This is a genomic window from Nitrosopumilus adriaticus (assembly GCF_000956175.1).
Classification (GTDB): domain Archaea; phylum Thermoproteota; class Nitrososphaeria; order Nitrososphaerales; family Nitrosopumilaceae; genus Nitrosopumilus; species Nitrosopumilus adriaticus.
In genome coordinates, this window is the sequence record NZ_CP011070.1 from 169,201 (window position 1) to 226,871 (window position 57,671).

The following is a 57,671-nucleotide window of genomic DNA, read 5'->3' on the forward strand; positions in this document are numbered from 1 at the left end:
GACATGATGAATCATCCACAGATGATGTATGACATGATGAACAATAATCAAATGATGAACATGATGAATATGGGAACTATGATGAACAGTAATTGGACTATGAACAATCCACAAATGATGAATAACATGATGGGTCAAATGATGAATGATCCTCAAGTAATGCAGAACATGCATGATATGATGTTAAACAATCCTTGGCATATGCAAGGAATGATGGGAAACATGATGAGTCCAATGATGAATGCCATGATGGATGATCCTGAATTACGTCAACAAATGATGGATAACATGATGATGCATCCACAAATGATGCAGAACATGATGAATAATCAACAGTTTATGCAACAGTTGATTCCGTAATCTTGGAATCTAAGAAAAAAATATTTGTGGCCAGTGCAATTATAGTAGTAATAGTAGTTGTAGCAATATCTCTAGTTGACTCATCTCTTATTTCAGAATCTACTGAAAATACTGATTATTCTAAAACAAATGACTCACGAATAATTGATTGGCGTCATGTTCACGGTGTTGGTCTAGATCCTGAAGATAGTTCTATTTTGTACATTGCAACTCATGGTGATTTCTATCAAAGTATCAGTGGCTCTCCCCCTGTCAAAGTAGACAAGGTAAGAGCTGATTATATGGCATTTAATGCACCTCCAATTCCAGGCATTCCACTTTATGCAAGTGGTCATCCATCTACTGGGGGAAATACTGGATTGATCAAAAGTAATGATGGCGGAATTACTTGGGAGCATGTTTCAAATGTAATAGAACCTCCTGTTGATTTTCATGCAATGGCAATAAGCAAACAAAACCCAGAAATGATAATTGGGTTTGATAGTGGTGCAAGAGGCTTGTTCAAAACTACAGATGCTGGAAAAACTTGGGACACTCTAGAGTATCCAGAATACATTTCTGCACTAGCAATATCACCTAATAATTCTGAACTAATCTTTGCAGGAACTGGCAAAGGAATCTTCAAATCAGAAAATGGGGGAAATACTTGGATTCATCTTGATGCATATAGGGATTTGGCTGTATTTGCATTGGCATTTGATGATGATGGGAAACTGTTTGCGTCAGTCAAAACATTCGGTCTTGTACAATCAGATGACCTTGGTGATTCGTGGGAAAGCTTCCAGCATGTTGATCTTACAGTTACAAGCATAGCTGCAGATTCACAACACAAAGAAATCTACGTTGGAGGTTATTCATCTGGGGGATTTCAAGAAGTCTATAAAATAAAATATGATTCAAGCACTTATGATAAGATTGGAACCAATAAAGGGTTGAGATGATTGGAATCTAAAAAACAATTTTGTAATTACTGTTCTGAAGACACATGTTTGCTAGATTGTGAAATATGTGATCCAAAGTTTGACAAGGACTGTAATTGTTACTGCTAAATTATAGTTAGGACTAACATGTTAAATTCTCTTCATCATTTAACATATTCCAAAAGTCAAATGCAGTGTATTGTTCTGATACTACATATGGAATCCCAATAACTGTGGTTTGAAATTGTGTTACTACATCCATCTTTCTAGGATCGATTCTAACGGTATTGTCACTACCACTAAACAAATGATCAAAGTGCATGAAAAGGGTTTGCGAATACTCTATTGAATCCGAAACATATTCTCCATTTGCTTTAACTATTGAATTTGGATCGATAATTGTAGAATCAATTACATAGGTTCCTAAAAGTTCTTTTTCAAAATAGATCAGTATGCCCAACTCATTAAAACTTGCAGGAATCCATGAATTGTTACAAATATTGATTTTAGTATCTACAGTATACAATGAAAAAAATCTAAAAAGATTATCGATTCCACCAAATTCAAGTTGTTCCAAAGCATAGACATTCAATAATGAATATCCTACTGTGCCAAGTATGACTATAATTGCAATACAACTAATTATTTTTTGTTTTTCCATATCTATCCAGTAGGATTCATCAGTATTGCCCGTTCATTAATTTTAGAGTCATAAGTTCCAACTACAATATCCCCTGCTTTTGCATCACATGGACCAATGTTTACAGAGAATCCATCATAGGATTCGGCAATACATCCGTCTGCAGTGTTTGCAATCACTTTGACTTTTTCAGTTACTTCATCAGGTGCGACATACCAATTTAGATATCCAAATAATGAACCTGCTACTCCTACTATTGCAATTACAAGAAAAATTGTAAACTTTGAGTTTTCAAACAATACTTCAAATAAAAAAAACCAGTATAATAATTACAGATATGTTTTATGGTTGTACTAATTTAATATTCTAAAAAATCTAATATTCTAACAGTTGTTGATGAAAAACATTACATTAATCATCAAGATCCATTAATCCGTGCTCACTTTCTATTTGAACTGTACAATGGGTTATACCAAATTTTTCATTCATTCGATGATTGATTTTTTTTAAGATTTTATCTGGTTGCTGTAATGCCTCTTGTTTTATTTTTATGTGAACTGTCATTGAAAAAAGATTTGAAGTTAATGTCCATACGTGAAGATCATGAACTTCAATAATTTCTTCTATATTCAAAAGATCTTTTGTTACATCTGATACTTTGATCTCTTCTGGCGTACCTTCCATGAAAATATGAATACATTTCTTACACAATATTATTCCAGAACGTAAAATAACTAATGCAATTCCAATACTTACAACTACGTCAACTATAAAGTTATTAGATAACATCATTATTACTGCACCAACTATAACTCCGATAGAAGAAAGAAGATCACCTAATACATGAAGATAAGACCCATGTACATTTAGATTTGAATGACTATGTTTTTCAAGTCTTTTAGCCATTATGATGTTAGTAACAAGACCTACACTAGCAAAAATTATTAGTATTATTGTATCAATTTCTGGTGGTTCAAAAAATCTTTTGTTGGCTTCAATTATAATAAATACTGATGTTGCAACAAGTGAAATTCCATTTACAAACGCTGCAATAATTTCGACTCTGTGAAATCCAAATGTAAGTGCTGAAGTGTGTTTCTTTTTTGCTATTCTAAAAGCAACTAATGAAATTCCTATCGCCACAAAATCTAGCATTACATGAAATGAATCAGCAATAAGGGCTAAGCTATTTGATAGTATGCCTCCCACAAATTCAAATACAAATAATGATACTGCTATGACAAAAACAATACTGAGATGTTTTTCTACATCTGAATGTATTTTGATCAATTAGTACCTGAATGTATTTTCATATTAAAATCAGATGATCCTTACTGAAACATATGATGATACTACCACGTCTTGTAGTTGTATACTTAACAGAATTTTATAATCTCCCTGATGTGCTTTTTCATCAACGATTATCAAAATTGGGATCTTCACCATCCTGTCTGAAATTTGTGTTGGTTCTGGGTTTGTTTTGATTTTGATTAATTCAGAATTTGAATTTCCAGATAAAACTAAATCAATATTCTGATTTGTTTGAGGTATAGCGGTAACAAAGATTTCTTTTTGTCCTCCTTGTTTAATCGCAATGATCTCCTTTTCTATCTCAAGTGAAATCGGAATTGTAATCGAAGTGTCTAAGACCCCAATGTTATTTTCTACCCATTCTGTAAACCAAACTTGTTTATCTTTGAAGGCAAACCCAAAACTTTGAGACAAACCGCAGTCAGTTAAATCCCCGCAATCTGACCAGCTAGGATTTTTTGATGGAATATCGTATTCTATTAGTGATTCAGACTCTGGATCAAACACTGCCAATCTGTTCCCTGTTTGTTGATTAAACCACATTTTTCCGTCTGAATCAAATGCATTCCAATATGGACGAGTAATCGGCGTTTTGATTAGTCCTGAGGCATTTCCATAAGTCAAAACTGATGGCTTTGATGTGACAAATTCTATCACTTTTTTATCCTCTGGATTGAACTTGTAAAATGAATTTCCTGCAGTATCTGCAATCCAAATTCCTCCTAATGGTCCAATCGCAACACCATTTGGAGCTTGAATTGACTCTGGTAGTGTATATTGCTCTACTTTTTGTGTAATGGAATTTGTTTTAACAAGAATTATTTCTTTTTGATATTTCCACATAACAAACCACATATTCCCTTCGTTGTCAACAACTGCCTGGCTTGTGAAGAAGCCCTCTGGAATTGAAAGAGTGGAATTTGTATATTGTCCCTCATCTAATTTTTCATGATTTAAAACAACTATTTGATTTCCTGTGAAATCATTAATTACAAAATTGTCATTGTAAAGAGCAATTTTTTGGGGAAATGCTTTTTTTATCTTACCTTTAATTTCAAACTTTGAGTATGTTTCATCTGGAATAGAAAATCTCCATATTGCTCCATACTTGTCATCTGTAAACCAAATTTCATCATCATCCGTATATGCAATTCCCCACATCATTGATGCACCATTCAACGACCACATTTCATTTTGGTATTCTGTAAATTCTTCAGATTCTGGATCAAACATTGCAATTTTTCCTGTATTAGTTTGTGTAAACCATATGTTGCCTTTAGGATCAGCAATTATGGAAAGGGGCTGGGTGCAAGGAGTTGGGATTTCAAATTCTTTGATATATTGATTTGTTTTGGCATTTGAGCTTCCACAATGTTGCTCTCTTTCATCTAAGGAATATTTGTCAGCAGGAGTCCCTGTGATTTCTATTACATGTTCATCATTCTCTTTTAGTGTTTTAGTTGATTCATCAAATACACTGATTGCTAGTACTACGATTATTAAAAATACAAATCCAGTGACAAAATAAATTGGTTTTTTCACATATCAAACAAACTTCAATCAGTTATAATTGATCAGTATGTTCTATCATTGTACTAATGGATATATCTGGTATAACTATAGAATTTTTGGGAATATTTTTTATGAACTTGTTAAATCAGGATTGTGGTATTGATGGAACCTGATGATTTTCTTAGAGATGAATATGCTAGATTAATTCTCAAATCAACAACTACCTACAAACCTGCCTCTGAGATACACAAAGAAACTGGAATCCCTCTTGGTACAATTTATCGTAGACTAGAGCTTCTCAAAAATGCTGGATTATTACAGGTTGCAGGATATATTGAAAATGGCGTTAAAGTGAAAACTTATCACAACAAGCCTAGAAGATACCATGTTTCAAATCCTAGAATTTCACGAATTTTGGAAATTATTCAAAAAAACCCTGCTATTTCATATCGAGACATACAAAAAATATCTGGATATCCTTTTGGTACTTTATCTAATTCCTTATCTAATCTAGAAAAAGACTCTAAAATTACTGTCAAACGTTTTACCAGAAGAACACATCATTTTCCCTCACACATCCCATCTGTTGAATATCCTGTGTTAATTAATCTAAGAAAAGAAACAGCAAAAAAATTATAATTTTTCTTGCAGAAAATAAAAAAGGCACGTATGCAGACTTTAGAAAATGCACAAACAGAGCTCCTTCTACGATTTCTATCACTCTAACTAATTTAATTGAAGAAAAAATAATTAAAAGAATTTCTGATTTCACACCTTATTTTATTTTAGAAGATCCACAATTTGTACAAAATATCTTGGCCAAAATTTCTCCAAGTAATACTGATAAAATGAAAGATAGGTTTGCAGATACCTTTTCTTATTTCTAGTCTGATCTAAAAACACCTATTATGAAAAAAGACAGCATTACAAGAATTAAACTATGGGTGACATAACCGTGTATGCCATACGTATTTTCAAAAAATGGGTAAAACAAATTAACCCATGATGTACTTTCAGCTATTGTAATTGCAACAAACGCACAAAATACCATTAACAATCTTGTACTTTTAAATTCTCTATATGTAAGAAATCCCAATACTGATAAGAATGAACCAAAAATCAAACTGACAACGTGAATTGCATAGTATCCTCTCTCCGAAGAATCTATTTTCTCAAATCCTATTGGAACTGAAATCAAAAGAATTGCTGCTGCCAATATCAAAAGAACATTTGTTTTATCTTTGGTTGAAAGTGTTGGTTTCTGCAATATCTTCCTCTAAAATTATTTAATTTTAAATTCTTTGGAACAATGGTAAAACAATCTCATCATTAATTAGAGTTGAAGTAAATTAATTATTTATGAGTGTGCTTGAAAAAAACTATAGAGCATATGCCATGCATACTCTTTTTTTTACATCTGTAGTCTTTTTGTTAGTAATTGGTAATGGTAAATACTCTCATGCTGAAGACTATACAATTAGTATTCCGTTTGGAGCTTTCAATCCTGAACTAAACACGCCTGCAGAAGTCTGGTATGATCCTCCTGTACTCTCTATTCATGTAGGTGACTCTGTTACCTGGGTAAATGATGATCGTGAAGGACACACAGTAACAAGTGGTGATGGTGCTGGTAGATTTGAGTGGATGGATACAAAGGAATTGGGAGAGCCAGATGGGATATTTGACAGTCAGCGATTCATGCCAAATGAATCATGGACATATACATTTGATAAGGCAGGAACTTTCAATTATTTTTGTATAATTCATCCTTGGATGAGTGGAGTGATAGCTGTACAGCAAGCTATTCCTGATTACCCTCATGACGCACAAGGCAATAAAATTGAAACTTTTCCATTAATTCAGTTCACTCCAGATAAGTTAATAGAATTTGATCTGACTTGGGAGCCAAACATTATCAAGACTTTTGAAAAAACAACATTTGTTTTTCAAACTTATGATGGGCTAACAAATTCTAATCTAGACAAGATGAGATATGATATGATAATTACCCAAAACGGCAAAGAGGTATTTCAAGATTCAGGTATTACCCAAGTTGGTGGCGATTACAGAAATGTAATTTTTGAAACCTCTGGTCCTATAGAAATTAGATTTCAAAATATCATAAGTAGTGGAACTTCAGGTATTGATAGTGTTGCAAGAGAATCTGTAACCCAACCTCTCTTTCGTACTGTTGTATTCTCTACAATAGTATATGACAATCCTGAAAAGTTTAGTGCAACTGAAACTATGGTACAACCTGCACAAAGATTAGATATCTATTATGAATTGTTAGTTGCAATAATAACAGTTCCTGCATTAATGCTATTGGGAATTGTCATTTACATGAAATTCAAAAAACCTGATATACGTTCACAGGAGATGTCCACTCCCATCTAACATCATGGAACTAAACACTGAACGTCGACTTGTCAGATGTGCATTGATTGTTTCTATAATATGTGGGGTATCATGGATGGCTATGTGGGATCTTTCAAACCTTGCGGATTCTCAAAATAATGTAATTTTAGGCACACAAATAGCAGTTTCTGGATTTGGTGAGATAACTTTGTTTGATCCACAAAAAGTGGACTTGTTTTCTGTAAACGTCTATCAGGATTCACAACTAGGATTTCAAATATCAAAACCAAATGATATCTGGGAAATTCACTCCGTACTAGATGATCTAAATTCAGATGAGTTGGTCTCATTGAAGACTAAGGGGTTTCTTGATGGAGTATATGTAGAACAAAATCATGACAGACGATTCATGGTGACAGTTTTTGATATACGACAAGAAAATTTCTCACTTCATGCTTATATTGATAATCAAATTGCTCTAATGGAATCCAAAAATGCGATAATTCCTTTTGAACAAGTTTCTCCCCAAAATGATTGGGCACTTTTTGCAGTAGAGGTATCTGATCGCACTAATCAATATGGAGAACAGATGTTATTTCTAAAAGACAATAGATTGTATATGCTACAATATTCTGGGACATCTCCTCAATCGCTTGACTCTGATCAAAAAGATGACTTTAAACAAATAATGGATTCATTTGAGGTAATCTAGATGAGATATTCCATTCCACTTACAGCAATCTTTCTAATTATTTGTTTAGGATTTTCTGCAAATTTAGCATTTGGACATGGGTTAGGAGGCGAGATGCATCCTCCAACTACTATTGGAGATAGAGATGCAACGCTTTCAATAGACATTTCTCCTTCTACATTTGATCCAAAAGTTTCTGAGAATTTTATTACATTGAAGTTATTTGATTCAAAAACTGAAGCAATAATAGAACACGTCACATTCGTTTTGGAATTAAAAAAAGACGGAGAGAGAATTTTCAGATATATGTTTCATGATGAATTTGGAAATCTCAACTTTCGTGTTATTTCCAATGATTCAGAAAATATCGATGTAAAAGGAGTCCAAGAACCACTGTTAGGAGGTTGGATGAAAGGAAATGATCAACCTCTTACTCTTACTGGACCTATTTTTACTTCGGGTGGCCTTTATGAGTATAAAGTTGAGGTACTAACTGTTGATTCTGATACGAATATCTTAGATGTAAGAGTGGAATTGGAAGGCGCAATCAGTCTTGCAGATGTGAAATCCTTTGAAGCGACTGACTCTAAAAATCAGTCTCATGATGTGCAAATTATCTCATATTTTGATACAATAAAGAATTTTGATTTTAATTCAAACCAAATGAGCTTCTCAATGCCCTTTGATTGGAATCAAGACTTGGAACAACTAAGTGTGGTTCACGAAGAAATCAGAGTTCCAAACACCTTTGGGGAATTTCTATCTACAAAATACAATTCTTATGCTAATGGAATTTTACTGCCTGAAGATGTTGTAACTATTGATGACTATTCATTTGATGATAGAACTGTTCACATGGTGATTAATCGTGAACTAATCAAACAGATTAAGGATGAGGCAACTAAAAAATCTGATTCTCAAATAGATTTTAGACTGGAGACAAGTGACAAAGTCCAGTTTCCATTAGAGTTTACAACTCCTGATATTAGATTCAAAGTATTCTTGTCTTGGGAACCTGAAATTATTAGAGCAGGCGAAGAAGTAACATTTTTTGTTGATTTTCAAGAATTATTCAGTGATAAAACTAAAAAACTTGCAGAATATGATCTTACAGTAATTCAAAACGACTCGGAAATTTATAAAAAGCGTCTTACTGGAAATGTAAATTCTGATACTCCTAATTCACATACTATAACATTTGATCCAGAACACTCTGGAACTGCAAATCTGTTTTTTTCAAACATTGATGGTAACTCTCTCTCAAAGGGAAATTTTATCATAGTGATTGAACCTTCATCGAACTTACAAGAATCTAAAATCTTTGATTCTGACATTCCAACTTGGATTAAGAACAATGCCAGTTGGTGGGCTGAAGATTCCATTGATGATGAGACATTTGTTCAAGGAATACAATTTCTAATTAAACAAAACATCTTACAAGTTCCAGATACTATTCCCCAAGAATCAAACTCTAGTGATATTCCTTCTTGGATTAAGAACAATGCTGGATGGTGGGCAGATGGACAAATAGATGATGAAGCATTTGTTCAAGGTATTCAATATTTGATCAAAAATGGCATTATTGTCATAAGTTGATTTGTACGAAAATATGGCGTAATTGATATGAATTTTTGTAAAGGTGTTCTAGAACGGTTTTAAGTAAAGAATTTCAATGACAAAAAAACAAGATATGATGATAATCCAAAACAATGTCTTGTATGTGGAGTTTACATGAAATGCCCTGAATGTTATGTATTGGGAAAATAAAGTAAGACAAATTATGTTGTGATGTTGTAGTAAATAAAAGACTATGAAATTCAGATCTTTCAAACATGCACGGGACTATGTACAAAGTTTACAATTAAAAAATGAACGAGAATGGATTTTATTTTGCAAATCAAACAAAAAACCTAGCGACATCCCTTCTGTGCCAAGACAATATTATACAAATGAATGGAAAGGGTTGGGGGATTGGTTAGGTACATACACTATAGCACCACAAAATAAAAAATTCCGAACTTTTAAAAAAGCAAGAAAATTTGTTCATTCACTTAATTTAAGAACTTATTATGACTGGTTAGATTTTTGCAAATCAAACAAAAAACCTAGCGATATCCCTTCTGTGCCAAGACAATATTATACAAATGAATGGAAAGGATTTGGAGATTGGTTAGGTACATACACTATAGCACCACAAAACAAAAAATTCCGATCTTTTAAACAGGCTAGAATTTTTGCAAGGAATTTAAAATTGAAAAATCATCTTCAATGGGTTCAATATTCTAAAACCTCTAATTTTCCTGTAGACATTCCAAGTACTCCAAATAGAACCTATCAAAACAAAGGATGGATTGGATGGTCTGACTGGCTTGGAACTAAAAAGAAATCCCTACAAAAAAATTCTTAAAATAAAAAAAGTCCGGGTTTGTGTAGAAAATATCTAGAAATCTCAATTGATTCAATATTTCTGTGATGTACTAGATCTAATTTTCTTGTCAATTGACAAGTCAAATTGGTACTTTAAGCAGATCCACCAAAATATTGATGAAAAAACAATGTATTATTTTGAAAAATTTGATGAAACCATTGCCTAAAGAGGAATTATTATATAGGAATCGTAGTCACCGGTGCATAATGAATAGAAGAATAAGCACACTCTTTACAATTGCAGCAGTAGCTGTAATGGGTGCAACTCTATTCGGAAGCACATACACACAAACCCAGATTGCTGGTCAATCTCTTGACGCATCTAAAATGGATGTTGATGTCATGGACCAAATTATGCAAATGGGCGGTTTACAGCTTGTAATGCCTCAAGCATTCGCAGAAACTGATTGTGGTGTTCTAGAAAGTTCTGGTAGAACAGTAGTCGAGTTTGACTTGACTGGTGAAAGTGTTGAACTTCCAGTTATGGGAGGAAAAACTTTCAACGCCATGACCTTTAGTGGACAAGTCCCAGGACCAACACTAAGAGTTACACAAGGTGATGTTGTAAAAATGACACTTACAATTCCAGACGATGAAGTTACTGGACACGGTAACGACATGCACGCATCACAAATTTCTGCAAGCGCTTTTGAGTCTGTCAATCCTGGCGAAACAGCACAGTATTGTTACATCGCAGAAGCAGCTGGTGTCTTCAAATACCATTGTTCTGGTGTCAAATTAATTGGCATGGACCAACACGTACTTTCCGGCATGTACGGAATTGCAATCGTTGATCCTGTTGATGGATACAAGAAATTAATGGTTGAGAAAACCAAAGTTGATGGTAGCGGTGAAGTATCGCTAGACAGAAAGTTCTATAGTGCAGATGCATTAGAGTTCCAACTCCAATACAACCAATTGTATCTAACACCTGAAGGCAACTATGATGCCGGAGCAATGTTCAAGCATCATAACACTGCAACAGTTGTTAACGGAATGCAATTCGGTTATGTACCAAACATGGCTCATAACTTACTCGTCAATGGCGATGTAAACAAGAACATCTTTGTTGCACAACCATGGAATGGAATTGAACACAAGCAATACCAATCACAACTCTTGTTTGTTGAAAATGATCAACACGTGAGACTCTTTATCGAAAACTCCGGTAATGAACCAGTATTTTTCCACATTGTTGGAGAAATCTTGGACAGAGTAGTTCAAGGTAACAGAGTACAATCCGCAGCAACTGAAACATGGTTGATTGGCGGTTCACAGAATGCAATTGTTGATTTGGTCTTTGATGAACCAGGTGCATATGCAGCAGTAAACCATGATTATGCAGCAATTTACACTGGCGCAGCTACAGTCTTTGTAGCAGGTGACCCATTCGGCTTGAACCCAGTTCTAGTTGAGAAAGGAGTTATCCCAGCACCAGTAGCATCTTATGCATATGCTTTAGGCAATCCAAGTGATGCTGTCCCACCAATGGGAAAGAACAGTATTGCTCATCCTGCACTAAACATTCACGGTTTATACACTGATGAAGTAGCTTCTGAAATGCAAGCAAGTGGCGATTATGTCGCATTATGGGAAGTAATTCCTGTAGTAGCAGAAATCCTTACTTCTTGATCTTTTAACATCTTTTTTTCTTTTTATTTTACTGTTAGTAGATACTATGTTTAGTATTGTTTCAAGTATTTTCTAATTGGTGTGTTTTATAGTTATAATCTTCATCCTATCCTATTTCATTTCATTAAAGAATTTCTTTTGATTAATTATGTTAGAAATATTGTGGATATTACATTGATACTATGCCTAAAACACCAATTACAAAAATCTTCTCCTTTTTTCCATACATATCAATCATTAATTGTAAATTAAGGTCTATTAACTAATAAAAAATATGAAACTATTGCAGATATAATCACTATTATTGAAATTTTTGTGTTGGATTGAAGTTTCAACTTTAATTATATTAATGATTAATATTTGTAAAGATTTCTAATACTGATCTTCATTTTATCATTGTAGCATTCGTGTTTAGTATTTGACAAAAGAATTAGAGATTTGGTAAATTTAACAAGTAACACTACCAAAATTCATCAGAAATAAAATCTCGTTAACTAATTCTTGTTTTTCAATCTTAAATTCATACTCTAAAAAATTAAAAACCTGACATCTCAAGACTTTGTTCTTGAGCAAATTCTAACATGTAAAATTCAATATATCCTCCTGCCAAAAGAAGTGCTAGCATAATTCCAATTTCTATTGCCGTTGGTTTGATAAGTGGAATGAGATTAATTTTTTTAAAAATTACTCTAATCAGAATAAAGCTTCTAGAGATTCCCATTGAATATGCAACAAGTTCCATTAATCCAAAGGGGGATAAGAAAAGAATTGAAAGCGGTGGAATGCTTTCTAATTCAGGTGTAGTGGCAGATATTGCAGCAAAGGCAAATCCCGTTGACCATGAAGAGAAGAGCCCCCATGCAACTCCAAATCCTGGAATAAACATTGGTAGAGCAATTGTCGTATTATGTACAAAAATTCCAAATGCATCAATATTTGAAACAAGTTCTTCGAATTCATCCATGAAGATATTTGCTTCATCTTCACTTACATCTGACATTGAGCCAATTTGATATGTGACGGAAAAAATCCCTAGAAAAATAAAAAATAAAATTATTCTTATTTTATTCATATTGTAGTTCTCAGTTGATTGTATTAGATGTTTATGTTGATGAGATGTTTGAATAAAATCTATTTTTTTGAAATCATTTCCGTATAAAATTAGTACAACAATAAAATGATGAGATGAATACTGTTGGAACATTATTCTTAATCAAAAAAACTTTACAATTGTAAAGTACTGTAATTATATTTCTTGAGAAATTGCCTATTGTGTGAAAGATTTTGAATTTATTGAAGATAAAAAATCAGATAACCAAATTATTGTAAACAAGTCAACGTTTAATCGACTAATTATGGCAATTGTAGCAGCAGCTGTTGTTTCTGCATTTTTAGGTGGCTATGTAGTTGGGGGAGAAACAGCAGAACCAAAAGAAGTCATTGTTAGAGAAGCCGTTCCAACATCTCAAGCAAAACCAACTTCACAAGAACAGCTTGGACCTCAAATTATTAGAAATATCTCAATTGATGATGATCCTATGAAAGGAAACCCTGACGCATCAATTAGTATTATTGAATTTTCTGACTTTCAATGCCCATTCTGTGCAAAGTTTCATGAAACAACCCTTCCGCAACTAGAACAAAACTATATTTCCACAGGAAAGGTAAATTTTGTGTACCGAGACTTTCCAATCCAGAGTATTCATCCAAATGCGATTCCTGCTGCACTTGCATCAGAATGTGCTGATGATCAAGGAAAATTCTGGGAGATGCATGATGAGATCTTCAAAAATCAGAGAATATGGCAAGATCTAGAAATTCTGCAATCTGTAGCCCTCTTCAAACAATATGCATCTAATTTGGGACTTGATGAAAATGCTTTTGACTCATGCCTAGATTCTGGAAAATATCTTAATGAGATTACAAATGATCTTAATGATGGTCGTGCATATGGTGTTACTGGAACTCCTGCATTCTTTGTTGGAAATGAAAAAATTGGATTTACACATATTTCAGGCGCACAACCATATTCTACATTTCAAAGAGTCATAGATGGACAGCTTGATCAATAATCATGGAATCACACCTATTTGACTTTACAAATGTAAAGTCAAGTTCATAAATATCTAGAGATGGTAAAGATTCTCATGCCACATGAATTAGATGACGTAGATATTGGCATTGTGACATCTCTACAACAAGATGGGAGGAAATCATTTAGACAGATTGCAAGAGAACTTAACATAAGCACTCCTACAGTACAAGCTAGATATCAAAGATTACTCAATATAGGATTAATAAAATCAGTTTCTCCTGTAATTGATTCTTCTAATGTTATAGATGGACAAAAGAAACAACTCCAAACATGTGATTGTCATGAGTCTCATGATGTAGATTTAAAATCAGGAATGTCTGTAACTATGAAATGCGATTTATGTGATGGTCCTATAGGGGACAAACCTCATGTTTACAAATTTGCAAATTTTGAGAGATTTTTCTGTTGTAATACCTGTAAAACTCAGTACAAGGAAAAAAACAAAGGACGAATTCAATCAATTATAGAAAAAGATAAAGAAAAAAACTGATTTTACAAATGTAAAATACCATTGTTATCTATCTCATAATTTACAATCTATGTGTATTAGATTGTCTTATTCGATTAATAACAGTTCAAAGATTTTGCTTGGAGGAGTAGTGTTTAGTATTGTTTTGCTGTCTGGAATATCCGTCGTGTTTCTGTCGCCAGTTTTGGCACAAGACAATTCCTACTCCTCTGAGAATCTACAAACTACAATTGATTCCTCAAAAAATCTTTCCCTTATTGAAATCTTTGAAAGTTCAGAATTTGGTGTAGTGAGTATTACTGTAACAAAAACATCTACTTCTGGTGGTAATACAAACAGTGTTGGTTCTGGATTTATCTTTGATAAAGAAGGTCATATCATTACAAACAATCATGTGGTAAAAGATACTAAAAAAATTGATGTGACTTTTATTGATGGAACTTCATATCGTGCAGAAATTATAGGTACAGATCCTTATGCTGATATTGCAGTAATCAAAATAGATGTGAATTCTAAAAAACTCTATCCAATTCCAATAGGAGATTCATCAAAACTCAAGGTAGGGGAGCAGATAGCAGCAATTGGTAATCCATTTGGGTTATCCGGTTCAATGACTTCAGGAATTGTGAGTCAATTAGGAAGGTTACTTCCATCAGGCGCTGGGTTTTCAATTCCTGATGTAATCCAAACAGATACTGCGATTAACCCTGGAAATTCTGGAGGGCCATTACTTAACATGAAAGGAGAAATAGTCGGGGTTAATACTGCAATCTATTCCAATGATGGTAGTTTTTCAGGTGTAGGTTTCTCTATTCCATCAAATGTTATTTTAAAAATAGTACCTGTATTGATTAAAGAAGGAGAGTTTCAACATCCCTGGGTTGGAATATCTAGTGCAAACATTACTCCTGATCTTGCAGAACTATTGAATCTACAAGATGCAAAAGGAGTTTTAATTATGACTGTAGTAAAAGATAGCCCTGCAGATAAAGCAAATCTTAGAGGTTCATCACAAACTGCTACTGCAGATGGAATGGAGTATATCATAGGTGGAGACATTGTATTGTCAATTGATGGAAAAGAAGTACGAAAGATTGATGATATTTTGACTCATTTACAACGTGAGAAAAATGTTGGTGATGCATTAAACCTTGGAATACTGCGAGACGGAAAATCAATTAATATAACTTTGACACTTGAAGAAAGACCTGAATCATAATATTTTGGCATTCAAGTATTTTGTAATATTTTTTTTCATGGCTTTAATTGTAAACTTTAGCATTGCAAATGCTGAAACTGTAAGTATTCCTGAATGGGTTTATACAGTACATGATTTTTGGATTGAAGAAAAAATTTCTGATGATGAATTTACTACCGTGCTAAACTATCTAGAAAAACAAAATATAGTTGATCTCATTTTGCATAAATCCTATGATGTTAAAACCAACTTTTTACTTAGTATGATGCAAAACCAAGATGCCCAACGATTTGTATCTTGTACTGATGGCTGGTATGTAACGGGGTATTTTGTACCCGTAGAGAAAGATTATTCTGATGAATTTATCATAATCAACATTGGTGAAACACAACGAGAATTTCGACAAGATTTTGTTGATGCAATACAGATAGAAGGTTGGGGGAAAACATTATCTGGAGATTATTTAGGTTGGTATGATAATTCCTTTCACATAAATGAAACTGCATTAGATCAAAATGGACAACCACTTGTTGCAGGTATGATAGCTGTTGATAATACCATAATAGATAGGGAAACTGAATTAATAATCTCTACACTCCCAGAACCGTGGAACGAAATCATTCTTATTTCTGCAGATGAAGGACCTGCAATCAAAGGAAAACATATTGATTTGTTTACAGGAGAAGGAAAACTAGCCGAAAATGAAACTTTTCGTGTTACTGGTTATGATAACAAAGTATGCAAATAGTTTATGATAGTCTTTCGAACAATTCTTGTTTTTTTGGAATCCCTATGAATTCCAGTTTATCATCAATTACAATTCCAGGTGCAGTAAATATTGGATATTTTTCCAAATATTCGGGTTTTTCTGTAATGTCAATTACATCATAAGATACTTTCATTTCATCTAACATTGTTTCAACAACTTTACAATTACCACAAGAAGGTGTTGTTAGAATTTCGATTTTATGACTCATTTTCAAAATGCTCTGGGTTGTTTTCAAATGCCCATCTGCAACTAGCACAACAGAATCGATATTCCTTTCCTTTGTAAGAAAATACTTCACCTTTCTCCCCCATTTCCATTCCACATACAGGATCTTTCATGCATTCACTCCTCTTATTCTTCTGACTGACCGTACAAAAAGTGGACTAAGGATCAAAACTGCCAACAAAGCACCATAAAATATTTTGAAGTCTCCCTTAACATGTCCGTGCTCATGATCATGCTCATCCATCTCAAACTCTGATGGAATAGGAGTCATTTCAATTATGCTATTCCATCCCTTATGGATAAATGTCTCCTCATACCATTCATGACCTTCTGGAAGACCATTAATTATCAAAAAGGCACCAATAACGATCAGCATCCATCCAGAAGCCCTTTCAATTGATTCTCTTTTGAGGGTAAGGCTCTTTGTTGCATTGATTCCAATTACTGCAAGAACTGACATCAAAATCAAAGGAATTGCTCTTCCTACTCCATGCACAACCCCTAATGATGCACCTACCTCTATACTTCCAGTCCCTGCAATGTAAATCAAAAGCCAATAAAATAATGGATTGGGACAACCAACTCCTGCATTTCCAAGTAACAATCCCATGAAAAATGATTTTGTATATTCTCCACGATTCTGTATGAACTTTGGTGTTCCTGAATATGACGGCAGTCTAAGAGAAATTATTTTTAGTTGAGATAAACCAAAAACAAAGGCTGCTATTCCTGCAATCAAAAACATTACAGTTGATGCTTGATCTAATGATGCACTCTGCCCAATTGCTGCAATTGCCATTCCATAAGCTGCTATTGTAATTGTTAGACCTACACCAAAAAGTAGTGCCATACTCAAACCTTTCTTGTAACCTTGACCCATACTTAGTGGAACAATAATGAAAACAAGGGGTAATGTACATGGTAGAACAATCATTGATAGACCTGCAACATATGCAATAACAATCCATGAAAGATATGTTGTATGCTCTTTTCCTTCAATTGTAAAACTTGTTCCAAGCGAAAAAATTATTCCAAGAAAAATTAATGAAAATAAAATAAATGAAATAATTACCATTGATTTTTTTGCAATTACAACTGAAGACATACCTCATACTGTTTTATTTTGATACTTAATTAGTGGACTTTACAAATGTAAGGCACTAATCAAATACCTGATTTTGATTATGACATGGATTCAATTACTTTCTCAAATACTGGATATGGCTGTGGTCCCACAATTTTCTCTTGAATGCCATCAGGGCCAACAATGAAAAATGTAGGAGTGCCTGTTACTCCATTTTCCTGTGCCTCATTTGTGTTAAATTGCACACGTTTTTGATATTTTGCCGAATCTAGGCAATTTACAAACAAATCCATATCTAATCCTAAATTGTAGGCGTATCCTTTTAGGCTGTCTGAGTTTGCCCAGCCACTGTCAATTGATAATTGATTTGAATACAGAAATCCATGATAATCCCAGTATTTTTCTTGTTCTTCTGCACAGTAAGTTGCTATTGATGCAGGAACCGAATCTTTGCCTAAGAAAGCAATATCTACAAAAACCAGTTTTGCTTTTCCTGTTTCAATGTAATTAGTTACAATGTCGGGTTTTGTATTTAGAAACCATTTCTTACAATTAGGACATTGATAATCCCCAAATTCAATTATGGTGATTGGTGCATTAGAGGAACCCATAATTGGTGAACCAAGCGAGGTATCAACAGTACCAATTTGTCTATTCATATCAAGATTGATGGATTCTGAATTTGTAGGTATTTGATAAAATAATACAAGTGTTACTAAAACAACTACAATACTTGCAGCAAATATAATTTGCTTAGGTTTGCTTTTCTTACTCTTTTTCATGTTTGCAATATTTTAAAAATTGAACATACTTAATCCCTGTACTTTACAAATGACAAAGATACTAGAACCTACTCTTTTCAACAGTAATTGTTCCTGTCATCCATGGATGTGGTTGGCAGTGATAAGGAATTACTTGCTCTTCAGTAAATAGAAATTCGTATGTATCACCTGGTTTTAATACACCTGTAGATCCAAAGTCTCCGCTATATCCGTCAGCTTGACGATGATCAGGAGTTACAGTATGAGCAGTATCATCATTATTCTGCCAAATCACTTTGTTTGTGAATCCCAATAAAACAGTAGGTTTGTTTGGAACATAGTTTTCATTTCCTTCAATTACAGCACCAGGAACAATTTCAATGATAAATTCATCTTCGGGATTCAAAATATGTTCAGACACAGATGGTTTTGCCAAAGATTCAGGAAGGTAAAATGATGTGTAAAACACTAAAGTTGCAGACATACCAATAATTAATGCAAGCATTCCTATTCCGTATGCATGACTAGATGTTGGAGTACCCAATATCAAATTTGATGAATTTACATATTTAATGTAAATACTTTACAATTGTAAAAATTATTTCCAATAATGATTTTTTCTTACAAATGTAAACTATATTCGTTAAGTATCTTTTTGATTTACACAATATATGCTCGATAACTTTGAGTTCGATTCAACATGTTATTGAGCAAATAAATTTTGAAGGGATTTTTGATCCTTATCCTAGAAGGGATCTCCCTTCAAATCTATTTTCTTTAGATTTTATCTTTGTAAAATACATGTCTTTAATATTTTTCAATTTATTGTTGACACATTTAGTTAAAGGCGGGATTAAGTGAAATTTTTGAAGTTACTGTAAACCGACTTCAGAATTAATACCACACACAATTTCTTTCACTCTGAATTTCTTTTCTGGCCTTATTACCTCTAGGTGTGGTTCTTAGTTTTACACTACAGCAAGGACACCGGATACCGAGATATTTTAGAAATTCTTCACATACTGGACATCTCTTCTGTCCAATATTGTATCTGTGTTTACCTTTGTATCCTACAGCTTTGTATTTGATACATACTCCTTTACACACATTTGTCATCTTATTGTTCAACATTTTTGTAGATATTTAACAACTGGACTTTACAGTTGTAAGTTTCTCTATTTGTATAAGATATGTTGAAAAATTAAAATGATACTGAAATAAAAAGAAAATGTTGAAATCTCTTACAATGTTTGGAATTTTGATTGTTTTTATTTTTGCAATGGGGATAGTTTCTTCAGCAGAGGCACATCCTCATGCAACCATAGATCTAATGGACTCTCATTCTCATGAAATAGGAGATAAAGGACTCCAAGAAAATTTTCTAATACATAGATTTGAGCAAGTAGTATTTTCAATAGTTGATTTTGTTAATGGCATTTTATCTAGATAGAAATTATAAATTAAAAAACTTGGAAAGGGATGTTAATTATTTTATCTCATTATCACCTACTTCCAAATACTTTTGAATTTTTTGTATCTCTTTACACTGGTCTGATATTTCAGCATTGTTTGATTTAAGAGTATGATATACTTAGATTGGGATCTTTACATTTGAAAAAGTTAGTTTGAGATTATTAAATTCAAGACTTTACATTTGTAAAATCATTCAAATGAATTTTATGTACATGTATTCACATTAAACTAGAATAAATGAAATCTATGCTTGGTGTAACTATTGGAATAATTTTAATCGGTATTGTAGGAATGCTTTATTTGCAAAATAATTTAGATGAGAAGCCTGAAAAAATATTTTTTACATTACAAGGAGATAACACTGTAAATTCTATCCCGAATGAAAATAATTGGATTGCAGGTGAAAAAATGACATATGTTTCTGCAATCAAAAACGGTCTTTTGGTTCTTGCAACAAGTAGTGCAAATGATACTGTTTTTGCGTTTAATGGCGAAACAGGAGAAAGCATAGACACATTTCTAGTTGGGAAAACTCCAAAAGGTGTTAAAATCCGTCCTGATGGTAATTTTGCATTTGTTGCAAATGAAGGATCAGATTCTATTTCTGTAATTAATTTAATCTTGGGAAAAATTCACACTGAAATTCCTGTAGGTAAAACTCCTCATAACATAATTTTCAACCCTTCAAGTGATCTTGCATTTATAACATTACAGGGTGAAGATAAGATTGCAATTGTAGATGCTAAGAAATTTGAATTAATCTCAACAATACCTATAGAAGGACTACCACATAATTTGGATATTTCTCCTAATGGCAAATTTCTTTATGTTACACGGATTGCAACAAACGATGTTGCAGTTGTAAATTTAGAAAATCAACAAATCATTGCAGAAATTCCTGTTAGTGCGGGTCATCATGGAATAGATGTGTCCCCTAATGGTAATAGAGCATACGTTTCAGGAATTGCAAGTGATGTTATCACAGTTATTGATACGCAGTCCTTTGATGTTATTGATCAAATTAAGGTGGGGAACGGCCCTCATGGTCTAAGAACTAATTATGATGGTTCTATACTTTATGTTGCAGTATCACAAACAAATGAAATTGTAGAAATTAATACAGACACATTAGAAATTATAAATTCTATAAAAACAGGCAATGTCCCATTCTGGGTTGCAATACCAGGTAATCCATAAGAAAATAATTATGTGATGGAAGTAAATTTACACATTTAAAATTACTGTAGCACAGAACAAACCAAACTTGATTTAATGGTGAACATTAACAAATTTTCATTCAACAAGAAGCAATAAATGACAAAATTAATGATAATTTAACGTTTGTAAAGTCTAGATAATAAATACAGAAATTCTCATTACTAAACAATTGGACGGATACAAAATCTTCTTTGTTGTACCTATTACAGTTATTGTTACAGTTCTTGTTTTTATCGGAGTTCCTTCTATAACATTACTTGTATTCAGTCCTGATTATGATGTTAATGTGGATGCAAGAATTGATAAACAAAATTCCCCCATTATTGGACAAGTGTTAATACAAAACACTGGTTCTCAACCACTCACAAATATTATAGTAGACTTTGGTGAGGGAGATATTCTGGATATTGGTACACTAGACAATTTACATAAAGTAATTCTCACTCCTCCTGCTGATAATAAAATGGAATTTGTCACAGTATCAACAGATCAAACTGTCATTGTAAAAAAAACGTATAGAGAAGTTAAGATAACTGAATAGATTTGAGTTTAAAAATTTCACACCTATTTACATCTCATTTTATCCCCAATAATGGTTCAAACCTCTAAGAATTCAGAACCGAGAATTTTATACTGAATATGACTAGATAATCTGTAGGTTCTACTTTTACTGTTCTTTATGTAAAAGGCGTCTCAATTATTCCTCTTTGAACTAGAACCATTAATGCAACAGGTATTCCAACACCAATCAATATTCCTGCTAAAATCAAATAATCTTTATCCATACTATGTTGACAATTATATTTTCATCAGTTATTAGTTTATATCTTTACAATTATAAAATCATATGACTCAATTAGAGAGTCTGTTTCTACAACAAAATTATATTGATAATTTTTTAAATAAAATTATGAAAATATTTTGGATGATGATCCCATTGATCTTCTTTGTAATCCTTGATATTGAGAAGTCATTTGCTGAAGATTCTTCATTCCATGAAGAGTGTATCAGTATGAATAACACAAAAAATATTTTATGTAATGAAACGTTTAGACCTCAATCAATGGAAGTGTTTAGTGTTGTAGACAGTTCTGTTGGAATTTTTGAAGACCCAGATTCTAAATTATTAGTTGTAGATTTGGGAACCTTTTATGGAATAGGAGGAAATGGGACAATCCCCGATATCATCAATGTATACCGAGATAATATTCTGTGGAAAACTACTACTAAAGAAACAGGCATAGCTCCTTCAACTTCTCATAGTGAATGGCAACTTCCACAAACCTTCTTTTTTAATGAGCTCCCAGGAAAATACAAACTTGTTCTAATTACAAATAACACTGAAACATTTGTTTATGAGTTCCTAGTAATGCAAATCACAGACAAATTTGACAAAAATGATGTGGATACAAACATGAACGATAATTTTGTAGATGATGGCTCTTTTGATACTAGACTGTCTCCACTAAAACAAATTACAAATGGTGTGCCTACAAAGGATGTCATTTGCAATGAAGATATGCAATTAGTGTTTAAAATCACAAATGGTAATCCTGCTTGTGTAACTTCTACATCTGTAGAAAAATTAATTGAACGTGGTTGGGCCAAATTTTAAATTATTTAATTAAACTCCAATTTTTGAATTTTTTTCTGACTCTATTTTCCTTTACAATTGTAAAGTACCCTTTTTTAATACACCATATTCCTAACTAAATGTTACATGGTTAGCCAAAATTTGTGGATAGGAATCACTGTTGGAGTGTTTTTTGTAGGATTGTTTATGGGATTTGGGGTTTTTTCAGGTACCATGACTGTTGGAAATATGCCAATGCAAAACCAAATGATGAATGATCCTCAATCCATGAATCAATGGATGGGAAAAATGATGAATGATCCTCAAACAATGAACCAAGTACATGATATGATGCTTAATGATCCTCTACACATGGAACAGATGATGGGACCTATGATGGATAGAATGATGAATGATCCTAAACTACAACAACAAATGATGGGAATGATGATGCAAAATCAAGGCATGATGAATTCTATGATGAATCAAGACATGATGATGAATCAAGACATGATGATGAATCAAGACATGATGATGAATCAAGACATGATGATGAATCAAGACATGATGAATCAAATTATGACTGATCCCCAAAAACGAGAACAGATGATGTCTATGATGAAAGAACATGTGAAAGATATGGATGAACTACTATCTTCAAACTTGTCTGATAGTGAATTTGCTGCACAAATCTCACAATTAATGCATCAACACATGTCAGACATGCAAGAATTGATGCAAATGCCATGATCTAAGACTTGAAATACTGTTAAAATCATTTTAAAAAAATGAACTCTATTGATAAAACCACAATTTATTGGACAATTGCTATTGCAGTTGGATTTGCATTTTCATTATATGCTGCCAATACATATTTGACTGTAGAAACTCAAAATAATTCTAAACTAGTAGACAAGGAATTACTTTCAATACAAGAAATAGATTCTCCCAAACTAGTATCAGACATGTCTGTAGTTTCTTTGTCTCATAATGATGAATATGATTTAGTTGCTAGTGACATCATCAAAAACATTGGCGGACAATCTTATGAAATGTTTGGATATAATCAAAAATCTCCTGGCCCTTTATTGTTAGTTGACCAAGGAAATGAAATTACTGTTAATTTTAAAAACAATCTTGATTTTCCAACAACTGTTCATTGGCATGGATTGAGACTTGATTATACTAGTGATGGTGTGCCTGGAATTACTCAGGATCCTATATTGCCTGGAGATACATTTGAGTATAAACTAAAGTTCCCAGATTCTGGAATATTCCTCTATCACCCACATGTTAGAACAGAAATGCAGATGGAATTGGGATTATATGGAAACATTCTAGTTGAATCCGAAAACAAAATTCCTACAACAATCCAAGTTCCATTAATTTTAGATGATGTCTTGATTGCAGAAAATGGTTTAGAAGAATTTGATTCTAAAATTGTAACTCATACACTTATGGGGAGATTTGGAAATACTATGATGATTAACGGTGATGCAAATTACTCATTAGAAGTTAATCAGTGGGATATTGCAAGATTCTATCTAACAAATACTGCAAATACACGAATCTTTGATTTTGGAATAGAACAACACAAACTCAAACTTGTTGCAGATGATGCAAGTAATTATGAGAAAGAAGAATTTGTAGACTCTGTGATGCTGGCCTCATCAGAACGAAGAACTGTTGATGTTTTGTTTGATAAGCCAGGAGAGTATACAATCACACATACAACTCCTGAAAAAATATATTCACTTGGAAAAATTTTGGTATCGCCTTCAAACAATAAGTATGATTATGACTTTTACAAGATTGTTGAAAACAAAGATATTGTTGCTGAAATAGATGAATTTAAAAAATATTTTTCTGATTCACCTGACTTGGAATTAGAATTTGATGTAAAAACAAGTTTGGTACATCAAATGACTTCTGATGATTCTTCTATGGTTATGAAAGAACATACAAATGATATGCAATCTATGAAACCAGATTCTTCTATGGTAATGCAAGATCATGATAATGAAATTCAATCAATTGAATGGGAAGATGGGATGCCTAAAATGAATGCCATGTCAAATGAAGAAAATACTCATTGGATTTTACGTGATGTGAATTCTGGAAAAGAGGGATTTGATATTGATTATCAGGCAAATGTAGGAGATGTTAAAAAAATTAGATTGTATAACGACCCCGAATCTGCACATCCAATGCAGCATCCAATACACTTGCACGGACAAAGATTTCTTGTATTATCTGAAAATGGAATCTTAAACGAAAATCTAGCTTGGAAAGACTCTGTTTTGGTTCCTACTGGAAAGACTGTGGATATTTTAGTTGAATTTTCAAATCCTGGAAAATGGGCAATGCATTGTCATATTCTTGAGCATGCAGAAGCTGGAATGATTACAGAAATTATAGTAAATTAGTTTAAAATCAATATTTGAACAGTTTCTTTTTTCTGGAAGTTGTTTTCTAGCTTTATATTCTCTGTATTGCTTAGTTTGCAAATTATTTGTAGCTGTTTATCAACCAGACCTTACATTTGTAAGGTACTATCATTAAATACAAATTTACTTTTTTCAAAAATGTGGATATAAACACCCTCTCTTTTCAAAACAATATTTTGTGGATATGATAAACTTGAAAAAATTAAAAATTAAAAATAAATCTCTTAGAAGACATCTTGTTGTGGCATCTTTTGGATTTGCTTTGACATTTATTTTTTGGCTAGCTCATTTTGAATGGCATGATGAAATGAGATTATGGCGGGCATTTGGTGATGCAGGATATGCTTTGCTTTTCATAACTCTCATTATTGGGCCTATGAATAAGATTTGGCCAAGTACGACCTTCTTGCTTTTATGGAGAAGAGAGTTTGGAATTTGGTTTGCCGTTTTAGCGGTAACTCATGGACTTTTAATTGCACATGGATGGGCAAATTGGGATGTTGCAGCATTTTTTGGCTATGAATTCATCCCACAATTAGGTCGAATTGCAAGAATGGAGCCTGGTTTTGGACTTGCAAATACTTTAGGATTTGTGGCATTCTTGTGGATTGTAATATTGGCATTTACATCATCTGATAGAGCAATGAGGTGGTTGGGTGCATCGCCTTGGAAATGGATTCATACTGGTTCACATATTGTATTTTATCTAGTTGCAATTCACACTTCATATTTTCTTTTTATACATTATACTGAGTCATTTCATAAATCAGTTCCACCTCAAAGTACATTTGTAATACCATTTATTCTAATGAGTGCCATAGTACTTGCTTTGCAGATTACTTCATATATCAAAACAGTGAAATCAAAAAATCGAAGAATATCCCAAAAATAATGCATTATCTTGATATCACCTTCTTGTTGAAATATTGTTAGTAAAAATGACTGATCAAACCCATTCAAAATTTTCTCAGAATCTTTTATGGAGATTAAAAATTCTCACATTTACTTCTGGAGCAGTTGTGATGGGTTTGGAGATTGTTACAAGTAGAATACTTACTCCTGTATTTGGAAGTACAATTTACACATGGGGAAGTTTGATTGGAGTAATTTTAAGCGGTTTAAGTCTGGGATATTATTTAGGAGGAAAACTATCTGACAAACATCCAAATTTTGAAAAAATCTGTGGGATTGTTTTTTCAGTAGGATTATTTATTGTAGGAATTCCTTTTTTTGCTTCATCAGTAATTGATTTTTCTCAATATGTTTTACCTGTCCCTCAATACACTCCGTTGCTAGCGACCTTTCTACTTTTGATGTTTCCTTCTGTTTTGTTAGGATTTGTTTCTCCATATGTAATCAAACTTGGAACAAGTTCATTACATAGAGTTGGAAACATTTCAGGAAATCTTTACTCGCTTGCAACTGTGGGAAGTATTTTTGGAACCTTCACAACTGTTTTTGTTTTAATCCCGAATCTTGCAGTAAATCAAATTATTTTTGGTCTAGGGATTGCATTAGTAGGAAGTTCTTTAATTGGCCTTAAAATTTCCCCAAAAATTATTGCAATGGCAATAGTAGTGACTTTGATAATTCCATGGTCTTCATTGTCAATTAATACAATATCTCATAACGGCACTCTAATCTTTGAGAAAGAGACTCTTTTTAGCCATTTAGACATTATCGAGTTTGGTGACAATAGGAGTCTCTACCTTGATGGTTTAAGACACAGTTCAATGAATATGGATGATCCTTTAGATTTGGTTATTGATTATACTGAATATTTTCATCTTGGAATGATGTTTAATCCTACTGCAACAAACATCCTATTTGTTGGGGGAGGGGGATTCACAGGCCCAAAAAATTTCCTAGATTTGTATCCTCAAACAAAAATCGATGTAATTGAGATTGATTCAGATGTGATCGATGTAGCAAGAGATTATTTTAATTTAGAAAAAAATTCTAGACTTCAAATATTCAATGATGATGCACGAAAACATCTATCGACTTTTGAAAAGAAATATGATCTGATAATTCTTGATGCATATGCATCAAACTATATTCCATATCATTTGATGACTGATGAATTTTTTAAAATAGTTGAAAAAAGATTGGAACCAAATGGAGTTGTTGTGTCTAACCTGATAGGTTCAATCGAAGGAAATAACTCTCCTTTGATAAGAGCAGTTTACAAAACAATGCAGGGAACATTTCCAGTATCATATATTTTTCCAACAGAAGATAACCCTGCCTTTGTTCAAAACATAATGATTGTTTCTTCTAACGAACCCTATGAATTTGATCGTAAATTACTTTTAGAAATTGCACAAAGTTCTCCTATAGATTATCTTGATGATGAACTTCAGGAAAAAGAGCATTTCTATGAAGGTTTGGTAGATGTTTCTGATGTGCCATTCTTGACTGATCAGTTTAATCCATCTGAAGTTTTGTTTAATCCGATTACACAAAGCTCTTTCACACAGGATTTTCAAAATTCACTCCCCAAAGAAAATCAACATAGAGAAGACATGGTTAATCTAGGTTTGGGAATTTCTTTATCTTTAATTGGACTGGTATGGGTGATTTATTTTAAAAAGAAAGTTTGGATTGTTTCTGAAAAATAGTTTGTTCATTTTTTTATATGGGTAATTTGTCAAACTGAACTTTACAATTGATTGATGTTAAGTAATAGACAATCGAAATCTATTCTGATATTTTCAAAAATTAGTTCTAATCAGAGAGCAACAAGCTTCACAGTATCCATGTTTTTGTTTGTTTGAAAATCTTTTGTAATTGTAGATACCTTTTCTGCATCACCATTTATCAAAAAGAGCTCCATGCATTTTTCTTTCTCAATTTTACTATGAAGATGTGTTGTGATTAAATCCTCAAAATTATGTGTAATTCCTGAAACCACATGATCAAACTCATCATTGTGAACAACCAAAAGAATTGCATGAATATTTCCTGCCAAATCTTCCTTTTGCTTTTCTTCAGAGACAAATGATCTGATTCCGGCTCTGATTGCCTCGGACCTACCTGAGAATCCCATAGTCTTTTGCAGCTTGTCTAATTCTGATAGAATCTCATCGTTTAGTGAGATTGAAACTATTGGCATATGCCTAATGTTATTAATTATCTTATAAGTTTAGCAATTAATCTTATTAAGATTTTATAGATTTATTAATAATCTGCAATGAGCTGCAACGTGAATATTCAGATAAAGATGGCAATAATTGCAATAGCAATCGTAATTCCATTAAGCTCAATTGCTGTATATGGAACTGATTCAAATCAACGATTTGTAAATATTGATAATTCAAGACTCCAAGTCATTTCATCGTTTTATCCTCTTCATGAATTTTCACAAAATGTAGGAAAAGAAAAAGTTGATGCTATTTTACTTGTTCCTGTTGGAGTGGAACCTCATGATTGGGAACCCACTGTTAAAGATGTTCAAAGGATGCAAGGAACTGATCTAATAATTATCAATGGAATTGGTTTTGAAAACTGGGTTGATGATTTAGAGCAATCAGGCTATTCCGGTGAGATAGTTGATACGAGTAATGGAATTTTAATTAAAACTCATGAAGAAGAACATGAAGATGAAAATCATTTAGAAGGTGATCCACATATTTGGTTAAATCCTGTATATGCAAAAATTCAAGTACAAAATATTGCAGATGCTTTTTCTAATGTTGATCCAACAAATCAACAATATTACCAATCAAATGCTGCAGCATACATAAAAGATCTAGAACTACTTGATTTAAAAATTAGAAATGATTTATCAAACTGTAAAAATGATTTTATAGCTTTTCATGATGCATTTTCCTATTTTGCAGATGAATACAATCTGAAACAACATACAATAATTTCATCAAATGATCCTCATGGAGAGGCTACTGCAAAAACATTAGAAAATATAATATCTACAGCTAAAAAATTAAACATTAAAGTTATCTTTGCAGAAGAAAGTGTTGATACTAGGACATCTCAAATAATAGCAAATGAAATTGGTGGCAAAGTCTTAGTGTTATCCCCACTAGAGAGTTCATCTGATGGAACTTACATTTCTAAAATGACTAAAAATTTTGAAAATCTAAAGGAGGCATTATGTTGAAAATAGTTGAGATTGAAAATCTAACCGTTCAATATCCTGATGTAAAAGCTCTTGATGATGTTAGTTTTGAGGTTAATCAAGGCGATTTTTTAGGCATAATAGGCCCTAACGGTGCTGGGAAATCTACTCTTTTTGATTCTATGCTGGGATTAAATACAAAGTACAAAGGAACTATCAAATTTTTTGGGGAGGATATTAGAAAATCAAAAAATTATCTAAAGGAAATAGGATATGTACCACAAAAACCTATCTTTGAAAAAAACTTCCCAGTAACTGTAACTGATGTTGTAAGAATGGGATTGAGAAATGAATCAGATGAAAACAAAATTGATAAAATTCTACAACAATTATGGATACACGAACTACGAGACAGAAGAATTGGTGATCTATCTGGAGGCCAACAACAACGCGTGTTTATTGCCAAAGCCCTGATTTCAAATCCAAAAATTCTGATTCTTGATGAACCTGTAACTGGAATTGATCAACAAAGCATTGATTTGTTTTTTAGTATTTTGCGTGAACTAAACTCTAAACAAAAAATTACTATCATTTGGTCATCTCATGATTTGGATGCAGTAAATAAATTGGCAAATCATGTTGCCTGCCTTAATAGAACACTCTTCTTCCATGGAGAATCTGAAAAATTCTTTTCAAATGATGAACTGGTAAAACAATATTCTGAAGCCTCAATGCAGGAACACATGCATCATCACTAAATCATGTCTCTAGAAATTCTCACTTTCAGTTTTATGCATAGAGCACTAATTTCAGGAATTGCAATTGCGATTCTTTGTTCAGTTGTTGGGTTATTCCTTGTTTTGAGACGTTATTCATTATTTGGAGATGCAATAGCGCATTCATCATTTGGTGGAATTGCTATAGGGTTGCTAGCTGGAGTCTACCCACTATGGACTGCATATGGTGTTTCAATTGCAAGTGCATTAATTATTACAAAAATTAAAGACAAATACAATATCTCTGGTGATGCATCAATTGCAGTACTTTTATCGACTGGAATCGCAGTTGGTCTTGTAATTATTGGATTATCGGGAGGTTTTACGATTGATATCTTTAGCTTTCTCTTTGGGAGTATTCTTCTTGTTAGTGTAGATGATACCGTACTAATTTTGTCATTGACAGGTGGAATTTTAATCGTAATTTTACTGCTATATCGTCAAATTCTTTATTCAACTTTTAATGAAGAGCAGGCAAAAGTAAGCGGAATTCCTGTTGAGAAAATAAATTATTTGATTGTGTTTATGGCAGGGATTACTGTTGTTACGTCAATACAACTTGTAGGGGTATTGCTAATTTCAGCTTTGTTTGTAATTCCTAATGTTACGGCAATAATGTATGGAAAGGGATTCAAGCAAACTGCAATAATCTCTATGAGCTTTTCTATTTTTTCTGTAGTTGTAGGAATTCTACTTTCTTACATATTTGATATAACTCCTGCAGGAACTATTGTTTTATTGGCAATCAGTTTACTTGCAGGAACTATGGGAATAAAATCATCTGGATTACTATCTAAGAATTAATCAAAGAATTCAATCTTCTTTTATCCTGAACACTCTTTACAAAAAATAATGACGTTGCAATAATACCTAATGCAATTAGTGGAGATGCTATTTCTGTATACTTTAATTCAAAACCATTTGTTTTTTGAATTTGTGATGGTATGATTGGAATTTCTGTCATTTGTACTGTTCCAATTTTGTTTGACTGTTGTTCAACAAACCACACATTCCTGTCTCCATCTGATGTCATAAATTGTGTAAATGTTGATTCGGTAGGGATTGGAACTTCAATTTGATTTTTATTGTCTGGATCATAGACTCCAAGACTATCTACTGTATGCTGTGCAAACCACACATTTCCATACTTGTCAAATGTCATACCAAATGGTAATGCATCTTTGTTTGGAATAGATATCCTGTCAAATGATTCTAAAATGGGATTGAATCTAGCAATTCCTAAGCCTGTATGCTCTGCGATCCAGATGTTTCCTTCATGATCAAACAACAATGCCTCAGGACCCTGCAAAGGAGGCTCAGCTGAGAATTCCCTTATTTCATTATCTTTAGAATCAATATATCCAATTTTTCCTGTACCTGTTGTTGTATACCATATTTTCCCTTCATCATCAATTGCTAGAGCAAATGGCAATGATTCTTTTTCTGATAAAACGATCTCTTCAAATTTATCTAATTCTGGTGAATATTTTACAATTCTATCTTTGTTGATTATTGTAATCCAAATATTATCATCAAAGTCTGCCTGAATGAAAAGTGGAGTATTTTCTGAAATAACTGGATCTAATTTCGGAATAGTTTTTATTGTAATTTCTTTTGTATTTGGATCTAGAAATCCAATTTGATTTCTAGGAGTGTCTGTAAACCAAATGTTTCCTTTGTTGTCTTGTGTTAGAAATGTTGTAGTTAACCCATCAAATGAATATGATGTAAATTCTTGAGTTTCAAGTGAGAATTGCCACAATCTTGGAGCAGATGCATCACTAATCCAAATTGAATTACTCCCATCATATAATGGATAGAGTGGTTTTGCATCTTCTGGTAATTCATATTCTGTAATCTGTGTTTGAATATCTCCTAGTCTTGGTTTTACAAGTAAATTCAAAAGTTTGGATTCGTTTGCATTCTCTGATCTTTGAGCTTCAATCTCAACTAACCATTCTCCTGAAAATCCAAATGTTAACTCTCCTTGGAATTCTATCGGATCATCTTTTTCTTGTTTAGTTAATTCCATAGGAATTTCGATTGGTGAAATACCTTTTGAAGGATTAGAAAGTTTTACTTTAATTTGATTAGAATCATGTATTTGATTCCCATCAAAGTCACTAACTTTTACTAGAATTGTATTTGTTCCACTAGAAAATGGTGAGATATCTACATCAAATTTTACATTATCTGTAAACTCAATGGTTTGAAATCCATAAATAATTTCTTGAGCATCAACTTTTTGAATTTCACCTGCAGGTAGTGTTCCATTTGTAAGTAATGCAACTACTCCAAGAAGAATTATCCCTAATACAGCTTCCACCTTTAGTGAATTTTTCAGTTTTTTATGAACTGAAATTTTACCTGACTGGAAACTCTTTTCAGCATTTTTCTGAACTTTAAACTGCAACAATCCTCCCAATCCAATCATAATTCCAGCAATGGCAATTTTTAGAATAATTAATTGACCATACACAGATTCTGTAATAATCCCTACATCACTTTCTAATAACCACATCAAAGTTGGTCCTGTAATTATGACAATCCCTATTGAAATAATGAAAGCAATTGAAAATCTAGGAATTAATACCAAGCTCATCTTTTCTCGATTTTTTTCTTTTAGCTGTGAAAATGTTGGCAACAACGTAAAAACAAAATAAAAAATCCCTCCTATCCATACTGCTGCAACTAAATTATGAACGTAATCTAGCACAACTGCTGCTATCTGACCACTTGCAGCACCATGTCCAATCAAGCTTGAAGTTGAAATTAATGCAAGCGAAGCTATTAGCATTGGGATCTGATTCTTTTTTGATAGGATTTTTTTTCTATCCATTCCAAACCAAATACCAAGTAAGATAATTGTAATAATCATCCTAGCTAGCCATATAATGCCAAAATCTGTTTGAATGGAATTAAGTGGGGATGTTTCTAACCTGATAGTTTGAATTGCAATCATGAGAACGTCTGATATGAAAACAAGCATTAATCCAATTCCTGTAATTGACATAAATTTCCCATGATGGAAATTTTCTACTTTTTCTAACTCCTCTTTGATAATCTGTTTGTTTTGAGTTCCCCAAATCATTAGTGATGCAATTACTGCACCTAAAACAATAGTTTGACCAACTAATCCTGGAAATCTTGAACCAGCTTCAGGTAAAAATACAAGATCTCCCTTTGTTTCTTGATCAAGTAAAGAAGGATCAACTATTACATCTCCAACTGCAAATTGAAATGCACTTGGAACTAGATGACCGTCTACTTTGGATAAAACTTTAGTTGATGCTGTGTATATTCCATCTTCTAGTGGTGGGGTTGTAACGATTAACGACAATTCATTTTCATAATAATCTGTATCTCTATTGTCGATTTGATTTCCTTCTCCATCAAAAACTTTGATTTCACTAAAATCAATGTCTACTGGTTCTGAATAAAATACAATTACTTGAGTAGTTCCTGCAGGAGCATTTGATGTTAAACTAGGAATAGTTTCTTCTGTAAATGGATGTGCTGATACAAATGGTATGGATGTAATTGATAAAATTACTAAAACTAAAAGAAATTTTTTCATTTGATCTTATGAACAATATTGATAATTTAAACAGTTTTCATATGTTCGTTATTTGTACCAATTCACGTAAAGATAATAATGTGTAATAGTAGTATGATAACTATGAAAATAGTAATTTTTGGATTTCTTGCATTAGTGTTGAGTGTAGGAATGATTTCTACTTCTTTTGCACATACTACTGTTGAAGTTGATAATTACAAAATTGAAGCAGGATGGGGAATAGAGCCTCCAGTTGTAGGAATTAGAAATGATCTTGTCTTTAAAATTACTGAGCCTGGAGATTCTGAGGGCTCATACAAGGGAGTAACTAATGTGTTCAAAAATGTTGAAGTTACGGCCATGTATGGTGGAGCAACCAAAAAAATTGATATCAATTCTGATCCTAGACCTGGATACTATTTTTCACCAATAATTCCAACTAAAACTGGAAGTTACATTATGGATTTTAAAGGTGACATTCGAGGTACTACTATTGACATAAAAATTCCAGTTGAAGATGTAGAACCAACTGCAGTTTTAGATTTTCCTCCTACAAGCAGTCAGGGAACATCTGATATCACTGCACTAAAAAATGCAATTTCATCTATTCAACAAGACGTATCTAAACTAAAGTCTGGTGAAACTTCTGTGCAATCTGATGGTGGTGCAGCTTATGACTTTGCAATATTTGGACTATCAATTGCAGCTGCAGCTATTATCTTAGCAATCATTGCTCTAATAAAAAGAAAATAGAAAAAGAGGATTCCTAAAATCTTGGAATGACTCTAGATTTTGCAGTTACTGCAACTATGCTTATGATTGCAACAGCTAGTATCATCATTGCAATTGTACCAAATTCTGGAACAACCTTTGCTGATGCTACTTCGCCCATTGGTCCTGTCCAATCTGCTTCAGAACCAGGAGGTCCAATACCAAGAGAAACTATTTTGATGTCAATTGGATTTTCATCTGAACCAACGGCATCTACCATGTGACTTGCAGTCATTTCCATGGCATGTGCAGTTTCTTGTAGGACTGTTTCACCATTTTGCATTGCAGTTATTTCATAGTTGACATGTAATGTACTGAATTCAAGATCAACTTGAGTTCCGCCTTTAACAGCTGAGTCGGTAATTGTTACCATTAATTCTCCAGCCATGCCACCTTCTTCTGCTTCAACTTCTTGTACTACAATCAAACCTTGCATCCAAGGATGTACCATACAGAAGTAATTGATTTCACCAACTGTATCTGGAGAATATTCAAATGAATTTCCTGCCATTAACAGTCCTGTATCAAATTCACCACTTGGGCCATCTTCAGGGGTTCCTGCTGTGAATGTGTGTGCTGCTGTATCAGGATTTGACATTATTACCTTGCCGCCTACATCAACAGTTGCAGTACTTGGAATGTAACATCCCTCTGCAGTGTCTTCACATCCTGGAGCTCCAGAACCCATAGCTGCCTCAATTGTGACTTCTGAGTGATCTGCAAAAGCAGCTGGTGTTGTTGCAACGATTCCAGCTACAATAGCAAATAGTACGAAGAAAGAGCAAATTGCTTTAGTCTTCATTAGATTGAATACTTGCTCAGATACATAAAAACCTCACTGGAATTCCCAGATTTAGTATTAGTCTTTTTTGAATTGGTACAACTTTAGAATTCCAAATATAGGGACTCCTATGTACATTCCAATATTTAGTAAAACTATAGAGATTCCATATCCTAGCATCTCTTCTTCAGAATCAATGTTTGCGTGATTCAATAATGATAATGATGTTAACATTGGTGTAAGTGTTATTTTCGTAAATTCTTTGAATATGGGCTGTTCTCGCTCCAGATCTGCAACTGTTGGTGAAAATGAATAATAGAACTGATTGAATGTGCTCATAAATGCTGTTCCTGACTTGGTTGATAGGATGGTATTATCTCGAAGTTCTCTTAGTTGTTGAACCTGTGGTGCAAGTTCAGAACCATATGTTGCAGTTGCAATCAGACAACCACCATTTTCTCCATTGACTTCGTTTTCAGGTGGTGAAATTGGTTGAGCATTGGCCTCGCCAACTGCAATGTCAAAAGAAACTGTCTCAGGTGGAATAGGTTGGAACAAAATTCCTTCAACTACAAAGTCCATAGAATATACTCCTTCTCCTAGATTGAATTCAATTGGAATCTTTACAGAACCTACTGAGGTATGTGTTAATGGTATTGGTCCAAACACTGTTTCATCATCTTTTAAAACAGTTACCGAGTAATCAATATGCTCTTGAATTTTTTGTGTTTGAGGATTAATAAAATCGATATTAATTTTGGTTTGAGTGTTTGGCTGTATTTCGTCATAGGTTAATTTAACATCTAATGTTCCTTTTTCAGTTGGAAGTGTTTGTGATTCAGCAAATGCTGGTACAAGTAATAACGGAATAATCAGTAATGCAAATAGATATTTCATATTTTATTTCTGAGAGTCATGAATAAAAGTTATACTCATTTTATCAAAAAAATTCTCACTCATAGAAATCCTATATCATCTTTAAATATGGAATTAACTCAATTTTTGTATTGTACAAGTTTGCATTATTAATTGCGATTCTTGGGATTTTTTCTATTCCTTTAGTTCTTCCCGATGCATTTGCACATGGACTAGGAGGAGATCAGGCCGAACCACTCAGTTTTGGTGATATGGAAGTTACTGTCCGTACACAGCTAAGTCCATCTGATATTACCGTTGGAGAAGTTGATTCAGCAAATATGCAAGTTCGTTTCTTTGATACTTTAACTGACAAGAATCTTGACAAAGTTACTTACAGAGTAGAAGTTTGGCAGAGCGGTGAACTTTTAGCTAGAAATCTATTTTATGATTTGGATGGAAGATTGGATGTAAAAATTAAACCAAAAGCTGATTGTAATAAAGATCTTCTTGAAGAATGCTCAATTTATGGTGGTTCTGAGCATGTTAGTGCCCCAGGTGCATTATTTGTTCATGGTGAAGCATGCACTGATGATAATTTAGACATATGTGGAAGACCATCAATTACAGGTCCAATTTTTGTAAAGGGTGGACTTTACAAAATTAGGGTTGACATTGAGGCAGCTACGAGTCCCAGAACAGTACTAGCTAATTTACTAAGTTACGAAACATTTGTCAGTGTTGCACAAGAACAAGACTTTTTCATAAAGACTGCAAACGCTGAAGAAATTCCAGTAACAATAAAAACATACTATGATGATGTTGATAACTTTAAGTTTGATAATGCTGATAATTCAATTTCATTTGATATGCCCTTTGATTGGAGTCCGTCATATGTTGACTTGGTTCAAGTAGTTCATGAAGAGGTCAGAGTTCCAAAAACATTTACTCCTTATGCAGAAGGCAAACAATTCAAGGGATATGTCAATGGTGTGGAAATTGATCAGCGTGCATTGCTAAATGATCCTTATTCATATGATGATACAAACATTGTCCATTTCCTAATTACCAAAAGTGAGTTACAAAAAATCAATGAAACATTAGGACCAGGTAACTATGATAACAAAAAGATGGATTTGAAACTTGTTCCGTTATCTGAAGTATCCAAAAGTTCTACAGAATTTTATCTAGTTGATGCTAAAAACTTTGAAAAAGTCCCAACCACTGTAAAAATTTCATGGGATGGAAAATATGGTGCTAACCAAGAAATTCCATTTGAATTTACATTCTTTAATGAAAATAAAGAACTAATCAGAGATATCAAATATGCATACTTTGTTTTTGATGAATTCGATAATGAAATAGCCAGTAATGTTGGTCAAAGTTCTACTGAACTTGGAATTTCTTCTACTGAAGGAATTGATGTACAAAGAATTTTTGTTCCATCTCAAGGACAAATCAGAGTTGATGTCAAAGTTTTAGGAACTGGATTAGATTATAATCCAAAATATGCTGGAATTGGTACTGCGATTATTGAAATAGGTCCGGGTGCCCCTGTATCTACACCTACAAAAGCTGCCATACCTGATTGGATTAAAAATAATGCTGCCTGGTGGGCAGCAGGACAAATTGATGATAATTCCTTTGTTCAAGGAATACAATATTTGATTAAAGAAGATGTTCTAAAAATCCCTCCAACAACACAGGGATCAAGTTCAGGCTCTAGCGAAATTCCATCATGGATTAAAAATAATGCAGAGTGGTGGGCAGCAGGACAAATTGATGATGATTCTTTCATTCAAGGAATTCAATTTTTAATTAAAGAAGGCATTATGAGAATTCAATCATAGGTTTTTAAATAAATTATGTAAAGTGATAGTATAATGAAAGACATCAACGACATAATGCCCAAAGTCCCAAACATGAAATGGGGAGCTTTGATGAATACACCTCCAACAAATGATAAAGTTGAAGAAATGAACAAAATTTTTCCAAGTAATGGTAAATGGCACACTGTCTTTGAAGAACAAGATCTAATCACAATTGACGGAAAAGAGATTCGTAAAAAAGATCCAAACAAGTGGACCTAGTTTGAAAAATCAAACGTTATTCTTACTCTTTCCAGCTCTACTTGCATTAACATTTGGTACTGTATATGGTCATGGAGTTGGCAGTGAAACTTTTCCCCCTGAAGAACTAGACGGTAGACTAGTGACACTGGAGGTTTCTTCCTCTCAAAGTGATCCTAACACAAATGATGATCAACAAATATCAATTTCACTAATTGATTTTGATTCAAAAATTACATTAAGAGATGTAACGTTTTTGATAAAATCACAGCGTGGTGAACAATTTCTTTTTGAACAGGAATTCAAAGCTGATAATGGATTCTTAGTTTTTAATTTTGTATCAGAAGAACGTGATTCTATATTAATTGAAGAGGATAATGATGGAAATCTGTTTGGTTCATTGTTAGGACTGGATAGTAGATTGATTCATGTCAAAGGCCCAAAACTCAGTGAAGGTGGTCTATACAAATTTGATGTCACCATACTTACAGCAGATGGATACTCCAAAAAATTAGCAAAACCTCTAGTTTTCAATGCTGGAATATCTATTGCGCAAACCACTCAATATGATTTTGTTGATGAAAATTTTGGAAAACAATTCATTGAGGTAATCTCATACTATGATGAGATTTCTAATTTCAAGTATGATTCAAATTCAAGAGAAATTAGCTTCTCAATGCCCTTTGAATGGAGTCTATCTAACATTAATCAAACATCTGTAGTTCATCAGGAAATAGTAGTTCCTAAAAATTTTGGTGATTTACTAGTGTCTGGCTATGATATCTACATTAACCATGTTAAAATTTCCAAAGATGTAGTAAACATTGATGATTTTTTCTCTGAAGAACGTGTTGTTCACTTTATTATATATCAAAGTCAACTACTGAATGTTTTTCAATATAATCAAAATCAGGACGGAATGAACTTTATCATTAAACCAGATCGTGATTACACCCATTTAAGCTCAGTCACTGAAAATGGACAGTTTAGAATTCTAGTTTCTTGGGAGCCGGAGAATTTGAAATCTAATTCTGATGCAAAAATAATTTTTGATATTACTGATATTTTCTTAAAGAATAGACCTGTTGCAACAAATTATGAATTTTCAATGACTCATAATGATAAAATCATTTATGAACAAAGTGGAGTTAGTAGTGATTCAAAAGAAGAACATAATATTGCAGAATTTATGATACCACAAGATGTCTCAGGAATTGTATATCTAAATTTTAAAAATTTAGATAACAATAATCTTGCAAAATCAACAATTCCAATAATAATTGATAGAATAACAAATGAAATTTCAATTCCTGATTGGATTAGAAATAATGCATTATGGTGGTCTGAAGAACAAATAGATGATAACACATTCATTCAGGGAATTGAATATTTAATCAAAAATAATATCATTGTAATTCCACAAACACAGCAAGAATCATCAGCATCACAAGAAATCCCACCATGGATTAGAAATAATGCTGCCTGGTGGGCAGCAGGACAAATTGATGACACTACATTTGTTCAAGGATTGGAATATCTGATTCAAAAAGGAATCATTCGTGTCTGATCGATTCTTGTTCGAAAAATGAACCAGTCGCTTTAAATCCGAAAAATAGTAATTTTGATCACTTTGTTTAGACCTGAAAACATTGTTGAAAAAAAATCGACATTATTCTCAATTGTAGTAACTGGTGTAATTGCAATTTTAGCACTGCCTATAATCATCCCACATCTTTTACATGGGTATCATCTTGTTCACATTTTCTTACATATTGGAGGAATTACACTATCCGTTTTTATTTCTGTATTGGCAGGAATTGCATATTTCAGACTACGAACAAAACGTCTCCTACTAAGTGCTATAGCATTTACGACCTTTATCGGAGCAGAAGTTGTTTTGCTAGTAGATGCAACATGGCCAAATATCTACGATATTGGAGATATGTCATTTTCTGAGATAGGACATTTATTGACGTTTGTCACATTAGGATTACTAGCATTAGGAGTGTTTAGAAATGACTGATAGAGATTTCAAATTACAACAAATCATTGAAGAAAATCCTGGAATTCAATTCCGTGAAATAATGCGTTCTTCTGGATTAAAAAATGGTGTACTTAGCCACTATCTTGGAAAATTAGAAAAAAACGGAATCATCAAAGTAATTCGTGGCCCACGCCAAGCAAGATTTTATCCACCTCGAATCACAGAAGAAGAGTCTATTGTAATTAAAGCACTGAGAAAACAAACTCCACGTGACTTGTTACTTGCATTAATCAAAGAAGATGGCTTAGAGTTTAGTCAACTGGTAAAAGAAGTTGGAAAATCACCATCAACTGTTTCATTATATCTCTCAAAAATTGTAGATGATGGATTAGTTGAAATTAAACTAGTTCGACTCAAAAAGAGATATTATATTAAAGCAAAGGAGCTCATAGATAAATTAGTTGAAGACTATAGACCCAACTCAATTGAGAAACCAACATCTGGATTCGAAGATATCATCAACTCTCTCTAATTCAATTCTTTGCATTTCTGCAATTGTATCTTTTTGCCTAGTAATGTTTTTTCCAGTTGCTCATGCCGATGTTTTCATACCTGATTCTGAATATTCTGGTTATTATGATTATGAAGGAATTTACACTGTTGTTGGTAATGTTAAAAATCAAAATGATTTTGCATTAATTCCAACGATTACAATATCAGTTATTGACGATGAAACAAAAATTACTAAGACACTTAACCACGTTCCAATTCCTCCAATGACTGATATTCCATTCAAACTAAAATTTCCAGAGATCAATAGTAAAAATCCTGATCTATTAAAAGCAGAATTAAAATATGTAAAGACTGAAAAATCTCTCATTCCTATACAAATTATCTATGATAAAACTTTGATAACTCATGATGATGGTCATGTCACTGGGAGAATCAAAAACATTGGAAATCAAACTGTATACGATCCCAAAATCTTTGCAATTGTACATGGATATGAAAAATACATCTTAGATGTAGCCCAAAATATTGAACGTATTGAAAAAATTGAACCAGGAGAAATTCTAAACTTTACAATATATCCTGATCCATCTGTTTCTGAACCTGTTCGCTTTTACTCTTGTTTTGCACCAGTTGATACTACAGTAATTCCTGTTACTGCAAAAAAAGATGGAGGTGACTATGATTTTAGATATGATTCAGGAGCTTGGTATTCTGCTGCAAAATTTGATGAAACAGGAACTACACTAAGCATCAAAGGATACAATAGCTATCCATTAGAAACATATGCAAACTTTGAACTTCCACCTATTTCAGGAGATGAAAAATTTTCTGTAACCCTAAATGATGAGCCTGTAGAATTTATTCAAAGCATAGATGAGATGGGATTTTGGCATGTAGCATTCAAAGTTGGACCAACATCACAAGGAGTTTTGAAAATTTCTGGCTTTGAGAAAGGATTGCCTCCAGAATTACCAAAAATCCCACAATGGATCAAAGTAAATACAGAATGGTGGATTACAAACCAAATCTCTGATTTAGAATTTCTTGAAGGAATAGATTTTTTGTTTGAAAAACAAATTATTTCAGTTCCTGAACGAGATGTGATTTCTGAATCTCAATGGAAAATTCCACAATGGGTAAAAGTCTCTGCTGAATGGTGGCAAGAAGAAAAAATATCTGATGATGATTTTTTAAATATAATTAAAAATCTTGTTCAAAGAAAAATTATTGTTGTGTAATTGGTACATTCGACGAATATTCCAGATCTATTTTATAAAAAAAATACAAATTAATTTCAATGCAAACAAAAACAAATGTACTAGTATTTTCACTAGCTGCAATTCTTTCTTTATCTGTTGTTGCAATGGGAGAACTTCCTCAAGCAATAGCAGACAAAGAACATGATGATGGTGAGAAAAAACTCAAATTCAAGAAAAAAGCAGATTTCACAGCTGACTGTGCTCAAGTTAATACTGGAGTGGGAACAGACTGGGGATGTAAAGCCTCATTTTGGCTTGACAAAAAAGGTGAAAATCTAAAGTACAAAATTCGTATCAACAATATGGATTTGACTGGATGGCAAACTATTGACGATGTTACCGATAATGTTGGAAAAGTTCATCTTCATACTGATGCTGATGGTCATGTCCTAAATGTATGGAAGGCACCTATAGAAGATGATGCCCAAATGAAAGCAATACCATCAAAGGGTATTCTAAAAGGCATCTATGACGATAGTGATGTTACATCTGATGAAGATGCAACAGCAGGTAACATTGGTCATCATGATACATCAAAACCACTAACTGCAAATCTTGATGATTTATGCAATGGTAGTTTTTTTGTTATGATTCATGAAGCTGCAGGTCCCGGTGTTCTAAAAGGATATCTTGATACAACAAAACAAGGCGAAAAAGCCTGTAACAAATTAGGTTTCTAAAACCTTTTTTTCTTTAGTTCATCCTACGAATGTACCAATTTTGTTTTTATCTATAATTTATCACCAGTATCACACAGGCCATAGTTAGGTGAGAAACAGTCGAGTCATCTAGTTTCTCATCTTATTTTTTTAAAAAAATTGAATAATCTTATTATACAAATTTCTATCAAACAAAATTACAAATGTTTCCATTAAGAGATGAGAATCCGACTGCACCTGGATTTCGGCCAACAGTAACTTATGGATTAATCATTATCAATGTTATAGTATTCTTTATCGAAGTCGCTTATACTGGTCAATTTTTTGACTTTACAAATCAAAATGCATTTAATTTGTTTTATAATTGGGGTGCCGTGCCAAGCTGCATTACAGGATCAAGTGTATTGAATATTGATTTTGGTTCTGGACCAATTAGTGTTTCATGTCCTCAAGAGCCCTATTTTTCTTTACTTAGCTCAACTTTCTTGCATGGTGGTTTGATGCATCTTGGAGGTAACATGTTGTTTTTGTGGATATTTGGTGATAATATCGAATACAAATTTGGAAAAATAAAATATCTTGGAATTTATTTAATGTGGGGAGTAACTGCTGGTTTAATTCACATTGCAGGAGATACTTCCAGTGCCATTCCTGCAGTTGGCGCATCAGGTGCAATCTCTGGAGTGTTAGGAGCATATCTGATAATTTTCCCAAGAGCTAAAATTCAGACGTTTCTAATGATGGGTTTCTTTTGGCGAATGCTGCATATTCAGGCTAAATGGTTCTTGCCTTTCTGGTTAGTTTTTCAAAATCTTTTACCATTCTTCATTGGAGGATTTGGTGTGGCAGGTGGTGGCGTAGCATATCTTGCTCACATTGGTGGATTTGTTGTAGGATTGGCAACAGGATATCTTTACAAAAAGACTCACAACTCAGAGTTTACTTATGGCACAAGATACGGATACAGACCAGATTATTGAACGAATAAATCTCCGAATCAATTTACAATTCTCATGCCGTTGATTACAGTATCAATGTATCCTGGTAGAACACAGGAACAAAAAGACGAGTATGCAAAAGCAATAACAAAATCTGCAGTAGAGATTCTAAAAACAAAAGAAAGTCACGTAATTGTTGTTTTTGAAGACAATCCTAAAGAAAATTGGTTTTTAGCAGGAAACCAACTTTAATTATTTTTAAAAATAATTGACTGGAAAGATTCCCCCAGTCAGGGATTGACATACACACTATGATCGGTTTGATTTTATTTATTCAAATTAGAATATGAAGAAAATGGTACATTTAGTGTTTGTACCAAGAGTTTATCCTTTTATTATGATTCAATTAATCAATTTCATGAAAGCTGCAGTTGTTCAATTCAAAGCATCAACTAACAAAGAAGATAATCTCAAAAAAATTGTTTCATATATTGAAAAAGCAGCTGCAAAAAATGCAACACTATGCGCATTTCCAGAATTTATGATGTTTTACACAAACTCTTCTCAGACTCCAAAACAACTTGCAAGTTTATCTGAGATGATTAATGGAAATTTTGTAACAACAATCGCAAATGCTGCAAAAAAAAATAATATCCAAGTTGTAGGCTCTTTTTATGAAAAGAGCAGAATAAAAGATCGTGTATATGACACTTCATTTGTTGTTGACAAATCAGGCAAAGTTATTTCTAAATATAGAAAAATTCATCTCTATGATGCATTAGGATTTAGAGAATCAGATAAAATGGCCTCAGGCTCTAAAATTGCAAAGCCTGTAAAGACTGATCTTGGAAAAATTGGAATGATGATCTGTTATGATTTAAGATTCCCAGAGATGTCAAGATCTTTAGCTGTTGCAGGCTCTGAGGTATTGATTGCACCATCAGCTTGGGTTAAGGGTCACATGAAAGAGGAACACTGGATTACAATTAACAAAACACGTGCAATAGAGAACGGCTGCTATGTCATTGCACCTGATCAAGTCGGAAATATCTATTGTGGAAGAAGTTTAGTAGTTGATCCATATGGAAAAATCTTACTTGATATGAAAAAGAATCAAGGAATAGGTTTTGTAAAGATTGACTTGAACAAGGTAAAACAAGTACGAAAAGATTTACCGTTACTTAAAAACAGAAGACCCGATGTTTATCCTACTTTGAAGGCTTGACTAGTCTGCTTTCACAATTAAAATTTGAGCATTGTTTAGTCCATTTTTGATTTCTTGAATATCGAAAAATTATCATAGGCCATCTGCAAACATCGCATGGACTTTTTGTTGCCCTTAGTCTTGCTTTTTGTAATAGTGGGGAAGAGGCCTTACATCCGCCATAAAAGTTAGAACAACCCATGAATCTTTTTCTTGTGGTTCTGGATCTGATTACCATTAGTTCCCCAAGATTGCACTGAGGGCATGATACAAGTCCGTTTTTTGGGGAATTTGTTCCAAGAATGATGTATTTTTTCTCTTTTGATGACCAAGAAAGGTATCCATTTGAATCCAAATACTGTATGATCTCTTTTTTGAAGATGCTAGTTTTTGACTTTGTAGTTTTTGCTATGTGTCTAACAACTGGTTTCTTGACCTGAACAGTTCTAGTTGATGATCTCTTTGATGTCTTCTTCAATGATGAATTTACTAAAACGATTTTTATAGGGACTTGGGTCAGTGACATTTGTGGAAAAGGTTTGCGTTCTTGGTGCTGGTAGTACCAAATATGGAAAATTATCTGAAAGTATAGCTGATATCACTACTCAGGCATCAGTTGCAGCCATAGATAGCGCAGGTATTTCACCAAAAGACATCAAAGCATCTTACATTTCTAACGTCTTTGGTGTTGCTGACAAACAGGTCCATATCGGTCCTGTCTTAATGAGTAGATTGGGAATTCCAGATAAACCATCATTAACAATAGAGTCTGCATGTGGAAGTGGCTCTGTATCTTTTAGAGAAGCATACGCAAATGTTGCAGCCGGATTTTATGATTGTCTTTTAGTTACTGGAGTTGAAAAAGTAACTCACACGGGAACTGAATGGACAACAACTTACTTTGCATATTGTTCTGACTTTTTCTATGAAGGTCAAGCTGGTGCATCATTTCCTGGATTGTTTGCATCAATGGCAAGAGCATATCTCAATGAGTTTAATGCAACTGAAGAAGACTTTGCAGCAGTTGCAGTAAAGAATCATGACAACGGTGTTCTTAATCCAAAAGCTCACATGCAAAAGAAAATTACAATTGAAGATGTAATGAATTCTGCAGTGGTTGCTAGTCCTCTAAAACTTTATGATTGCTGCCCATTCTCTGATGGTGCAAGTTCTGTTATTCTTTGTTCTGAAAAGTTTGCAAAAGAACATGGTGGTGACTATGTTGAGGTAATTGGTTCTGGAAGAGGTGGTTCACCTGCAGCATTGCAAGGACGTGAACACATGACAACTATTCCAAGTACAAAGATTGCAGCAGCAGACGCATACAAAATGGCAGGAATTACAGCAAAGGATGTTGACTTTGCAGAAGTTCATGATTGCTTTACAATTGCAGAAGTTGTTGACACTGAAGACTTGGGATTCTTTGAGAAAGGAAAAGGTATTCAAGCTGTTCGTGAAGGTAGAACAAAATTAAATTCTGACATTTCTATTAATCCATCAGGTGGTCTAAAATCAAAAGGACATCCAATTGGTGCAACAGGTGTTGGACAAGTAGTAGAAGTATTTGATCAACTAACCGGAAAAGCTGGTGCAAGAACTGTTAAAGATGCAAAAATTGGTTTAACTCATAACTTTGGCGCAACAGGTGCAAGTTGTGCAGTTCACGTATTCCAAAGTGTGTAACATGACTATTGAAGAACAATTAATTGAATATGCCAAACAAGGCAAACTTGTAACTCACAAATGCACTAAATGTGGCTATCTTCATTTGTCAACTGCATATTATTGCCTAAAATGTGGCAGCCAAGGATTTGAGGATGTAGTTTTAGATGGTGCAGGCACAATTGCCACATACACCATAATTACTGTGGCCCCTGCAGGCTTTGAAAAATACACACCATATGCCTTTGTTGTGATGAAACTTGATGATTCTGATTTGAGAATTTCTGGATTTATGGCAGGAATTGCAACCCCTGAAGATCTTCCAATTGGAACTAAAGCCAAAATTACTGGTTTTGAAGATGGTTGTGGAATCATCATCAAAAAGCAGTAAAATTATTTGTTTGAATTATTAAAAAAAATCAGAACTGATTCTTAATTATTTTGTATTTCTGATCATCATCATGTCTGTTGAAATTACATGTGGTAAATGTGGGGAAAAGATCACAAATATGAAAATGCTAAAATCTCTAAAAGATGTTATGAATCCAACTAATGGAAAATGTCCATCATGTGGACAGAAACTTTCGACATCAGAGTTCTCACTTGATGTTCAAGAAAAATGATCTAAAAAGATCTAAGACGATCATTTTTTTAGATTTTTTTAAAAAAATAGCCATCCGAGTTTCAAATTATTTATCTGCAAATTATAAAACTGATCCAAAATGTTCAGAAATGATCTCGACACAAGTCTTATTTACTCCTTAGTCAAGAAAAAAAACATGAAAATGAGTGATGAGGATTTAGAATTAGATATTGATGTTGGCTTAGATGAAGACGATGACGATGATTTGGAATTAGAATCTGATCTGGACTCTGACTCTTCACCAAAGAGAAGCGGTATTTTACAATCTACATCAAAACGTGTCAGAATGATCTTCTCTGTAATGGCCAGTCCAAACAGAATTGATATTCTTAGAATCTTAAATTCTAAAGGACCATTAACTTATTCAGAGTTAAAATCTCTGGCAGGATTCAAGTCCAAAAAAGAGAGTGGAAAATTTGCATACCACTTGAGAAAATTACTAAGACAATCACTTGTTGCATTAAACAAATCTGAAAGACGATACACCATTACAAATCTTGGAAAACTTGTTTTGAGTTTGGCAAGGCAAATCGAAGAAAGATCAATTATTGAAAGTGGAAAAATGTATGTTAGAACATCACATCAATCAATTGAGGAATTTAATTCACACAAAATTATTCAATCACTGGTTCGTGAAGGAAGTCTCCCACTGGAGCTTGCACAAAAAATAACTGAAGAGGTTGAAAATAGAATTTACAAATATCAGACTACCTACCTTACAGGCTCACTTATCAGAGAAATGGTAAATTCTGTTCTCCTTGAGCACGGTCATGAGGAATACAGGAACAAACTTGCACGCCTAGGCCTGCCTGTGTATGATGTACAGGAGATGATCTCTAATTTAGATAATGTAGATAACGGTGCTGAAGGGCTTCTCTTTAACACAGGACAAAAAGTATTTGCTGAGCATTTACTTACAAACATCCTGCCAAAAGATGTAGCAGACTCTCATCTTTCTGGAGACTTGCATATCACGAATCCTGGAATTTGGTCTATGATTCCTGATACAATATTTGTAAACGTAAAAGAATTAATCGAAGATGGAATTAATCTTGGCGGAAAATATCTTGATGTATCAAGAATTCCTGCATCAAAACAACTTGACGAGATTACAAGCTCATTATCAATTGTTATAGCTCTTCTTTCAAAAGAGGCTTCACAAGAAGTTGTAATTGATGGTTTGGTGCAATTATTCACAAAACATTCAAAGTCACTTCCAGAACTAGAACAAAAACTCACAGATGCATTTGCAACAGCATCTACAACTGCCAAATATAACAAAACAAGTACAAAGGTTTCAATTAGATTGCAATTGGGAACTGATACAAAAATAATTAATTCAATTATTAATGCATACAAAAATTACACAAAGATTACACCTATTCCAAAAATTGGTTTGATAATTGATGCTGAGAAGGGAAAAATCACTGATGTTTCAGAATCAATAGCTGAAATAATTTCTATTGGCGGACACGTAATGTTTGCAAAGGGTCAAACTTCTAGCTCTGGTGTTACAAACGGATCTACAAAAATTACAGCTCCACTTTCAATAAACTTGGAATCCGTTTCAATCAATCTTCCAAGACTTGCATTTGAATCAAACAAAGATGAAACTTACTTTAGAGCAAGACTTGCATTGTTAATGAAACCTGCATTAGCATCTATGGCATTAAGAAAGAAAGAGATCTCAGATCTTACAAGAAGAGGACTGAATCCAATCCTTGCAAAGAATACGCAATACATGCAAAGAAGTTCTGTTTCACTTGTTGTAAATCTGGTAGGACTCAAAGAATCTGTCTTTAACATACTTGGATTCCAAGATAACAAAGAAGGACGTGATATTCTTCATAAGGTGATTGAAACCGCAGTTGATGTTGGAGCCAAAAAAGGCAAAGAGCTAGGTGATACTGTTGCAATCTGTATGACTGAAACTGAAGCATCCATCCGTTTTGCTACTCTGGATGGAGAAAAATATGGCAAAAATTCTGCCTTAAATTCAATGGAGGGTGACTCTTATTCCCAAGGAATAGTCATTAATGCCTCTGAAATTGCCAATCTTACTAACAAAAGTGAGCCTATAGCAGAGGCAAACAAGCTCTCAAAAATTCTAAGTGGGGGATTACTGGTCACTTTACAAATTGATAGTGATGCAAAGGTTGCAGATATCAAAAAAGCACTAGAGAAAACATCGTCCCTTACAACTTCTTTCAAGCCTGTAAGAAAAATTGCAATATGTGGTGAATGTGGATTCAAGGATGAGCCATTTGAGGACAAGTGTCCAAAGTGCAAGTCTCCATATGTTGTCTGAAATTCGTAAATGAAAAACTAGTTACGATCATTTTTCAAATCTTTTAGATCAGAATCCGATGTGGCGATCTTCGTAGTTACTGTGAAAGTTATGCCAGTATGAAATTCATAGTAGCGGTGTTAAAAAAATTGACTCATTAACGTGACGAGATCAAAACTTTTCGAGCACACAAGTTATATCCACATTGTTTCTAAGCATGGAGGGGAGATTATAATGGACAATTCACAAATTGAAAATACGATCAGTGAGATCCGTAAGCGCAGTGGCGCAGTAACGGCTTTCAATCAAAATAAAATTTCAAATGCCATTTTTCGGGCATTGGCCGCCACCTCTAAAGCCGATCGTGGTATGGCAGATCAACTAGCAGAAAATGTAGTAAACAAACTAGTTGAACAAGGATTTACAAGCAGTAGGACGCCTACTGTTGAGGATATCCAGGATATTGTAGAATCTACTTTAATTGATAGTGGAAATAGCGATATTGCAAAAGCTTACATCGTTTACAGACATGAGCGAAGAAAATTAAGGGAAGAGAAAATGAAGGTCTTGAATCTAAAGACGCTTGATCCTGTTTCCAAAAAGTTTGATTTGAATTGTCTTAGAGTTCTAGCATCAAGATATCTATTCAGAAATTCAAAAAATGAAATTATTGAATCACCAACTCAAATGTTTGAGCGTGTTGCAATTCTGGTAGGAATCGGTGATATTCTATATGATTCACAAGTATTTGATAAATCCGGAAATATCAAACAAGATGTAGAAGAAGCAAACTCTTATCTTGAAAAACTAGATGCCTTTGATTATAAATTCAAAGTAGGAAATTATTTCTTCAACAAGTGGCATTTTAGATCTTTAATCAACCACTACGTGACTCTTGCAAACAAAGGTCAAATGAAGGTGAGCTTCAAAGATCTTTTGACATTACTTGCAGGAAAGAAGCTTGATAGTTATGCAGACAAAATCACTGAATACTTTGATTTGATGGTTGCACAAGACTTTCTACCAAATTCACCAACAATGATGAATGCAGGAGGAAGACTAGGCCAACTATCTGCATGCTTTGTACTTGGAATGGAAGATGGAATGGAGCAAATCATGAAATCAACCTCTGATGCAGCATTAATCTTCAAGTCAGGTGGCGGTGTAGGAATAAACTATTCTGATCTTCGTGAAGAAGGCGATATTGTCGCATCCACTTCAGGAGTTGCATCAGGACCAGTATCCTTCATGAATATCATCAATACTGTGACTGAGGTAGTCAAACAAGGTGGAAAAAGACGAGGTGCAAACATGGGAATTATTGAAGCATGGCATCCAGATGTTGAAAAATTCATCACAAACAAAACAGAACCAGGCATTTTAGAGAACTTTAACGTCAGTGTTGGTATCTGGGAAGACTTTTGGCATGCACTGGTAAATACTTCTGATGGCAACTATGTTTTACGTAGTCCACGTGATAAAAAACCCGTAAAAGAAATCAATGCACACCAGCTAATTGATCTGATTGCACTTTCTGCATGGAAGAGCGCAGAACCAGGTTTGATCTTCTTTGATCAAATCAACAAATACAATGTATTTGCAAAAGCAAGAAAAGCACCACTAAGGGCAACAAACCCATGTGGTGAACAAAGTCTCTATCCATACGAGTCATGCAATCTAGGTTCTATCAATTTGGTAAATCTTGTAAAGAGACAAGCCGATGGAACTTATGAATTTGATTGGCAAAGATATGAAGAAACAATACGAAAGACAACACGATTCTTAGATAACATCATTGATGTCAACACATATCCAGTTCCAGAAATTAATGTAGCATCAAAAGAATCTAGACGTATTGGACTTGGAGTGATGGGAGTAGCTGATCTCTTGTACAAACTAAAGATCCCATACAATTCCCAAGAAGGATATGAACTACAATCAAAACTATCTGAAGCCCTTACGTACTATTCAATGGAGGAAAGTGTAGCACTTGCTAAATCTCGTGGTGAATTCCCGCTATGTTCTAAAACAGAATATCCAGAGGGTAAGATTCCTATTTCAGGATACTATGAGAAACCAAAATCAACCCATTCTTATGAATGGGATCCACTGATTGATAAAATCAAAAAACATGGAATCCGAAATGTCTTGACTACAACTGTAGCTCCAACTGGAACACTCTCAATGATTGCAGACTGTTCAAACGGAATGGAGCCTGCATTTGCTCTTGTATTTGAGAAGAGAGTAACTGTTGGAAGATTCTTCTATACTAACAAGATTCTAGAAGAAGCTCTCAAAGAAGCTGGTCTTTACAATGATGAAATTCTTGAAAAGATTGCAGACAACTATGGTTCATTGAAAGGATTAGATGAAATTCCTCAATGGATGCAGGATGTCTTTGTTACAGCAATGGATATACACTGGGCTGATCACCTTATGGCTCAAGGTGTATGGCAAGACTGGATTGGAAATGCAATTGCAAAAACAATCAACATGCCATATGATGTAACAGTAGAAGATGTAAAATCTGCATATCTGCTTGCACATGAAATAGGACTAAAAGGAATGACTGTTTATCGTGACGGTTCCAGACACAAACAAGTCCTTCACATGACAAGTGAGAATGCAACAAAGATCTTTGAGGTATCACCAAGTCCATACATGACTGCGTTTGTGACTGAAAATATCACAAATCCTTACATCAAATCCCAAGTCAATGCATCACTTGCATTAAAAGTTCATGACGAAGAAATCGCAATGGAGCCTCTAAAACATGAAGAGGTTTCAGAGGATCGTCTATGTCCAACATGTAAAAATGCCCTAGTCTTTGTAGAAGGTTGCAGTATTTGCATTGAATGTGGATACAGTGGTTGTACTTCTGGATAGATAACAGAATCACAACTTTTTTACTTCCTTTTTCATTTTGAGTTCATGTGGACAAGAAACTTGTAGGCATAATTGCAGGCATAGCAGTAATAATTGCAATTGGACTATCAGTTTTAGCAATACCAAACTCTGAAATCACCCCACAAAAAACTAATGAAAAAATTGGTCTTGTAATTAATTCCCCAAATCAATCAGTTACCCTACAAAGTTTAGATCAAATTTACTCCGAAGCTGCAAGCTCTGGAATTGGAAGAAGCAATGTGTATCTTTTTTGGAATTTAGTTGAACCAGTACGGGGAGAATTTGATTGGCAGCAATCAGACGCATTGATGAGTTTTAATAAAAAAAATAATCTCAAAGTTACTCTTTACTTTTCTGTTATTAATGGTGAAACTCTGGGACCCTTCCCAAGTTGGATTGGAAAGCCACCAATTATCTCAATTGGAGAAGACAGAGTTGTCAGTGTACTTGATGCAATATTATCAAGATATGATATCATTGATACTGTGATTCTTTCAGGACAGACAGAATCTCAATTTAGATTTAATGAGCAAAACATTCCTGTTTACAAGGAATTATTCAATGGAGTATATGAGAAAACTAAAGAAAAACATCCTGATGTCAAGATTGGAAATTCATTTGCCCTACATCAAGTAATGAATAAAAATCTGCGATATATTGTGACTGATTTGGCAGTTGGTGATTTTGTTGCGTTCTCCTACTCTCCAGTCGATACTCTAAATGACATTGTAAAAACTCCTCAGGAAGCAAAAGAAGATCTACAACAGGTATTTGATTTGGCAGGAGATAAAAAAGTAGGAATTTTTGAACTTAGCTGGAGTACCTCTGATTTTGTTGGAGGAAATTCTACTGAACAAACAGAATTTTTAAAAAAATCATTTGAATTTTACACTGAAAATGAATCTGAATTAGAATTTTTTACCTGGTACAGGCAATATGATAGACCTGATGGAACATGCCTATTTGAAGAACACGAAATTGGTGAGGACAAATTAACAGTTGGAGGTTCTGGATTTGGAAGCAGTGAGCATGTAATTGAGAGATTAAATCAGTATATCTGCAGCGCAGGATTGATCAATAGTGATGGTACGCCAAAATCTGGTTGGACTGAATTTAAAAACCAAATTGAAATGACTAACTAAAATGATTTCTTTAGTTATATCAGAATCATCATTAGAACTTGTACCTTATGAACTGCAAGACCACCCTTCAGTAATTTCCCATGCAAGAAAACTTGGCAAACATCCTTCAGAAATCTTACTAGATAATTCATGGCATTTTGCGGCTATGAAAGGAATTGAAAACGAAATGAAGAGAGGAAGACCTGATTTAGTACATTTTTCAATACTTGAGGCGACTACAATCCCATTATACCTTCAAAATAAAATAAAAATTTACATTCATACCGTTGATGACAAAGTAATTTACTTTGGTCAAAATGTTCACATTCCTAAATCTTATCACAGATTTGAAGGAGTAATTGAAAAACTCTATCACGATAAAAAAATTAAAGCAAATAATGAAGTATTATTAGAAATTAAAGAAAAAACATTTTCGGAATTGATTGATGAAATTAACCCATCCAAAGTAATTGGTTTTTCTACAAAAGGAAAATCTAGTACATATGAAAAAATTGCATCTGAGATAACAGACAATTCTTGTATTGTTATTGGTGGATTCCAAAAGGGGCATTTTTCTGATTTTGTTGAAAACAAAATTACTGAAATGTATTCTATTGGTAATGAATCATTTGAAGGTCATGTTGTAGTTGCCAGATTACTTTATGAGTGCGAAAAAACCATTTTTATGTAGGAACTGAAATTTTCATTCTGTTGCAGTCATAGTATAGCCTGGTTAGTATTCGGGGTTTCCAACCCTGTGACGCGGGTTCGAATCCCGCTGACTGCATTTTTACATTATAATGAGAACTAATTTTTAGGTGCAATTTCAGAAAGTAATGTGAAATCTGCTGTACGAAAAATCGCAATGGAGAGAATGCAAATTCTTATAGAAAATGCAATAACTAATGCAAAAACAAACCCAAAGCTTTCTGAGCGTCAAGCATATCTTGCTCGAAGAATAAGTACTAGACACAAAATTCGAATGCCTTATGAACTAAGGATGGTTTTCTGCAAAAAATGCAAGTCATTTATTGCTCCTGGAATAAATTCTAGAATTAGACTTGGTAGAGCATCTGTAAAATCAATTAGAATTTCATGCAATCTGTGTGGACATACATATCGTAAAATTATATCTACGCATATTTGAAAAGTTGTTCATTAAACCATTTTTTCTATATTTTAGGATAATTTCATATTTACTTCTAAAATAATTTCTAAAAAAATAAACTGCCATTAATATACAATTTGAAATGAATTATTGTATGAAAATTAAAACCAAACTTTTTGTAGGATTTTTGTTAATAGGATGTTTTATTGGGACAATGGGATTTACTTCCATTTTTCAATTACAGAAAACTTCTGAACATCTTAATTTATTGGATGACAATCTGGAGACTCTAAAGAAATCTGAAAAATTACTGTTACATGCAAATAAAATACAATATTATGATGAAATATTAACTCAATCTGCTCGAAATTATGCATTTACTGGAGATGAGAAATGGGAGAAAAGATATTTCGAAATAGAACCATTGTTGTCCGAAGAATTATCCAAAGCATTAGACTTGGGAAATAATATTGAAAAAGCTTTTTTTACTTCCGTAAATGATGCTAATTCCAATCTCGTAAATCTAGAATTAAAAGCAATTGAATCTGTCAAAAATGGAAATTTGAAAAATTCTGTTTCAATTTTAGAATCTCAAGAATATAAGAATAACAAAGAAATTTATCAAAAAAATCTAATGAAATATCTTGAAAATAGAAACTTAGAACATCAATCAATTGTAGAAGAATCAACTACTGATGTGGATTCGTCTCTAGAACTTATTTTTAAGGATATTATATTTGGTATTTCATTACTTGGAATATCCATAGCTATAACAGTTACAGGTTTCCTTGTTTTAGGTTATTTCTTTTCACAATCTATTCTAAAACCCCTACGAAAACTTGAAAATGCATCCCAACAAATTATTGATGGTAATTTAGATGTAAAAACTGAAATTTACTCAAAAGATGAAATTGGCGAATTATCCAGATCTTTTGAATTTATGTTAAATCATTTAAAGAAAACTACTGATATTGAAACTCAATTATCTTTACAACAAAATTTAAGAAAAGCATTAGATGAATCTTCAATTGTAAGTATAATTGATAAAAATGGAAAAATCAAATATGCTAATGACAAATTCTGTAAAGTTTCAAAATATTCAAAAGAAGAATTAATTGGCCAACGACAAGATCTTCTGAGATCCACTAAAATTCATCCTCCTAGTTTCTATGCAGATTTATGGAGTACAATTTCCAAGGGAAAAATTTGGCATGGTGAAATTTGTAATACTGCAAAAGATGGAACTTTATTTTGGAATGACACAACTGTAATCCCATTTGTAAATAAAGATGGAAAAATTTTTGAATATGTTTCAGTCAGAAATGATATTACTCAACAAAAAAATCTCACTCAACAATTACTTCATGCAGAAAGACTTGGCGCAATTGGGGAATTATCATCTAGAATGTCTCATGATATACGAAACCCTCTTTCAATCATACAAAATGAATTTGAGTTACTAAAACGAAAAAACATTCTTGATGAAAAGCAAATAGAAAGAGTTTCCACTTCGATAAATAGAATAACTCATCAACTTAATGATGTATTGGATTATCTAAGAGACACTCCATTAGAATCACAAAAATTCAATCTTTCAAATCTTTTAAGTAAAGTTTTATCTTCATCGGAAATTCCTTCTGGAGTAAAAATCAAAACATCCGGTGATGAAATTTTTATGATTGGTGATGAAAATAAAATGAATATTGTTTTGATCAATCTAATTTACAATGCTATTCAAGCAGTTGAAGATGCTGGCGAAATTGACGTTTCGATGGAGAAAACTAGCACGGAAATAATAATCAAAGTAACAGATTCTGGTCCTGGAATTACCATTAAGCCACTTGAAAAAGTATTTGAACCATTAATCACATCAAAGCAAAAAGGAACAGGATTAGGACTTGCAAGTGTAAAAAATATCATAACTCAGCATAATGGAACTATTTCTGTAAAAAATAATCCTACTACATTTATAATTAAAATTCCACAAAAAGAAGAGAATGACAACAGTAGTAATAGTTGATGATGAAGTTGCATTAACTGAATTATTTTCTGATTTGTTTGAATTGGAAAATATTGATGTTGTAGCAGTAGGATATGATGGTAAACAAGCTGTGGAATTGTGTTCAAAGCATACCCCTGATTATCTTCTATTAGATTTGTCAATGCCTGAATTTGATGGATTTTATGCCCTTGAAAAATTACAAAATTCTACTACAAAGATAATTGTTACAACTGGATTAGTTGAAGAAAACATTTTGAATCAATTAAATCAATTTCCAATACTATCAATACAAAACAAGCCTGTTAATTTTGATGAAGTTTTGAAAGTTATGGCTCCGATCTGAGAATTTCATGCTAAATTATCTTGAATTAACTGGACACATTACCTCAATGATTTATAAGACGATTATCGATTTTTGCACTTTATGGCAAAGGTATACGATGTACCAGCAGATGTGTTGATAAAAAGACTAGCAGAAATTCTAAAGAATGAAGATATTCCTGCACCTACTTGGATTCCATTTGTAAAAACTGGCGCTCATGCTGATAAACCCCCACAAGAGAGAGACTGGTGGTATACTAGATGTGCCTCAATAATGAGAAAAATTTACTTTCATGGCCCAATTGGAATTAATGAATTAAGAAAAGATTATGGCGGCGGTAAACCCTCTGGATATGGTGCTGCTCATCACAAAGATGCAGGTGGCGCAATTATTCGAAATGCTATTCAAGGATTAGAAAAACTTGGTTATTTAGAAAAAGTTGAGAAGAAAGGTAGAATCATTTCTAAAAATGGGATGCAAAAACTAGATAGACTGGCTACTGAAATCCTCAAAGAACTAATTGTTGTAAATCCTCAATTGAAAGTTTACACATAGATTCAAAATGAGTTTCCCAGAATCTAATGAAGAACCTCCTTACGATAATAAGAATAAAGAATTATCTGAACAAAAAGAACAGATTCTAAAACGAATTCTTTCACCTGAAGCCAGATTGAGACTAAACAATATCAAAATGGTAAAATCAGAATTATCTGATCTAGTTGAACAGTATCTGATCGGAATGGCAACCCAAGGTAAACTTCCAGGACAAATATCTGATGATCAACTCAAGCAAATATTGCTATCAATTCAGCAACCAAAACGTGATTTTAAGATAAATCGCGTTTAATCCAGAAAAAATATAATTATAGGTAGTGTGTGGCTTATTTCATGAAAGCAGTAGTATACAATGAATATGCACCAGATGATAATTATGCTAAAATCCTTAAAGTCCAGGATATAGATGAACCAAAACCAAAAGCAGATGAGGTAATTTTTACCAATAAAGCATCTGC

The 57,671-nt window shown here is 33.3% G+C and carries 64 protein-coding genes and 1 tRNA gene (2 of these 65 only partly in view); 48 read left to right on the plus strand and 17 right to left on the minus strand.

Going from position 1 to position 57,671, the window contains the following annotated elements:
• Together NADRNF5_RS00965 and NADRNF5_RS10630 are read left to right on the plus strand one after the other, a co-directional pair.
• Positions 1-360: the end of a hypothetical protein gene (locus tag NADRNF5_RS00965; RefSeq protein WP_048114792.1), read on the plus strand. It extends 954 nt beyond the left edge of the window; the window shows 360 of its 1,314 coding nt (coding positions 955-1,314); the start codon falls outside the window, past its left edge; the stop codon is at positions 358-360.
• A gap of 2 nt (positions 361-362) precedes the next feature.
• Entirely contained in the window at positions 363-1,301 is a 939-nt protein-coding gene (locus NADRNF5_RS10630) for a WD40/YVTN/BNR-like repeat-containing protein (RefSeq protein ID WP_052661849.1), read from the plus strand.
• Between the two features lie 121 nt (positions 1,302-1,422).
• On the opposite strand, the gene NADRNF5_RS00975 is transcribed toward NADRNF5_RS10630, so the two are convergent.
• From NADRNF5_RS00975 to NADRNF5_RS00990, 4 genes are all read right to left on the minus strand, one after another.
• Complete coding sequence (locus tag NADRNF5_RS00975) at positions 1,423-1,941, minus strand: hypothetical protein (protein ID WP_048114794.1); 519 nt, start codon at positions 1,939-1,941, stop codon at positions 1,423-1,425.
• 2 nt (positions 1,942-1,943) lie between these two features.
• Entirely contained in the window at positions 1,944-2,219 is a 276-nt protein-coding gene (locus tag NADRNF5_RS00980) for a hypothetical protein (RefSeq protein ID WP_048114796.1), read from the minus strand.
• Between the two features lie 112 nt (positions 2,220-2,331).
• On the minus strand, positions 2,332-3,210 hold the full coding sequence (locus NADRNF5_RS00985) for a cation diffusion facilitator family transporter (protein ID WP_052661850.1): 879 nt from the start codon (positions 3,208-3,210) through the stop codon (positions 2,332-2,334).
• A gap of 30 nt (positions 3,211-3,240) precedes the next feature.
• Positions 3,241-4,773, minus strand: coding sequence for a Vgb family protein (locus tag NADRNF5_RS00990; protein WP_237089295.1), 1,533 nt, complete (start codon positions 4,771-4,773; stop codon positions 3,241-3,243).
• A gap of 132 nt (positions 4,774-4,905) precedes the next feature.
• On the opposite strand from NADRNF5_RS00990, the gene NADRNF5_RS00995 reads away from it, so the two are divergent.
• A complete protein-coding gene (locus NADRNF5_RS00995; RefSeq protein ID WP_048114798.1) occupies positions 4,906-5,382 on the plus strand; it encodes a helix-turn-helix domain-containing protein in 477 nt (158 codons plus the stop codon).
• Positions 5,383-5,626: 244 nt separating this feature from the next.
• Here the strand turns inward: NADRNF5_RS00995 and NADRNF5_RS01000 are convergent, their stop codons facing one another.
• Positions 5,627-6,010 (minus strand): hypothetical protein, encoded by a 384-nt coding sequence (locus tag NADRNF5_RS01000; RefSeq protein ID WP_048114800.1) that lies wholly within the window; start codon positions 6,008-6,010, stop codon positions 5,627-5,629.
• A gap of 92 nt (positions 6,011-6,102) precedes the next feature.
• Here NADRNF5_RS01000 and NADRNF5_RS01005 point away from each other — a divergent pair, with 92 nt between their 5' ends.
• The 5 genes from NADRNF5_RS01005 to NADRNF5_RS01025 all read left to right on the plus strand — a co-directional run bounded on the left by NADRNF5_RS01005 (position 6,103) and on the right by NADRNF5_RS01025 (position 11,851).
• A complete protein-coding gene (locus NADRNF5_RS01005) occupies positions 6,103-7,140 on the plus strand; it encodes a cupredoxin domain-containing protein (RefSeq protein ID WP_237089296.1) in 1,038 nt (345 codons plus the stop codon).
• A 4-nt stretch (positions 7,141-7,144) separates the two neighbouring features.
• The gene (locus NADRNF5_RS01010; protein WP_048114802.1) at positions 7,145-7,813 is read left to right on the plus strand and encodes a hypothetical protein; all 669 of its coding nucleotides are present in this window, start codon (positions 7,145-7,147) and stop codon (positions 7,811-7,813) included.
• Positions 7,814-9,388 carry a hypothetical protein gene (locus NADRNF5_RS01015; RefSeq protein ID WP_048114804.1) on the plus strand — a complete coding sequence of 525 codons (1,575 nt, stop codon included), beginning with the start codon at positions 7,814-7,816 and terminating at the stop codon, positions 9,386-9,388. It abuts the gene before it with no gap.
• A gap of 214 nt (positions 9,389-9,602) precedes the next feature.
• Complete coding sequence (locus NADRNF5_RS01020; RefSeq protein WP_048114806.1) at positions 9,603-10,199, plus strand: integrase repeat-containing protein; 597 nt, start codon at positions 9,603-9,605, stop codon at positions 10,197-10,199.
• Between the two features lie 227 nt (positions 10,200-10,426).
• Entirely contained in the window at positions 10,427-11,851 is a 1,425-nt protein-coding gene (locus NADRNF5_RS01025) for a multicopper oxidase domain-containing protein (RefSeq protein WP_048114808.1), read from the plus strand.
• A 535-nt stretch (positions 11,852-12,386) separates the two neighbouring features.
• On the opposite strand, the gene NADRNF5_RS01030 is transcribed toward NADRNF5_RS01025, so the two are convergent.
• Positions 12,387-12,851: a stage II sporulation protein M gene (locus NADRNF5_RS01030; protein ID WP_237089297.1), complete on the minus strand. Its 465-nt coding sequence runs from the start codon at positions 12,849-12,851 to the stop codon at positions 12,387-12,389.
• 274 nt (positions 12,852-13,125) lie between these two features.
• Here NADRNF5_RS01030 and NADRNF5_RS01035 point away from each other — a divergent pair, with 274 nt between their 5' ends.
• The 4 genes from NADRNF5_RS01035 to NADRNF5_RS01050 all read left to right on the plus strand — a co-directional run bounded on the left by NADRNF5_RS01035 (position 13,126) and on the right by NADRNF5_RS01050 (position 16,361).
• Positions 13,126-13,923 (plus strand): DsbA family protein, encoded by a 798-nt coding sequence (locus NADRNF5_RS01035; protein ID WP_052661851.1) that lies wholly within the window; start codon positions 13,126-13,128, stop codon positions 13,921-13,923.
• A 75-nt stretch (positions 13,924-13,998) separates the two neighbouring features.
• The gene (locus NADRNF5_RS01040) at positions 13,999-14,436 is read left to right on the plus strand and encodes an AsnC family transcriptional regulator (RefSeq protein WP_048118657.1); all 438 of its coding nucleotides are present in this window, start codon (positions 13,999-14,001) and stop codon (positions 14,434-14,436) included.
• Between the two features lie 49 nt (positions 14,437-14,485).
• A complete protein-coding gene (locus tag NADRNF5_RS01045; RefSeq protein WP_048114810.1) occupies positions 14,486-15,634 on the plus strand; it encodes a S1C family serine protease in 1,149 nt (382 codons plus the stop codon).
• 37 nt (positions 15,635-15,671) lie between these two features.
• Positions 15,672-16,361: a 3D domain-containing protein gene (locus NADRNF5_RS01050; RefSeq protein WP_148313032.1), complete on the plus strand. Its 690-nt coding sequence runs from the start codon at positions 15,672-15,674 to the stop codon at positions 16,359-16,361.
• Position 16,362: 1 nt separating this feature from the next.
• Here NADRNF5_RS01050 and NADRNF5_RS01055 read toward each other — a convergent pair whose 3' ends face one another.
• The 6 genes from NADRNF5_RS01055 to NADRNF5_RS10995 all read right to left on the minus strand — a co-directional run bounded on the left by NADRNF5_RS01055 (position 16,363) and on the right by NADRNF5_RS10995 (position 19,583).
• Positions 16,363-16,590 (minus strand): glutaredoxin family protein, encoded by a 228-nt coding sequence (locus NADRNF5_RS01055; protein ID WP_048118661.1) that lies wholly within the window; start codon positions 16,588-16,590, stop codon positions 16,363-16,365.
• Positions 16,580-16,720, minus strand: a complete 141-nt coding sequence (locus NADRNF5_RS10800; RefSeq protein ID WP_082051954.1) for a YHS domain-containing protein — start codon at positions 16,718-16,720, stop codon at positions 16,580-16,582. Before NADRNF5_RS10800 ends, NADRNF5_RS01055 begins: the two co-directional genes overlap by 11 nt.
• Entirely contained in the window at positions 16,717-17,712 is a 996-nt protein-coding gene (locus tag NADRNF5_RS01060; RefSeq protein WP_048114812.1) for a cytochrome c biogenesis CcdA family protein, read from the minus strand. The genes NADRNF5_RS10800 and NADRNF5_RS01060 overlap by 4 nt, the downstream gene beginning before the upstream one ends.
• 77 nt (positions 17,713-17,789) lie before the next feature.
• Positions 17,790-18,473: a DsbA family protein gene (locus NADRNF5_RS01065; protein ID WP_048114814.1), complete on the minus strand. Its 684-nt coding sequence runs from the start codon at positions 18,471-18,473 to the stop codon at positions 17,790-17,792.
• Between the two features lie 61 nt (positions 18,474-18,534).
• Positions 18,535-18,996: a cupredoxin domain-containing protein gene (locus tag NADRNF5_RS01070; RefSeq protein WP_082051955.1), complete on the minus strand. Its 462-nt coding sequence runs from the start codon at positions 18,994-18,996 to the stop codon at positions 18,535-18,537.
• 350 nt (positions 18,997-19,346) lie between these two features.
• Positions 19,347-19,583 (minus strand): hypothetical protein, encoded by a 237-nt coding sequence (locus NADRNF5_RS10995; protein WP_148313033.1) that lies wholly within the window; start codon positions 19,581-19,583, stop codon positions 19,347-19,349.
• A 97-nt stretch (positions 19,584-19,680) separates the two neighbouring features.
• Here NADRNF5_RS10995 and NADRNF5_RS01075 point away from each other — a divergent pair, with 97 nt between their 5' ends.
• The 8 genes from NADRNF5_RS01075 (at position 19,681) to NADRNF5_RS01110 (ending at position 27,784) form a co-directional block, all read left to right on the plus strand.
• Positions 19,681-19,902, plus strand: a complete 222-nt coding sequence (locus NADRNF5_RS01075; RefSeq protein WP_048114816.1) for a hypothetical protein — start codon at positions 19,681-19,683, stop codon at positions 19,900-19,902.
• Positions 19,903-20,162: 260 nt separating this feature from the next.
• Entirely contained in the window at positions 20,163-21,122 is a 960-nt protein-coding gene (locus tag NADRNF5_RS01080) for a YncE family protein (protein WP_052661853.1), read from the plus strand.
• Between the two features lie 190 nt (positions 21,123-21,312).
• Positions 21,313-21,684, plus strand: a complete 372-nt coding sequence (locus tag NADRNF5_RS01085) for a hypothetical protein (RefSeq protein WP_237089299.1) — start codon at positions 21,313-21,315, stop codon at positions 21,682-21,684.
• A gap of 369 nt (positions 21,685-22,053) precedes the next feature.
• The gene (locus NADRNF5_RS01090) at positions 22,054-22,758 is read left to right on the plus strand and encodes a hypothetical protein (RefSeq protein WP_148313034.1); all 705 of its coding nucleotides are present in this window, start codon (positions 22,054-22,056) and stop codon (positions 22,756-22,758) included.
• 105 nt (positions 22,759-22,863) lie between these two features.
• The gene (locus NADRNF5_RS11220) at positions 22,864-23,466 is read left to right on the plus strand and encodes a hypothetical protein (RefSeq protein ID WP_052661854.1); all 603 of its coding nucleotides are present in this window, start codon (positions 22,864-22,866) and stop codon (positions 23,464-23,466) included.
• 38 nt (positions 23,467-23,504) lie between these two features.
• Positions 23,505-25,142, plus strand: a complete 1,638-nt coding sequence (locus NADRNF5_RS01100) for a multicopper oxidase family protein (protein ID WP_052661855.1) — start codon at positions 23,505-23,507, stop codon at positions 25,140-25,142.
• Positions 25,143-25,356: 214 nt separating this feature from the next.
• Complete coding sequence (locus NADRNF5_RS01105; protein ID WP_160289371.1) at positions 25,357-26,055, plus strand: ferric reductase-like transmembrane domain-containing protein; 699 nt, start codon at positions 25,357-25,359, stop codon at positions 26,053-26,055.
• A gap of 46 nt (positions 26,056-26,101) precedes the next feature.
• Positions 26,102-27,784, plus strand: coding sequence for a spermidine synthase (locus NADRNF5_RS01110; RefSeq protein WP_052661856.1), 1,683 nt, complete (start codon positions 26,102-26,104; stop codon positions 27,782-27,784).
• Between the two features lie 110 nt (positions 27,785-27,894).
• Here the strand turns inward: NADRNF5_RS01110 and NADRNF5_RS01115 are convergent, their stop codons facing one another.
• The gene (locus NADRNF5_RS01115) at positions 27,895-28,278 is read right to left on the minus strand and encodes a CopG family ribbon-helix-helix protein (RefSeq protein WP_048114822.1); all 384 of its coding nucleotides are present in this window, start codon (positions 28,276-28,278) and stop codon (positions 27,895-27,897) included.
• Between the two features lie 90 nt (positions 28,279-28,368).
• On the opposite strand from NADRNF5_RS01115, the gene NADRNF5_RS01120 reads away from it, so the two are divergent.
• The 3 genes from NADRNF5_RS01120 to NADRNF5_RS01130 are packed head-to-tail and all read left to right on the plus strand — an operon-like array spanning position 28,369 to position 30,821.
• Entirely contained in the window at positions 28,369-29,283 is a 915-nt protein-coding gene (locus NADRNF5_RS01120) for a metal ABC transporter substrate-binding protein (protein ID WP_048114824.1), read from the plus strand.
• Positions 29,277-29,999, plus strand: coding sequence for a metal ABC transporter ATP-binding protein (locus NADRNF5_RS01125; protein WP_048114826.1), 723 nt, complete (start codon positions 29,277-29,279; stop codon positions 29,997-29,999). The genes NADRNF5_RS01120 and NADRNF5_RS01125 overlap by 7 nt, the downstream gene beginning before the upstream one ends.
• A 33-nt stretch (positions 30,000-30,032) precedes the next feature.
• Positions 30,033-30,821, plus strand: a complete 789-nt coding sequence (locus NADRNF5_RS01130) for a metal ABC transporter permease (protein ID WP_048114828.1) — start codon at positions 30,033-30,035, stop codon at positions 30,819-30,821.
• Here the strand turns inward: NADRNF5_RS01130 and NADRNF5_RS01135 are convergent.
• A complete protein-coding gene (locus NADRNF5_RS01135; protein ID WP_048114830.1) occupies positions 30,811-33,594 on the minus strand; it encodes a copper resistance CopC/CopD family protein in 2,784 nt (927 codons plus the stop codon). The two genes, NADRNF5_RS01130 and NADRNF5_RS01135, sit on opposite strands and share 11 nt — an antisense overlap.
• A 102-nt stretch (positions 33,595-33,696) precedes the next feature.
• Here NADRNF5_RS01135 and NADRNF5_RS01140 point away from each other — a divergent pair, with 102 nt between their 5' ends.
• Entirely contained in the window at positions 33,697-34,326 is a 630-nt protein-coding gene (locus tag NADRNF5_RS01140) for a hypothetical protein (RefSeq protein WP_048114832.1), read from the plus strand.
• Positions 34,327-34,339: 13 nt separating this feature from the next.
• On the opposite strand, the gene NADRNF5_RS01145 is transcribed toward NADRNF5_RS01140, so the two are convergent.
• Together NADRNF5_RS01145 and NADRNF5_RS01150 are read right to left on the minus strand one after the other, a co-directional pair.
• The gene (locus tag NADRNF5_RS01145) at positions 34,340-35,146 is read right to left on the minus strand and encodes a PEFG-CTERM sorting domain-containing protein (RefSeq protein ID WP_048114833.1); all 807 of its coding nucleotides are present in this window, start codon (positions 35,144-35,146) and stop codon (positions 34,340-34,342) included.
• A gap of 57 nt (positions 35,147-35,203) precedes the next feature.
• Complete coding sequence (locus NADRNF5_RS01150) at positions 35,204-36,022, minus strand: CFI-box-CTERM domain-containing protein (protein ID WP_048114835.1); 819 nt, start codon at positions 36,020-36,022, stop codon at positions 35,204-35,206.
• 101 nt (positions 36,023-36,123) lie between these two features.
• Here NADRNF5_RS01150 and NADRNF5_RS01155 point away from each other — a divergent pair, with 101 nt between their 5' ends.
• From NADRNF5_RS01155 to NADRNF5_RS01200, 10 genes are all read left to right on the plus strand, one after another.
• Positions 36,124-37,830, plus strand: coding sequence for a hypothetical protein (locus NADRNF5_RS01155; protein WP_048114836.1), 1,707 nt, complete (start codon positions 36,124-36,126; stop codon positions 37,828-37,830).
• Between the two features lie 33 nt (positions 37,831-37,863).
• A complete protein-coding gene (locus NADRNF5_RS01160) occupies positions 37,864-38,070 on the plus strand; it encodes a hypothetical protein (protein ID WP_048114838.1) in 207 nt (68 codons plus the stop codon).
• Between the two features lies 1 nt (position 38,071).
• Positions 38,072-39,616, plus strand: coding sequence for a peptidase (locus NADRNF5_RS01165; protein WP_237089301.1), 1,545 nt, complete (start codon positions 38,072-38,074; stop codon positions 39,614-39,616).
• Between the two features lie 63 nt (positions 39,617-39,679).
• The gene (locus tag NADRNF5_RS01170; RefSeq protein WP_048118685.1) at positions 39,680-40,072 is read left to right on the plus strand and encodes a hypothetical protein; all 393 of its coding nucleotides are present in this window, start codon (positions 39,680-39,682) and stop codon (positions 40,070-40,072) included.
• Complete coding sequence (locus tag NADRNF5_RS01175) at positions 40,065-40,565, plus strand: winged helix-turn-helix transcriptional regulator (RefSeq protein ID WP_048114843.1); 501 nt, start codon at positions 40,065-40,067, stop codon at positions 40,563-40,565. The genes NADRNF5_RS01170 and NADRNF5_RS01175 overlap by 8 nt, the downstream gene beginning before the upstream one ends.
• Before the next feature lie 43 nt (positions 40,566-40,608).
• Positions 40,609-41,784 (plus strand): peptidase, encoded by a 1,176-nt coding sequence (locus NADRNF5_RS01180; RefSeq protein ID WP_237089302.1) that lies wholly within the window; start codon positions 40,609-40,611, stop codon positions 41,782-41,784.
• Between the two features lie 59 nt (positions 41,785-41,843).
• Positions 41,844-42,485, plus strand: a complete 642-nt coding sequence (locus NADRNF5_RS01185; protein ID WP_048114845.1) for a CHRD domain-containing protein — start codon at positions 41,844-41,846, stop codon at positions 42,483-42,485.
• Positions 42,486-42,667: 182 nt separating this feature from the next.
• Complete coding sequence (locus tag NADRNF5_RS01190) at positions 42,668-43,444, plus strand: rhomboid family intramembrane serine protease (RefSeq protein WP_048114846.1); 777 nt, start codon at positions 42,668-42,670, stop codon at positions 43,442-43,444.
• 33 nt (positions 43,445-43,477) lie between these two features.
• Complete coding sequence (locus NADRNF5_RS01195; RefSeq protein WP_048114848.1) at positions 43,478-43,654, plus strand: tautomerase family protein; 177 nt, start codon at positions 43,478-43,480, stop codon at positions 43,652-43,654.
• Between the two features lie 166 nt (positions 43,655-43,820).
• Positions 43,821-44,627: a carbon-nitrogen hydrolase family protein gene (locus tag NADRNF5_RS01200; RefSeq protein WP_048118693.1), complete on the plus strand. Its 807-nt coding sequence runs from the start codon at positions 43,821-43,823 to the stop codon at positions 44,625-44,627.
• Here NADRNF5_RS01200 and NADRNF5_RS01205 read toward each other — a convergent pair.
• Positions 44,611-45,132, minus strand: coding sequence for a DNA topoisomerase (locus NADRNF5_RS01205; protein ID WP_342399213.1), 522 nt, complete (start codon positions 45,130-45,132; stop codon positions 44,611-44,613). The two genes, NADRNF5_RS01200 and NADRNF5_RS01205, sit on opposite strands and share 17 nt — an antisense overlap.
• Here NADRNF5_RS01205 and NADRNF5_RS01210 point away from each other — a divergent pair.
• From NADRNF5_RS01210 to NADRNF5_RS01270, 14 genes are all read left to right on the plus strand, one after another.
• The gene (locus tag NADRNF5_RS01210; RefSeq protein WP_048114850.1) at positions 45,126-46,289 is read left to right on the plus strand and encodes a thiolase domain-containing protein; all 1,164 of its coding nucleotides are present in this window, start codon (positions 45,126-45,128) and stop codon (positions 46,287-46,289) included. The two genes, NADRNF5_RS01205 and NADRNF5_RS01210, sit on opposite strands and share 7 nt — an antisense overlap.
• Before the next feature lies 1 nt (position 46,290).
• Positions 46,291-46,659, plus strand: a complete 369-nt coding sequence (locus NADRNF5_RS01215; protein ID WP_048114852.1) for a Zn-ribbon domain-containing OB-fold protein — start codon at positions 46,291-46,293, stop codon at positions 46,657-46,659.
• Between the two features lie 70 nt (positions 46,660-46,729).
• Positions 46,730-46,891, plus strand: a complete 162-nt coding sequence (locus NADRNF5_RS11225; RefSeq protein ID WP_192828336.1) for a hypothetical protein — start codon at positions 46,730-46,732, stop codon at positions 46,889-46,891.
• A gap of 156 nt (positions 46,892-47,047) precedes the next feature.
• Positions 47,048-49,219 (plus strand): anaerobic ribonucleoside-triphosphate reductase, encoded by a 2,172-nt coding sequence (gene nrdD / locus NADRNF5_RS01220; protein ID WP_048114854.1) that lies wholly within the window; start codon positions 47,048-47,050, stop codon positions 49,217-49,219.
• A 213-nt stretch (positions 49,220-49,432) separates the two neighbouring features.
• Positions 49,433-52,084 (plus strand): adenosylcobalamin-dependent ribonucleoside-diphosphate reductase, encoded by a 2,652-nt coding sequence (locus NADRNF5_RS01225; RefSeq protein WP_048114856.1) that lies wholly within the window; start codon positions 49,433-49,435, stop codon positions 52,082-52,084.
• Between the two features lie 47 nt (positions 52,085-52,131).
• Positions 52,132-53,247, plus strand: coding sequence for a hypothetical protein (locus tag NADRNF5_RS01230; protein WP_048114858.1), 1,116 nt, complete (start codon positions 52,132-52,134; stop codon positions 53,245-53,247).
• Between the two features lies 1 nt (position 53,248).
• Entirely contained in the window at positions 53,249-53,917 is a 669-nt protein-coding gene (locus tag NADRNF5_RS01235) for a ribosome biogenesis protein (RefSeq protein ID WP_048114859.1), read from the plus strand.
• Positions 53,918-53,939: 22 nt separating this feature from the next.
• Positions 53,940-54,013 (plus strand) — tRNA-Gly (locus NADRNF5_RS01240).
• 87 nt (positions 54,014-54,100) lie between these two features.
• Entirely contained in the window at positions 54,101-54,373 is a 273-nt protein-coding gene (locus tag NADRNF5_RS01245) for a ribonuclease P protein component 4 (protein WP_192828368.1), read from the plus strand.
• Positions 54,374-54,488: 115 nt separating this feature from the next.
• Positions 54,489-56,354 carry an ATP-binding protein gene (locus NADRNF5_RS10635; protein ID WP_052661857.1) on the plus strand — a complete coding sequence of 622 codons (1,866 nt, stop codon included), beginning with the start codon at positions 54,489-54,491 and terminating at the stop codon, positions 56,352-56,354.
• A complete protein-coding gene (locus tag NADRNF5_RS01255; protein ID WP_048114863.1) occupies positions 56,332-56,679 on the plus strand; it encodes a response regulator in 348 nt (115 codons plus the stop codon). Before NADRNF5_RS10635 ends, NADRNF5_RS01255 begins: the two co-directional genes overlap by 23 nt.
• A gap of 81 nt (positions 56,680-56,760) precedes the next feature.
• Entirely contained in the window at positions 56,761-57,213 is a 453-nt protein-coding gene (locus NADRNF5_RS01260; RefSeq protein WP_048114865.1) for a 30S ribosomal protein S19e, read from the plus strand.
• Positions 57,214-57,220: 7 nt separating this feature from the next.
• On the plus strand, positions 57,221-57,505 hold the full coding sequence (locus tag NADRNF5_RS01265; RefSeq protein WP_048114867.1) for a DNA-binding protein: 285 nt from the start codon (positions 57,221-57,223) through the stop codon (positions 57,503-57,505).
• Positions 57,506-57,546: 41 nt separating this feature from the next.
• Positions 57,547-57,671, plus strand: the start of a protein-coding gene (locus tag NADRNF5_RS01270) for a zinc-binding dehydrogenase (protein WP_048114869.1). 952 nt of this gene lie beyond the right edge of the window; 125 of the gene's 1,077 nt are visible here — the first part of the coding sequence; it begins with the start codon at positions 57,547-57,549; its stop codon lies beyond the right edge, outside the window.

What these genes read in the sequence shown, in the direction of transcription:
- NADRNF5_RS10995 (WP_148313033.1), bottom strand. Translation starts at nt 19,583, where the DNA reads ATGTTGAACAATAAGATGACAAATGTGTGTAAAGGAGTATGTATCAAA.
- NADRNF5_RS01205 (WP_342399213.1), bottom strand. Translation starts at nt 45,132, where the DNA reads ATGTCACTGACCCAAGTCCCTATAAAAATCGTTTTAGTAAATTCATCA.
- NADRNF5_RS01200 (WP_048118693.1), top strand. Translation starts at nt 43,821, where the DNA reads ATGAAAGCTGCAGTTGTTCAATTCAAAGCATCAACTAACAAAGAAGAT.
- NADRNF5_RS01245 (WP_192828368.1), top strand. Translation starts at nt 54,101, where the DNA reads ATGCAAATTCTTATAGAAAATGCAATAACTAATGCAAAAACAAACCCA.
- NADRNF5_RS00995 (WP_048114798.1), top strand. Translation starts at nt 4,906, where the DNA reads ATGGAACCTGATGATTTTCTTAGAGATGAATATGCTAGATTAATTCTC.
- NADRNF5_RS01130 (WP_048114828.1), top strand. Translation starts at nt 30,033, where the DNA reads ATGCATAGAGCACTAATTTCAGGAATTGCAATTGCGATTCTTTGTTCA.
- NADRNF5_RS01190 (WP_048114846.1), top strand. Translation starts at nt 42,668, where the DNA reads ATGTTTCCATTAAGAGATGAGAATCCGACTGCACCTGGATTTCGGCCA.
- NADRNF5_RS01215 (WP_048114852.1), top strand. Translation starts at nt 46,291, where the DNA reads ATGACTATTGAAGAACAATTAATTGAATATGCCAAACAAGGCAAACTT.
- NADRNF5_RS10800 (WP_082051954.1), bottom strand. Translation starts at nt 16,720, where the DNA reads ATGAAAGATCCTGTATGTGGAATGGAAATGGGGGAGAAAGGTGAAGTA.
- NADRNF5_RS01045 (WP_048114810.1), top strand. Translation starts at nt 14,486, where the DNA reads ATGTGTATTAGATTGTCTTATTCGATTAATAACAGTTCAAAGATTTTG.
- NADRNF5_RS01185 (WP_048114845.1), top strand. Translation starts at nt 41,844, where the DNA reads ATGCAAACAAAAACAAATGTACTAGTATTTTCACTAGCTGCAATTCTT.
- NADRNF5_RS01195 (WP_048114848.1), top strand. Translation starts at nt 43,478, where the DNA reads ATGCCGTTGATTACAGTATCAATGTATCCTGGTAGAACACAGGAACAA.
- NADRNF5_RS01255 (WP_048114863.1), top strand. Translation starts at nt 56,332, where the DNA reads ATGACAACAGTAGTAATAGTTGATGATGAAGTTGCATTAACTGAATTA.
- NADRNF5_RS01260 (WP_048114865.1), top strand. Translation starts at nt 56,761, where the DNA reads ATGGCAAAGGTATACGATGTACCAGCAGATGTGTTGATAAAAAGACTA.
- NADRNF5_RS01055 (WP_048118661.1), bottom strand. Translation starts at nt 16,590, where the DNA reads ATGAGTCATAAAATCGAAATTCTAACAACACCTTCTTGTGGTAATTGT.
- nrdD (WP_048114854.1), top strand. Translation starts at nt 47,048, where the DNA reads ATGAAAATGAGTGATGAGGATTTAGAATTAGATATTGATGTTGGCTTA.
- NADRNF5_RS01160 (WP_048114838.1), top strand. Translation starts at nt 37,864, where the DNA reads ATGAAAGACATCAACGACATAATGCCCAAAGTCCCAAACATGAAATGG.
- NADRNF5_RS01115 (WP_048114822.1), bottom strand. Translation starts at nt 28,278, where the DNA reads ATGCCAATAGTTTCAATCTCACTAAACGATGAGATTCTATCAGAATTA.
- NADRNF5_RS01050 (WP_148313032.1), top strand. Translation starts at nt 15,672, where the DNA reads ATGGCTTTAATTGTAAACTTTAGCATTGCAAATGCTGAAACTGTAAGT.
- NADRNF5_RS10635 (WP_052661857.1), top strand. Translation starts at nt 54,489, where the DNA reads ATGAAAATTAAAACCAAACTTTTTGTAGGATTTTTGTTAATAGGATGT.
- NADRNF5_RS01090 (WP_148313034.1), top strand. Translation starts at nt 22,054, where the DNA reads ATGAAAATATTTTGGATGATGATCCCATTGATCTTCTTTGTAATCCTT.
- NADRNF5_RS01015 (WP_048114804.1), top strand. Translation starts at nt 7,814, where the DNA reads ATGAGATATTCCATTCCACTTACAGCAATCTTTCTAATTATTTGTTTA.
- NADRNF5_RS01010 (WP_048114802.1), top strand. Translation starts at nt 7,145, where the DNA reads ATGGAACTAAACACTGAACGTCGACTTGTCAGATGTGCATTGATTGTT.
- NADRNF5_RS00975 (WP_048114794.1), bottom strand. Translation starts at nt 1,941, where the DNA reads ATGGAAAAACAAAAAATAATTAGTTGTATTGCAATTATAGTCATACTT.
- NADRNF5_RS01135 (WP_048114830.1), bottom strand. Translation starts at nt 33,594, where the DNA reads ATGAAAAAATTTCTTTTAGTTTTAGTAATTTTATCAATTACATCCATA.
- NADRNF5_RS01175 (WP_048114843.1), top strand. Translation starts at nt 40,065, where the DNA reads ATGACTGATAGAGATTTCAAATTACAACAAATCATTGAAGAAAATCCT.
- NADRNF5_RS01005 (WP_237089296.1), top strand. Translation starts at nt 6,103, where the DNA reads ATGAGTGTGCTTGAAAAAAACTATAGAGCATATGCCATGCATACTCTT.
- NADRNF5_RS01140 (WP_048114832.1), top strand. Translation starts at nt 33,697, where the DNA reads ATGAAAATAGTAATTTTTGGATTTCTTGCATTAGTGTTGAGTGTAGGA.
- NADRNF5_RS01080 (WP_052661853.1), top strand. Translation starts at nt 20,163, where the DNA reads ATGAAATCTATGCTTGGTGTAACTATTGGAATAATTTTAATCGGTATT.
- NADRNF5_RS01060 (WP_048114812.1), bottom strand. Translation starts at nt 17,712, where the DNA reads ATGTCTTCAGTTGTAATTGCAAAAAAATCAATGGTAATTATTTCATTT.
- NADRNF5_RS01075 (WP_048114816.1), top strand. Translation starts at nt 19,681, where the DNA reads ATGTTGAAATCTCTTACAATGTTTGGAATTTTGATTGTTTTTATTTTT.
- NADRNF5_RS01150 (WP_048114835.1), bottom strand. Translation starts at nt 36,022, where the DNA reads ATGAAATATCTATTTGCATTACTGATTATTCCGTTATTACTTGTACCA.
- NADRNF5_RS01100 (WP_052661855.1), top strand. Translation starts at nt 23,505, where the DNA reads ATGAACTCTATTGATAAAACCACAATTTATTGGACAATTGCTATTGCA.
- NADRNF5_RS01040 (WP_048118657.1), top strand. Translation starts at nt 13,999, where the DNA reads ATGCCACATGAATTAGATGACGTAGATATTGGCATTGTGACATCTCTA.
- NADRNF5_RS01125 (WP_048114826.1), top strand. Translation starts at nt 29,277, where the DNA reads ATGTTGAAAATAGTTGAGATTGAAAATCTAACCGTTCAATATCCTGAT.
- NADRNF5_RS01110 (WP_052661856.1), top strand. Translation starts at nt 26,102, where the DNA reads ATGACTGATCAAACCCATTCAAAATTTTCTCAGAATCTTTTATGGAGA.
- NADRNF5_RS01030 (WP_237089297.1), bottom strand. Translation starts at nt 12,851, where the DNA reads ATGTCAGATGTAAGTGAAGATGAAGCAAATATCTTCATGGATGAATTC.
- NADRNF5_RS01235 (WP_048114859.1), top strand. Translation starts at nt 53,249, where the DNA reads ATGATTTCTTTAGTTATATCAGAATCATCATTAGAACTTGTACCTTAT.
- NADRNF5_RS01180 (WP_237089302.1), top strand. Translation starts at nt 40,609, where the DNA reads ATGTTTTTTCCAGTTGCTCATGCCGATGTTTTCATACCTGATTCTGAA.
- NADRNF5_RS01225 (WP_048114856.1), top strand. Translation starts at nt 49,433, where the DNA reads ATGGACAATTCACAAATTGAAAATACGATCAGTGAGATCCGTAAGCGC.
- NADRNF5_RS01025 (WP_048114808.1), top strand. Translation starts at nt 10,427, where the DNA reads ATGAATAGAAGAATAAGCACACTCTTTACAATTGCAGCAGTAGCTGTA.
- NADRNF5_RS01145 (WP_048114833.1), bottom strand. Translation starts at nt 35,146, where the DNA reads ATGAAGACTAAAGCAATTTGCTCTTTCTTCGTACTATTTGCTATTGTA.
- NADRNF5_RS01065 (WP_048114814.1), bottom strand. Translation starts at nt 18,473, where the DNA reads ATGAAAAAGAGTAAGAAAAGCAAACCTAAGCAAATTATATTTGCTGCA.
- NADRNF5_RS01265 (WP_048114867.1), top strand. Translation starts at nt 57,221, where the DNA reads ATGAGTTTCCCAGAATCTAATGAAGAACCTCCTTACGATAATAAGAAT.
- NADRNF5_RS01020 (WP_048114806.1), top strand. Translation starts at nt 9,603, where the DNA reads ATGAAATTCAGATCTTTCAAACATGCACGGGACTATGTACAAAGTTTA.
- NADRNF5_RS11220 (WP_052661854.1), top strand. Translation starts at nt 22,864, where the DNA reads ATGGTTAGCCAAAATTTGTGGATAGGAATCACTGTTGGAGTGTTTTTT.
- NADRNF5_RS11225 (WP_192828336.1), top strand. Translation starts at nt 46,730, where the DNA reads ATGTCTGTTGAAATTACATGTGGTAAATGTGGGGAAAAGATCACAAAT.